The sequence below is a fragment of the Paraburkholderia sp. Clong3 genome, from assembly GCF_050436485.1.
Classification (GTDB): Bacteria; Pseudomonadota; Gammaproteobacteria; order Burkholderiales; family Burkholderiaceae; genus Paraburkholderia; species Paraburkholderia tuberum.
The window spans coordinates 3,721,708-3,779,378 of the sequence record NZ_JBNDMH010000002.1 but is presented as its reverse complement, the minus strand read 5'-3'; the positions used below and the strand labels follow the sequence as shown (position 1 = coordinate 3,779,378).

Below are 57,671 nucleotides of genomic sequence, written 5' to 3'. Positions count from 1 at the left end.
ATACCGCACGCGTCCATGATTTCCAGTTTCGCTTCGGCGGTGTCCGCACCGCCCGAGATCAGCGCGCCGGCGTGGCCCATGCGCTTGCCCGGAGGCGCCGTGACGCCAGCGATGAAGCCAACCACCGGCTTCTTCATGTTGTCCTTGATCCAGTGCGCGGCGTTCGCCTCGTCCGGACCGCCGATTTCGCCGATCATGATGACGGCGTCCGTATCCGGATCGTCGTTGAACATCTTCATCACGTCGATGTGCTTCAGACCATTGATGGGGTCGCCGCCGATGCCGACTGCCGACGACTGGCCGAGGCCGATCGCGGTCAGCTGGCCGACTGCTTCATACGTCAGCGTGCCCGAACGCGACACGACGCCGATGCGGCCCTTGCGATGGATGTGACCCGGCATGATGCCGATCTTCAGTTCGTCCGGCGTGATCGTGCCCGGGCAGTTCGGTCCGAGCAGCAGCGTCTTGCGGTTTTCGCGACGCATACGGTCCTTGATCTCGATCATGTCGCGGACGGGAATGCCTTCCGTGATACAGATTGCGAGATCCAGGTCGGCTTCGACTGCTTCCCAGATTGCGGCGGCAGCGCCTGCCGGCGGAACGTAAATCACCGACACGGTCGCGCCCGTCTCAGCCTTGGCTTCAGCGACGCTCGCGTAGATGGGGATGCCTTCGAAATCTTCGCCGGCGCGCTTCGGGTTCACGCCCGCGACGTACGCTTCGCGGCCGTTTGCGTATTCACGGCAAGCACGCGTGTGGAACTGACCGGTCTTGCCGGTGATGCCCTGCGTGATGACCTTGGTGTCTTTGTTGATCAGAATCGACATGTATTGACCTCTGTTCGTTTGGCGTCGCGCGGTAGCGCCACTCGGCGCGATGCTTCACGCCTGTGTCGCTCGCGCGCCGCCACTCGTAAACCTGGCAAATGAGCTGGTAAATGCGCCGTGGACAGCTGGCTTAGGCCTTGCCCGAAGCAGCCGCGACGACCTTCTGAGCCGCCTCTTCCATGCTGTCCGCCGAGATGATCGGCAGGCCGGATTCGGCGAGCATCTTCTTGCCCAGGTCTTCGTTCGTGCCCTTCATGCGGACCACGAGCGGCACCTTCAGCGACACGGCCTTCGACGCCGCGATCACGCCTTCCGCGATCACGTCGCAGCGCATGATGCCACCGAAGATGTTGACCAGAATCGCGGTCAGGTTCGGGTTCTTCAGCATGATCTTGAAGGCTTCGGTGACCTTCTCGGTCGTAGCTCCTCCGCCGACGTCGAGGAAGTTCGCCGGTTCGCCGCCGAACAGCTTGATGGTGTCCATCGTTGCCATTGCGAGGCCGGCGCCGTTCACCAGACAGCCGATGTTGCCGTCGAGCGAGATGTACGCGAGGTCGAACTTCGACGCTTCGATTTCAGCCGGATCTTCTTCGTCCAGATCGCGGTACGCGACGATTTCCGGGTGACGGAACAGCGCGTTCGAGTCGAAGTTGAACTTCGCGTCGAGTGCGATGACCTTGCCGTCGCCGGTCAGGATCAGCGGGTTGATTTCGGCGAGCGATGCGTCGGTTTCCCAGAATGCCTTGTACAGGCCTTGCAGGATCGCGCGAGCTTGCGGGATCGAAGCGTCGGGCACGCCGATCTTCTTCGCGAGGTCGTCTGCTTCTGAGTCCTTCAGGCCAGTCGACGGATCGACGGCAACCTTGTGGATCAGCTCAGGCGTCTTTTCCGCGACTTCTTCGACGTCCATGCCGCCTTCGCTCGACGCCATCACGACGATCTTCTGCGAAACGCGATCGATCACGAGACCGACATACAGTTCCTTCTTGATGTCGGCGCCTTCTTCGATCAGCAGGCGGTTCACCTTCTGGCCTTCCGGACCGGTCTGGTGCGTGACGAGCTGCATGCCGAGGATCTGGTTCGAGTACTCGCGAACCTGTTCCAGCGACTTGGCGACCTTGACGCCGCCGCCCTTGCCACGGCCACCCGCATGGATCTGAGCCTTCACGACCCACACCGGGCCGCCCAGCTCTTCCGCGGCCTTGACCGCATCATCCACCGAGAAGACCGGCTTGCCGCGCGGTACCGCGACGCCGAATTTCCGCAGGATTTCCTTACCCTGGTACTCGTGAATCTTCATGCGTGATTCCCTTCAGTGTGAGAGTTGGATAGAACTTCGATTCCGTTGCCGCCGTTCAGGCCGACGCGTCGCCGCTTCGTTCGCGGGCCGCCGCGCCGTCCGACGAGGCCGCGCGTTCCGCCGGACGCGGTGCATGACCATACCAGCGCGGATAAAACTGTTTCACCGCCTCGCCGTCGAAACGCAGCGCGTGGCAGCGTCCCAGCTGGAATGGCGGTTTGTCGTTGGAATGCCCGCCTGTGCCGTTAGACGATTCGTCTCCCGAACCCGCGTTCGCACCCGGCGTGCCGTCATCGGTGTTCCATACGTCGCCGGCGAACGCCTGGATCGCGGCGGTCGGCAGGATCGCGCACAGCTCGGTGAGATGCGTGCAACCGGCCGTGCCGGCCAGCAAACGGGCAGCATCGCGACGGAAGTTGTGGAACAGATTGAGCCCGATGAGGGCACGGTAGGCGGGATTGCTGGCCTGGCACAACCCTGGATAGGGCACCCAGTCGGACGACGCCTCGGCGTTGACGACATTGAGCTTGCGATCGATGGTGATGCGAAGCCAGAGTTCATGGATCGGCTGACCATTGGGCCGGACACCCGACGCAAGCGCCACATCGCGTGGCTTTTCGTCGGTCAGGCACGCTTCCACATCCCACAGACCATCGGCTCGCTCGTAAGCTTCCGCTCTGATTGCGCGACGATGGCGCAACTGACGGGACACTGGCGGGGAGAGCGACATGCGGGAAGGAAAGGCCGGATTGGAAAACGTCTGGATTTTAGCATAACGGGTATTTGGGACAGCCCCGATTGCGCACGGCCTGGCGCCAGGTTACGGCGCGGTAATTGCCCTACCCGTCGAGACTGGCGTGTTAGTCGCCGTCCCCGATGTCGTCGATACCCTTCAGGATCTTGCCGATCGTCGCGCCGGAGAAGCCGCGCGACGCGAGAAAGCGCGCCTGCTTCGCGCGCTCGGCCTGCGTTTGCGGCAACTGGCCGAACTTCTTGCGCCAGACCGCCTGGGCGCGCGCGAGTTCGGTTTCGCGCAATTGCGCGCTCGCCTCTTCGACGAGCGCCGGGTTGAGCGCGTGTTGCTTCAATTCGCCGAGAATGCGGCTCGTGCCGAGCCGCGATGCGCGCCGATGGATCAGGCTTTCCGCGAAGCGCGAGTCGGATAGCCAGTTTTCGGCCTGCAGCGCGTCGAGCACCGTGTCGAGCGAATCGGTTTCCTCGACGTAAGGCTTCAGCTTGCGGGCGAGGTCGGCGCGGCTATATTCGCGGCGCGACAGATAGCCGAGCGCGCGCGCTTTCAGCGAACGGGCGGGGCGTTGGGATTTTCTGCTGTCGTCTTTGTCGGACTGGCCCGGCTTCTCTTCGCCGGGTTGGCGACGGGAGCGGGTGTAGGTGACCTCGGAGGGGATTGGGGAATCGAGTCCGGAGGAATCCCGGCTGGACGACGCTGCAGCGGGCGCAGACCGCGTACGCTGCGGGTCGCGGCCCGCAGCGCGGTCATGTGCGTCGAACGGTTCGAACGGATCGCCGGATTCAGGCGATCCGTCCGCCGCGTCGCGCGGGCCGTCCGGATAGCGTCCGGAGTCGAAACCGGACAGCGGCCGGCCTTTGCGTATCACTTGATGCTTACTCTTCTTCGCCCGCGACTTCAGCGTCCGCGCCGGTCACGGCGTTCGCCATCGCGGTAACGCCCAGCGATTCGCGGATACGGTTTTCGATTTCGCGAGCGATATCCGGATTTTCGCGCAGGAATTCACGCGCGTTGTCCTTGCCCTGACCGATCCGCTCGCCGCTGTAGCTGTACCATGCGCCGGCCTTGTCGACGATCTTCGCCTGCACGCCGAGGTCGATGATTTCGCCCTGACGCGAGATGCCCTCGCCGTACAGGATGTCGAAAATCGCTTCACGGAACGGCGGCGCCACCTTGTTCTTGACGACCTTCACGCGGGTTTCGTTGCCGATCACTTCGTCGTTCTTCTTGATCGAGCCGATGCGGCGAATGTCGAGACGCACCGACGCGTAGAACTTCAGCGCATTACCGCCCGTGGTGGTTTCCGGGTTGCCGAACATCACGCCGATCTTCATGCGGATCTGGTTGATGAAGATCACGAGGCAGTTCGTGCGCTTGATCGTGCCGGTCAGCTTGCGCAGCGCCTGCGACATCAGACGCGCCTGCAGACCCGGCAGCGAGTCGCCCATTTCGCCTTCGATTTCCGCCTTCGGCACCAGCGCCGCGACAGAGTCGATCACGATCATGTCGATCGAGCCCGAGCGCACCAGCGCGTCGGCGATTTCGAGCGCCTGTTCGCCGGTGTCCGGCTGCGAGACCAGCAGGTCGGCGACGTTCACGCCGAGCTTGCCCGCGTATTGAATGTCCAGCGCGTGTTCCGCGTCGATGAACGCCGCGGTGCCGCCGAGCTTCTGCATTTCGGCGACGACCTGCAGCGTCAGCGTGGTTTTACCGGACGATTCCGGACCGTAGATTTCGACCACGCGGCCGCGCGGCAAACCGCCGACGCCCAGTGCGATGTCGAGGCCGAGCGATCCGGTGGAGACCACCTGGATGTCTTCGACTGCCTCACCTGCGCCGAGCCGCATGACCGACCCTTTGCCGAACTGCTTTTCGATCTGCGCGAGCGCGGCGGCGAGAGCCTTGCTCTTTTCAGCAGTCAGTCCAGCCGAGCCTTTCTTGCTTTCTTCCATGAATCGTCCTTTGCTATGATGAACGGCGTCTGAGGCAGATGTGCACCCGTGGTTCCACTCGAATTGAGCGGAGTCTCCAGGACATCACACGAAACGCAGACACTGTATAAAAAAACAGTAGTTTTGGCAAGCGCGATTGTGATGCGAACGCGCATCTTTTACTGTCGCATCGCCCCAACTACCCACAATAATGTTCGGAGACCGCTGCGCGCCGGGGCAACCCCACGGTGCCGGCAAAGCCAGGCTGGCGCATCATGCGAATTCTGATTGCCGAAGACGACAGCATACTCGCGGATGGTCTGGTTCGATCACTCCGCCAATCGGCCTATGCGGTCGATCACGTGAAAAGCGGCGTAGAAGCCGATACCGCGTTGTCAATGCAGACGTTCGACCTATTGATCCTCGATCTGGGCCTGCCGCGCATGTCCGGGCTCGAGGTGCTGCGCCGCCTGCGCGCGCGCAATTCGAACCTGCCCGTGCTGATCCTGACCGCCGCCGATAGCGTCGACGAACGCGTCAAAGGCCTCGACCTCGGCGCCGACGATTACATGGCCAAGCCCTTCGCGCTGAACGAACTCGAAGCGCGCGTGCGCGCGCTGACACGGCGCGGCGCGGGCGGCGGCCCGACCGTCGTGCGGCATGGCTCGCTGTCGTTCGATCAGGTGGGCCGCATCGCCTACGTCAACGACCAGGCGATCGATCTGTCGGCGCGCGAGCTCGGTCTGCTCGAAGTGCTGCTGCAACGGATCGGCCGGCTGGTCTCGAAAGAGCAGCTCGTCGACCATCTGTGCGAATGGGGCGAGGAAGTCAGCAACAACGCGATCGAAGTCTACGTGCACCGGCTGCGCAAAAAGATCGAACCGAGCGGCGTGCGCATCATCACCGTGCGCGGGCTCGGCTACTGTCTCGAAAAAGCGGCGCCGCCGGCGAATGCGAGCGCGCCCGCCACCCCGGCCGGCTCCGCGCCGCAGACGGCACAAGCGGCACAATCGTCCACCGCGCCGTCGTCCACCGCGATGCCGGCGAGCCACCACTACAAATAGAGGCCAGCGATGTCCGCACGCGCTGATCGCGCCACGGCGCACGCGGCGGACCTCGACGAGGCGCGCGACGCGCGCTACGCCAATCCGTTCGCCGCGCCCGACGAAACCGAAGCCGCCGCCGAAGCGCGTCCGCGCTCGCTGTTCGGCGAAATTCTCGACTGGATGCTCGCGCCGCTGCTGCTGCTTTGGCCGATGAGCCTCGCGGTCACCTATCTGGTCGCGAAGTCGATCGCGAACGGGCCGTTCGACCGCGCGCTCGAAACCGACGCCTACGTGCTCGCGCGCCAGATCCATCCGGTCAATGGCGTCGCGGAGCTGTCGCTGCCCGAGTCGACGCGCGATTTCCTGCGCGCCGACAACGTCGACAGCGTGTTCTTTCAGGTGCTCGGCGCGCGCGGCGAGCTCGTGGCCGGCGAGCGTGACATGCCACTGCCGCACGAGGAGGACCGCCCGCCGCCGGGCCTCGTCGAATTCCGCGACGACGTGCTGCGCGGCAACGACATCCGCGTCGCCTACACGACCGTCGAGTTTCCGCAGACGCCGGGCGCGCAGGCCGTGCTCGTGCAGGTCGCCGAAACGCTCGACAAGCGCAGCCAGCTCGCCAACGACATCATCAAGGGCGTGATCCTGCCGCAGTTCGTGATCCTGCCGCTCGCGATCCTGCTCGTGTGGTTCGGGCTGTCGCGCGGGCTCGAGCCGCTGCATGCGCTGCAGGCGCATATCCGCGCGCGCCGGCCGGACGATCTGTCGCCGCTCGAAGCGCGCCGCGCGCCGCCGGAAATCGAGCCGCTCGTCACGTCGTTCAACGATCTGCTCACGCGCCTCGAACAGAACATGGAGCTGCAGAAGCGCTTCATCGCCGACGCCGCGCATCAGATGAAAACGCCGCTGGCCGGCCTGCGCACCCAGGCCGAGCTCGCGCTGCGCCAGAACGCGTCGGCCGAGGTTCGTCGCTCGCTCGAACAGATCGCGACGAGCTCCGAGCAGGCCGCGCGGCTCGTCACGCAATTGCTCGCGCTGGCGCGCGCGGAAAACCGTCGGTCGGGACAGATCTTCACGCCGCTCGAACTGGGCGAACTCGCGCGCAGCGCGGTGCGCGAATGGGTGCAGGCCGCGCTCGCGAAGCAGATGGACATCGGCTACGAAGCGCCCGACGAGCCCGTCGAAGTCGCCGGCAATCCGGTGATGCTGCGTGAAATGCTGTCGAACCTGATCGACAACGCGATCCGCTATACGCCGGCGGGCGGCCGCATCACCGTGCGCGTGCGGCACGACGCCCCCGCGCGGCTCGTGCACCTGGAAGTCGAGGACACCGGGCTCGGCATTCCGGCCAGCGAGCGCTCGCGTGTGGTCGAGCGCTTTTACCGGATTCTGGGCCGCGAGGGCGACGGCAGCGGCCTCGGCCTCGCGATCGTGCGCGAGATTGCGGCAATGCACGGCGGCGAGCTCGCCATCGACGACAACGTCTACCAGGAGTCGCCGCGGCTCGCCGGCACACTGGTGCGCGTCAGCTTGCACGTGCTCGAACGGGACGGGACTTACCCTAACGCGCCTCTATCGTCAGCTTGACGGTCAGCGTTTTTTGAGATATTTCAGCGTGGATTGCGGGAACATACCAGCACATTAACGGAAATTGAACGCCTATTCGTCGACTTACCGGACTACCCCAGGTTCAGGCGCCGAGTCAGAACGCCGTAAGTTTCCACTCCAATAATCGCTTGCACGGGAACGGCTGTGCCGGCGATCCGTGGATATATCAATATTGGAGACGACAATATGGCTACCGTTGGCGGGCAAATCTCGCACGTGCCGATGACGCGCGATGAGAAGCGGGTGATCTTCGCATCGTCGCTGGGTACGGTTTTCGAGTGGTACGACTTCTATCTGGCCGGCTCGCTTGCGGCCTTCATCAGCAAGAGCTTCTTCTCCGGCGTCAATCCGACCGCGGCGTTCATCTTCACGCTGCTCAGCTTCGCGGCGGGCTTCGCGGTGCGGCCGTTCGGCGCGATCGTATTCGGGCGGCTCGGCGACATGGTCGGGCGCAAGTACACGTTCCTGATCACGATCGTCATCATGGGCCTGTCGACGTTCCTCGTCGGTTTCCTGCCGGGCTACGCGGCGATCGGCATCGCTTCGCCGGTGCTCTTCATCGCGATGCGCCTGCTGCAGGGTCTCGCGCTCGGCGGCGAGTATGGCGGCGCCGCGACCTACGTGGCCGAACACGCGCCGGCGAACCGCCGCGGCTTCTACACCGCATGGATCCAGACCACCGCCACGCTCGGTCTGTTTCTGTCGCTGCTCGTGATTCTCGGCGTTCGCACGCTCATGGGCGAAGACGCGTTCGGCGCCTGGGGCTGGCGGATTCCGTTCCTCGTGTCGATCCTGCTGCTCGCGGTGTCGGTGTGGATTCGCCTGCAACTGCATGAGTCGCCGGTGTTCGCGCGCATCAAGGCCGAGGGCAAGACCTCGAAGGCGCCGCTTTCCGAAGCGTTCGGCCAATGGAAGAACCTGAAGGTCGTGATTATCGCGCTGCTCGGCCTGACGGCCGGCCAGGCTGTCGTCTGGTACACGGGCCAGTTCTACACGCTGTTCTTCCTCACGCAGACGCTGAGGGTCGACGGTTCGAGCGCCAACATCATGATCGCGCTCGCGCTGCTGATCGGCACGCCGTTCTTCCTGTTCTTCGGCTCGCTGTCGGATCGCATCGGCCGCAAGCCGATCATCATGGCCGGCCTGCTGATCGCCGCCCTCACCTACTTCCCGCTGTTCAAGGCGCTCACACACTACACGAACCCGGCGCTCGAAGCGGCAACCGCGAAGTCGCCGATCGTCGTGATCGCCGATCCGGCCGAGTGCTCGTTCCAGTTCAACCCGGTGGGCACGGCGAAGTTCACGAGCTCATGCGACATCGCGAAGGGCGCGCTGTCGCGAGCCGGCCTGAACTACGACAACGTCGCGGCGCCTGCCGGCACGATCGCGCAGATCCGCGTGGGCGATACGGTCGTCAACACGTTCGACGGCCGCGCCGGCGACGCGAAGGAGCAAGCCAAGACGTTCGAGAAGACGCTCGCCGCGACGCTGAAGGCCGCCGGCTACCCGCCGAAGGCTGATCCGGCTCAGATCAACTGGCCGATGAGCATCGTGATCCTGACGATCCTCGTGATCTACGTGACGATGGTCTACGGGCCGATCGCGGCGATGCTGGTCGAGATGTTCCCGACGCGCATCCGTTATACGTCGATGTCGCTGCCGTATCACGTCGGCAATGGCTGGTTCGGCGGCTTCCTGCCGGCCACCGCGTTCGCGATCGTCGCGGCGAAGGGCAACATCTACTCGGGGCTCTGGTATCCGATCATCATCGCGGTGGTCACCTTCGTGATCGGCATGCTGTTCGTGCGCGAAACCAAGGACTCGGATATCTACGCGAAGGATTGAGTGAACCGACAGCCGGAGCTATCTGAAAAAGTTGTGAGCCGGGGGTTGACAGCCCCCGGTGGCCCCAGCATAATCTCGCTTCTTTCGGCGAATTAGCTCAGTCGGTTAGAGCGACGGAATCATAATCCGCAGGTCCGGGGTTCGAGTCCCTGATTCGCCACCAGCTTCAAGAAAAAGCCGCTGTCCCACAAGGACAGCGGCTTTTTTGTTTTGAAACGCTGCCACGAAGCCTGACGACCGCTGGGCATCCGAGTTCGGGCAGACGCAGCGACACACCACTCGACGTTGGGGAAATAGCGGCAACAATGCGCGCATTTTCCAGACGGATACCCCGGCTATGCCACGTTAGCTCAGGTCGTGAAGAGATTGAGCCGGTGTCGGGTGAAAGAGCAGCAGCACCACGGTCATCAGACCGAAGGCTGCGCCCGCATAAAAGGTCGCGGCTGCGCCCAGACGTTCCCACAACTGGCCTGCGATAACGCTCGAAACCAGCGTCACGATGCCGCTTAGCAAATTGAAGAAACCGAACGCAGTCCCGCGCAGATGCGCAGGTGCCGTGTGCGCGACCATCGTAGCGAGCAGGCCTTGCGTCATCCCCATGTGCAGCCCCCACAGCGCTACGCCTACGACGACTATGCTCCAGTGGGTGCCGTGTGCAAGCACGAGGTCGGCGCCAATCAACACGATCAGACCACCTATCAGCAGCCGCGTATGCCGCATCGTGTCCGCGAGCTTCCCGAACGGATAAGCGGACAGCGCGTAGACGATATTCATTGCCACCATGACGAGCGGAACGAGCGCAATCGGTACGCCGCTGCCCATCGCACGAAGCACCAGAAAAGCCTCGCTGAATCGCGCCAACGCAAAAACGGCGCCTATCCCTACGACCCACCAGTAGTCCAAACCAAGCTCCCTGAGACTCTGCCACCGCACAGGATTGCTTCTTTTGGCGCGAGGCTCGTGCTCAGGCTCCGTGATACCAAACGTCAACAGCGCAACCGCGAGCACACCAGGAATGACGGCAAGCCAGAAGGCAAGCCGAAAATTATCTGCCCATATCAGCATGATGAGAACGGCCAGCAGCGGTCCGAGGAACGCACCGACCGTATCGAGCGACTGGCGCAGGCCGAAGGCCGCGCCACGCAGGTGCTGCGGCGTGACATCCGCGATGAGTGCATCGCGAGGCGCACCGCGAACGCCCTTGCCGACACGGTCAATGACGCGCGCCGTCACCACGACTCCAACCGACGACGCAATGGCAAAAAGCGGCTTGCTCATTGCGCCGAGCGAATACCCTGCTACGGCGAGCCACTTTCGGTTGCCGAGGTAGTCACTCAGCGTTCCCGAAAACACCTTGACCATCTGGGCCGTGGCCTCCGCGATGCCCTCGATGAGCCCAATCGTGCCGGCGCCGGCGCCAAGGCTTGCCAGCAGAAACATCGGCAGCAGGCTGTGGATGATTTCGGATGAGATGTCCATGAAAAGACTCACACATCCTAGAACCCACACGCTGCGTGGAATCTGCCGGACGACATTGACTTGCGGTTCGTTTCGCATTCGATAGGGATGGCATCAAATAACAGGTTCGAACGGCGCAGACGCATGCGAGCAGCAAGGCAGCCCGCTACGACCGCTACATCTTGTCTGGCATCGCTGAGTCGGATACCCGTCCTCTCACGCCCGAATCGAGTGCACTCCCTGACACACACCAGTGCACACCTTCCCCGCCCCAGGGCAAAAACCTGCCCTTCGCCGCACAAAGCTAACGACCAACCCGCGGTATGGCCCCTGGCACACTTCCCGCTTTAAAGAGCGCGCAAGGAGCCGGCGCAACCTCCGGTTCGACAAACAATCTGGAAATGGACGGCTAGGGTTCCGGCCTGCTTCACGCAGGTGCTGGTCCGAGAGCTGTCGACCTCAGGCGAGGTTACACGGCGGGACAAAAGCCCGGGAGAGAACGCGATGTTTGCGCTGCTCCCTGCCGTCGCTAACCGTCCCCTCCGAGGTCAACCCATGTTCAAGCTCGTTCGCTGTCTTGGCATTGCCGCCGTCTCCCTCGCCACCTTCGCCTCGAGCCCCACGTTCGCCGCGGGCCGCAACGACTTCAAGGTCTGCTGGACCATCTACGCCGGCTGGATGCCGTGGGGTGAGGCGAAAACCCAGGGCATCGTGTCCAAATGGGCCAGGAAATACGGCATCAATGTCGACGTCGTGCAGCTGAACGACTACGTCGAGTCCATCAATCAGTACACGGCCGGCAAGTTCGACGGCTGCGCGATGACCAACATGGACGCGCTCACGATTCCCGCCTCCGGCGGCGTGGATTCGACGGCCCTGATCGTCAGCGACTACTCGAACGGCAACGACGGCGTGCTGATGAAGGGCAAGGGCAAGCAGATCGCCGACCTGAAGGGCCAACAGGTCAACCTCGTGCAGTTTTCCGTCTCCCACTACCTGCTCGCACGCGCGCTCGAAAGCGCTCACATGAGCGAGCGCGACCTCAAGGTCGTGAACACCTCGGATGCCGACATCTCGGGCGCATTCGCGACCCCCACGGTTCACAACGCGGTCACCTGGAATCCGATGCTCGCCGATCTGAAGTCGCAGCCGAACGTCAGCGAAGTCTTCGACTCCAGCAAGATCCCCGGGCGAAATCATGGACATGATGGTCGTCAACACGAAGACGTTGCAGCAGAACCCCGCCCTCGGCAAAGCGCTGACCGGTGCATGGTTCGAAATGGTCGCGCTGATGCACACCGACTCCGCGGCCAGCACGTCCGCGCTGACCGCGATGGCGAAGGCCTCGGGCACCGATCTCGCCAACTTCAAGGGCCAACTGGCGACGACCGCCCTCTTCTATTCGCCGCAAGCCGCGCTCGACTTCGTCACCAGCGCCGACATGCCGAAGATCATGACGCGCGTCGCGAAGTTCTCTTTCGATCACGGCCTGCTCGGACAGGACGCGAAGAGCGCGGACGCGGTCGGCATGGCGTTCAACAAGGGCGTCGTCGTCGGCAACAAGAACAACGTCAAGCTGCGTTTCGATCCGACCTACGTCGCGATGGCGGTCGCGGGCAAGCTCTGACACGGACCGTCCAGGCACTCGCCGGGGGCTCGCTATCGCGGGCTCGCACCCCAGCTTTCCAACCAGGCGCTCACCATGCGACTCATCAATCGACATCCGAGCCGGATCGGCGGCTTGATGCTGCTCCTGCTGCCGTTCGTCGTGCTGTTCGCGGTCTACTTCGCCGGGTCCTCGATGCGACTCTCGCTCAATCCCGATGACAAGCTGCTGCCGAGCGCGGCGCAAATGAGCGACGCGGTGAAGTCGGCCGCCTTCACCGAGGACAAGCGCACCGGCGAGTATCTGTCGTGGACCGACACGCTGTCGAGCTTGCGGCGGCTCGGCATCGGCCTTGTCGTCAGTGCCGTGATCGCACTGGTGGCCGCGATCGCGACCGGTTCGTTTCCGCTCGTCAGCGCGACGCTGTCGCCATTCATCACCGTGATCTCAATGGTGCCGCCGCTGGCGGTGCTGCCGGTCCTGTTCATCGTGTTCGGGCTCGACGAGTTGTCGAAGGTCGTGCTGATCGTCGTCGGCATCACGCCGGTGATCATTCGCGATCTGCATGCTCGCGCCCGCGAGATTCCGGTCGAGCTGTGGGTCAAGGCGCAGACGCTCGGCGCCACCAGCTGGACGCTGATTCTGCGTCTGGTGCTGCCGCAACTGCTGCCGCGTCTGCTGGCGGCGACGCGTCTTTCTCTCGGCGCGGCGTGGCTCTTTCTGATCGCCGCCGAAGCGATCGCGTCGACCGATGGCCTCGGCTACCGCATCTTTCTCGTGCGCCGCTATCTGTCGATGGATCTGATCCTGCCGTACGTCGCGTGGATCACGCTGCTCGCATGGCTCACCGACGAGCTGCTGCGCCGGATCACGCAATGGTGCTTCCCGTGGTACGGAGGCGCGCGATGATCGAAGTCCGCAACGTCTGGAAAGAGTACGGCGACCAGGTCGTGCTCGAGCGTTTGAATCTGACCGTCAAGGAAGGCGAGTTCTGTTCGATGGTCGGCGCGTCCGGCTGCGGCAAGTCGACGTTTCTGCGCCTGCTGCTGGGTCAGGAGCGCGCGACGCGCGGCGAGATCCTGCTGGACGGCAAGCCGCTGCCCGGCGAACCGGACAGGCATCGCGGCGTCGTGTTTCAACGCTACTCGGTGTTCGACCATCTGAGCGTGTTGCGCAACGTGATGCTCGGGCTGGAGCTTCCACAGGCGAAGTTCACCGGCCGGCTATTCGGTGCCCGTCGGCGCGTGGCGCAAGACGAGGCAGCGGCCATGCTCGAGCGCGTCGGTCTGGGCGCGGCCTTGAACAAGTTTCCGCAGCAACTGTCGGGCGGCATGCAGCAACGCCTCGCGATCGCGCAGGCGCTGATGATGAAGCCTCGCGTGCTGCTGCTCGACGAACCGTTCGGCGCGCTCGACCCCGGCATCCGCAAGGACATGCATGAGCTGCTCTCCGACCTGTGGCGCGAAGCGAAGCTCACGATCTTCATGGTCACGCATGACCTGAAAGAAGGCTTCACGTTGGGAAGCCGCGTGCTGGTTTTCGACAAGGTGCGCGTCGACCCGCAGGCGCCGGGCGCCTATGGCGCGCGCATCACCTACAACATTGCGCTCGACCGTAGCCGCGATTCCATGTCCGCCGTGCATATCGCCGAGGCTGCCGTGCGAGGCGCATCGCCTATCGAACTGGTCTCCGACTGAAGGGAACTCAGGTATGAACTCAGATACGACCTTATTGCTTGAAGAAACCGTCCCGGGCGGCGGCCATACGTCGCTGATCGTCAAGCGTGGTCGATCGCTGCGCATTACCGACCTGCGCGGCGGTGCGAACGTCAGCGTGATGATGGTCAACGCGACGGAAAAGAGCGAACGGCTCAATCTGCCGGATTCGTTGAAGTGCCAGCACACGGCCAGGCTCACGGTCGGGCACTGCCTGTACTCCGACATGGGCCGCGTGCTTGCCGCGATCGTCGCGGATACCTGTGGCTGGCACGACAGCATCGGCGGAGCTTCGAACGCCGACGAGGTCCGCGAACGATACGGCGCGGGCCGCTACCAGGAGCTGCGCAACGCGTTCTATCGCAACGGGCACGGACAACCTGCTCGTCGAAATGGGCAAGTGGGGGCTCGGCATCACTGACCTGCTGATGACGCTCAATCTGTTCAGCCGTGTCGATGTCAGCGACGACGGCGTTCTCAGTTTCGTGCCAGGAAACTCAAAAGCCGGCAACTACGTGGAGTTCTACGCACCGATGAACACGCTCGTCGTGCTCACCGCGATCCAGCACCCGCTCGACCCGAACCCCGAGTACGCGCCGAGGCCCGTCAAGCTCGAGTTGAGCGACGCGCGGCCCGAGGTCGCCGAAGTTTGCCGCACCGCATGCGAAGAGAACGCACGTGGTTTCATCAACACAGAACGCTTCTTTCTTTGAGCGAAGGCCACGCTTATGACCAGCACGCTTATCGTCAGCGACAAACGTCCGGAAACCGCGGTCTATCGCGAGACACTCGCCGCCGGCGAGCCGTGGCTTCACGAGGTGAAGGCCGGGCAAACGCTGCGCATCGTCGATCTCGAAGGCAACCAGGCGGTCGACACGCTGTTCTACAGCCTCGCCGATCCGCGCGAGCGCTTCGACCCGCAACGCACGTTGCGCCGGCAAAAAAGCCTCTACCTGACGTCGGGCTCGGTGCTGTACTCGAACCTCGGCAACCCGATGCTGACGATCGTCGCCGACACGTGCGGCCGCCACGATACGCTCGGCGGCGCCTGCGCGCAGGAAAGCAACACGGTGCGCTACGCCCTGGAGAAGCGCTACATGCACAGCTGCCGCGACAACTTCCTGCGTGCCTGCGCACATGACGGCCGCCTGTCGAAGCAGGACATCGGCGCGAACGTCAACTTCTTCATGAACGTGCCGGTCACGGCCACGGGCGGGCTCAGCTTCGAAGACGGCATTTCTGCGCCGGGCAAATACGTCGAATTGCGCGCGGAGATGGACGTGATCGTACTGATCTCCAACTGCCCGCAGCTGAACAATCCGTGCAACGCCTACAACCCGACGCCCGCGGAGCTGCTGATATGGAATTGAAGCGCATCCGCCACTGGCTTTTTCTCCTCATGCTGGTTCGCTCGGGCCGGTACTTCAGCCGTACGCGCGAAGAACTGACCCAGACGCATCGCTGACGCGACCTCGGCCGTGGACGACCACGGCCGGCCATTCCCACGGCGGGACGGCCCGCCTTCGAATCAACACACCTTCCATGTTCGAGAAGATTCTGATCGCCAATCGCGGCGCTATCGCGTGCCGCATTCTCAGGACGTTGCGCGAACTCGACGTCACCGGCGTCGCCATCTATGCGCAAGCCGACCGAGCGAGCCGCCACGTCAGCGAAGCGCCTGTCGCGCATGCGCTCGGCGAGGGTCCGGCCGCGCTGACTTATCTCGACGTGGACAAGATCCTCGCGATTGCGCGTCGCGAAGGCGTGCAGGCGATCCATCCCGGCTACGGCTTCTTATCGGAGAACGCGGCGTTCGGCGAAGCCTGCGAAGCGGCCGGCATCGCGTTCATCGGACCGACCCCCGCGCAGCTTCGCGCGTTCGGCCTCAAGCACACGGCCCGCGAAATCGCGGCCAACGAAGGGGTGCCGATGCTCGAAGGCACCGGGCTGCTCGCGGACTTGCCGGCGGCGCTCGCGGCGGCACAGGCCATCGGCTATCCGGTGATGCTGAAGAGCACCGCGGGCGGCGGCGGCATCGGCATGCGGGTGTGCTGGAACGCCGACGAACTCGGCGCCCATTTCGATGCCGTGAAGCGCCTCGGCGAAAACAATTTCAGCGATGCCGGCGTGTTTCTGGAGAAGTACATCGAACGGGCCCGGCATCTGGAAGTGCAGGTATTCGGCGATGGCAAAGGCGACGCGCTCGCGCTCGGCGTGCGTGACTGCTCGGTGCAGCGGCGCAATCAGAAGGTGCTCGAGGAAACGCCCGCCCCCTGCCTGCCGGACGGCATTCAGGCCGCGCTCTGCGAGGCAGCGGTCAAGCTCGCGAAAGCCGTCGACTATCGCTCCGCCGGCACCGTCGAATTCGTGTACGACAGCGCCGCCGAACAGTTCTACTTCCTCGAGGTCAATACGCGTCTGCAGGTCGAGCACGGCGTCACCGAACAGGTGTGGGGCGTCGACCTCGTGCGTTGGATGATCGAACTGGCGGCCGGCACGCTCGCGCCGCTGAAGCACCTGGCGGCGAGTCTAACGCCGCGAGGGCACGCGATCCAGGCGCGACTCTATGCGGAAGATCCGGGGCGTGATTTCAAACCGAGTCCGGGCCTCTTGACCGATGTCGCGTTCCCGAATGCCGACGGGCGCGCATTGCGCATCGATACATGGATCGAGGCCGGTTGCGAAGTGCCGCCTTACTTCGACCCGATGCTCGCGAAAGTGATCGCGTGGTCGCCGACTCGCGATGAAGCGCGCGATGCGCTCGACGATGCGCTGCGCAACACCCGACTCTACGGCGTCGAGACCAATCGCGACTATCTGCGCCAGATTCTGCGCGACCGGCCGTTCGCGTCGGGCGAACCGTGGACTCGATGTCTCGAAGGGCTCAGGTATCGGGCCGGCACGGTCGAAGTCGTCAGCGGCGGCACGCAGACGACGGTGCAGGACTATCCCGGCCGCCTGGGCTACTGGGCAGTCGGCATCCCGCCGTCGGGGCCGATGGATGACCGGGCGATGCGGCTCGGCAATCGCCTGCTCGGCAATGCGGCCGACGCCGCCGCTCTCGAAGTCACGATGAGCGGGCCGACGCTGCGCTTCAACAGGGATGCCGTGGTCGCCATCACCGGCGCGCAGATTCCGGTGCTGCTCGACGATGTCGCTCAGCCGCTGAACACGAGCCTCCATGTGCCGGCGGGTTCGACGCTCGCGCTCGGCACGATACGCGGCACGGGCGCGCGCGCTTATCTGTGCGTGCGCGGCGGCTTCGACGTCGCACTGTATCTCGGCAGCCGCAGCACCTTCACGCTCGGCCAGTTCGGCGGACATGGCGGCCGCGCGATCCGCGCGGGCGACGTGCTGCATCTTTATCCGCTCGACGATGCACAGGCCGGCGCGGCGCTCGTCGACGCGCCGACGCTCGACGGCGTGCGCACCGTTCGCGTGATCTATGGCCCGCACGGCGCACCCGAATACTTCAGCGCCCGCTATATCGCGCAGCTGCTCGACACCGAGTGGGAGGTTCACTTCAACTCCAGCCGTACCGGCGTGCGCCTGATCGGACCGAAACCCGAGTGGGCGCGCGAGGACGGCGGCGAGGCTGGACTGCATCCGTCGAACATTCACGATAATCCGTACGCGGTCGGCGCCGTCGACTTTACCGGCGACATGCCCGTGATTCTCGGACCCGACGGCCCGAGTCTCGGCGGCTTCGTCTGTCCGGTGACGATCATCGAGGCGGACCTCTGGCAGATCGGCCAGTTGAAAGCAGGCGACAGGATCCGCTTCGCGCCCGTCGAAGTCGAAGAAGCGCGTGCGGCTGCGCGTGAGCGTCGTCGGGAACTGGAGAGCCTCGAGATTGCACCGAGTGCGCCGAGCGAAAGAAGAGCATCGCTGACGTCGCCGATCGTGCTCGATACCGGCGCGGACCGCGACAGACTCGTCGCACGTGTATCCGGCGACACACATCTGCTGCTCGAAATCGGTCCAGCGGAGCTCGACCTCGTGGCACGGTTTCGCGGACATGCGCTGATGCAGTCCCTCGAAGCGCAGCATCTGACTGGCGTCATCGATCTCACGCCGGGCATCCGTTCGCTGCAGATCCACTACCGACCCGAGGATCTGCCGCTCGCCAGGTTGCTCGACATCGTCGCGCGGGCGTGGGACGAGGTCTTGTTGCAGAAGGATCTGCGCGTGCCGTCGCGGGTCGTTCATCTGCCGCTGTCATGGGACGACCCCGCGTGCCAGCTCGCGATCGAAAAATATATGACCACCGTGCGCAAGAACGCGCCGTGGTGCCCGAGCAACCTCGAATTCATTCGCCGCATCAACGACCTCGACTCCATCGACGCGGTCAGGCAAATCGTCTTCGAGGCGAGCTATCTGGTGATGGGCCTCGGCGACGTGTACCTCGGCGCACCCGTCGCGACACCGCTCGACCCTCGTCACCGGCTGGTCACGACGAAATACAATCCGGCCCGTACGTGGACCGCGGAGAACTCGGTCGGCATCGGCGGCGCGTATCTGTGCGTGTATGGCATGGAGGGGCCGGGCGGCTATCAATTCGTCGGCCGCACGTTGCAGATGTGGAATCGCTACCGCGAAGTCGCGGATTTCGCCGGTCAGCATTATTTGCTGCGCTTCTTCGACCAGATTCGTTTCTACGAAGTATCGGCCGACGAACTGTTGCGCATCCGCGCGGACTTTCCGCTTGGGCGTTTTCCGTTGCGGATTGAAGAGTCCGAGCTTTCGTTGCCGGACTATCAGGCGTTTCTCGCTAGCGAATCGGCCAGCATCGAGCAGTTCCGTTCAAGACAGCAGGCGGCCTTCCAGGCCGAGCGCGCGCGGTGGCGTGAAGCGGGCACCTCGGAAGTCACGTTCGAGACGCCGGTCACCGAAGACACTCAGTTAGCTCCGCTTCACGACGGCGAAGTCGCCGTGGACAGCGAGATCGCCGGCAGCCTCTGGCAAGTCAAGGTGAAAACCGGCGACGCGGTCGACGCGGGCGACGTGCTGCTCATCATCGAGTCGATGAAGATGGAAATCGCGGTGTGTGCGCCGTGCGCCGGAACGGTCGGCGAGATCTACGTGGCGCCGGGTTCGCCCGTGCGCGCGGGGCAACGCGTCGCCGTCGTCGAACGTCACTAATTATCTGGACGCAAACCATGTCTTCATTCTCGTCATTCGATCTTCGCCTCCCGACACTTCGCTGCGCATACCGTGATGGAACGCTCACACCGCGCAGGCTCGTCGCTGAACTGCTCGAAAAAGCTGCGGCGCTCAATCCATCGTTCAATCTGTTCATCCATCTTCTGACCGAAGATGAAGTCGCGCCCTACCTCGACTGGCTCGACACCCAGGACGTCGAAAGCCTGCCGCTCTATGGCGTTCCGTTCGTGATCAAGGACAACATCGATCTCGCCGGCATTCAGACAACCGCCGCGTGCCCCGTGTTCGCGTACACGCCGTCGCAATCGGCGAGCGTCGTTGCACAATTGATCGCGCTCGGCGCGGTGCCGCTCGGCAAAGCCAATCTCGACCAGTTTGCGACCGGTCTGAACGGCACCCGGTCGCCGTATGGCAAGTGTCGCAATAGCGTGCATCCCGACTATCCGTCGGGCGGCTCGAGCGCGGGGTCGTCACTCGCGGTCGCGCTCGGCGTCGCCAGTTTCGCGCTCGGGACCGACACGGCCGGTTCCGGTCGCGTGCCTGCCGCGCTGAACAATCTCGTCGGTCTCAAGCCGACTAAAGGCCTGCTGTCCACCGCGGGTGTGGTGCCCGCGTGCCGCACGCTCGATTGCGTGACGTTCTTCACGGCGACGGCGGAAGAAGCGAGCGAGTTGCTTGCGTTGAGCGCGCACCCCGATCCTCGCGATGCATACAGCCGCGCGAATCCGCAATGGAATACGGCACGCGCGTTTGGCGAGCCCACGGCGTTCAAGTTCGGCGTGCCGGCGCAACTGGAATTCGCCGGCTGTTCCGAGAGCCCCGGGCTGTTCGCGAAGGTGCGCGCGTTGCTCGAAGAAGCAGGTGGTGAAGCTGTCGAAATCGACTTCACGCCGTTTGTCGAAACCGCCAATCTGCTCTATCAGGGGCCGTGGGTGGCCGAGCGTTACAGCGTGGCGGGCGAGTTGATGACGGAGAAACCCGCCGCGGTTTTGCCCGTCATTCGCGATGTGTTGGCGAAGGCACCCGGCGCGAGCGCGGTCGAACTGTTTCGCGCGCAGTACCGCTTGCAGGAATTGAAGGCCGTCTGCGATGCGTCGATCGATTCACTCGATTTCGTTCTGACGCCGACGTATCCGCGTGCCGTGACGCTCGACGAGTTGGAGCGCGACCCCATTGGTCCGAACTCCCTGCTCGGCTATTACACCAACTTCATGAATCTGCTGGACTATGCCGCCGTCGCTACGCCGACCGGTTTCATGAAGAATGGTCTGCCCTGGGGCGTGACCGTCTTTGGCCGCGCGTTCACCGACCAGTATCTGTTGGGTGTGGCCGACCTGCTGCAACGAAAGAGCGGCGTGCACTGCGTCGGAGGTCTAACCGTCGAGCCGGAGCCGCGCGGCGAACGATGCGCGGCGAGCCACGATCGCATGCGGATCGCGGTCTGCGGCGCACACATGCAAGGGTTGCCCCTCAACCGCGATCTGCTTGCCCGACGCGCGCGGCTCTTGCAGGCCACTCAGACTGCCGCGCAATACCGGTTGTCGGCGCTGCCTGCGTCGGCGGACGGCACGAGGCGTCCAGGCCTGTGGCGCGTCACCGATGGCGGCGCAAAAATTGCTGTCGAAGTGTGGGAAATGCCCAGCGCGGAGTTCGGCTCGTTTATTTCGACCGTTCCGCCTCCGCTGGTTCTGGGGAAGGTCGAACTCGTCGACGGTTCGTGGGTTACCGGTTTCCTCTGCGAGCCGTATGGCGTGCAGTCGGGAACCGATATCTCGGAGTTTGGCGGATGGCGAGCATGGCTTGCCAGCGAGCGTTGCGCGAGTTTCTGATGGAACGAACGATGAGCAGCGGCGTCGCAGGGTATGGGCAGTGAAGCGCCGCGGGTTTGGTTGGCACCTCCGGCTTCCTTCCGCAATTCCGTCGCAACTTCGAGAGGCTCCTTAATGACGCTCCGCACCGTCGCGCTCGCCGCAACCACCGCTGCGCTCACGCTCGCCGGCACGACCGCCGCCCTCATCGCACAAGCTCAAACGCCGAGCACCGCCGACAGTCAATGGCGCGCCAGTTCCACCATGCTCGCGACGCTGCTGCAGGACGGCTACAAGATCGTCGCCGTGGTCAACAACGGTCCCGCCGACACGATCTTCGTGCAGCGCGATCAGAGCGCGTTCAAATGCATCGATCCGCAGCAACCGGATGCAAAAGCAAAAACGTCGGTGGCGCCGGGCTGTTACGAGCTGGTCCCGCCGAGCGGCGCCACGCCGGCGTCGGAATCCAGATAACGTGATTTGAAGCGCGAGCTCAACGTAACCCCGGCTCGCGCGAAAGACTTCGGCGTCGCGCCAACACCGCGACGCTTCAGCGATCCACGATCCGGCTCAGATTGCCGCGCACCCGCTGCAGCAGCGCGATCAACTGCGCCGCTTCTTCATCGCTGAAACCATTGAGCGCTTCGAGCGCGACCTCGTCGCCGACCTTGCGCGCCTTGCCGAGCGTGCGCTCAGCCTTCGGCGTCATGCGCACCTGGCGCTCGCGGCGATCCTGCGGATTCGCGGTCCGCTCGATCCAGCCGCCCTCCTCCATCCGGTCGAGCAGCCGGCCCGCCGAGATCGGCGCGACCTCGAGCAGATCCGCCAGCCGGGCCTGATTGATGTCGCCGTAGTGGCCGAGATAGGCCAGCACGCGACACTGCGCGCGCGTCAGATCGACCGACGACCTCGCGAGATCGTCGAACCGCTTGCCAGCCAGCCGGCCGACGTCGTAGATCAGAAAGCCGAAGCGCTCTTCGAATTGGGTTTTCATGCGCGGATTATACGGAAGCACTTCGGCGTACAGCGCAACTGCGTGTGCGTTCTATCCTCAGCACAACTCCCGATAGCGCCAACCCGTATCGACGATATACTAAGCATGCTTACTATATCGACCCTCCCCACCGTCCATGTCTTCCGCCTCCACGTCGGCGAGCGCCACTGAGCTGCTCAACCGGCCGATGATCACGATCTCGATCATGCTTGCGACGCTGATCCAGACGCTCGACAGCACGATCGCCAACGTGGCGCTGCCGCATATGCAAGGCACGCTGTCCGCGTCGCAGGACGAGATCACGTGGGTGCTGACCTCCTATATCGTCGCCGCCGCGATCGCCACGCCGCTCACCGGCTGGCTGGCGGATCGCCTCAGCGTGAAGCGGCTGCTGCTGATCGCGATCGGCGGCTTCACCGTGTCTTCCGCGTTGTGCGGACTCTCCGAGACGCTGCCGCAGATCGTCGTGTCGCGTCTGTTGCAAGGGATCTTCGGCGCGTCGCTGGTGCCGCTGTCGCAGTCGATCCTGCTCGACATCAACCCGCGCGAAAAGCAGGGCCAGGCGATGGCCGTGTGGGGCATGGGCGTGATGGTCGGGCCGATCCTCGGTCCGACGCTCGGCGGCTGGCTCACCGATAGCTACAACTGGCGCTGGGTGTTCTTCATCAACGTGCCGATCGGCGCGATCGCGCTGTTCGGCGTCGCGAGCTTCCTGCCGACGCGCGAGCCGAAACACGACGTGAAGTTCGACGCGTTCGGCTTCATCACGCTCGGCCTCGCGATCGGCGCGTTGCAGGCGATGCTCGATCGCGGCGAGCAGCTCGACTGGTTTTCGTCGATCGAGATCGTGATCGAGGCGCTCGTCGCAGCAATCAGCTTCGCGTTCTTTCTCGTGCACACGGCGACGATCGGCGAGCGCTCGTTTTTCAAGTACAAGTTGCTGAAAGATCCGAACTTCGCGACCGGCACATTGTTCATCTTCGTGATCGGCGCGGTGATGTACGCGACCCGTGCGCTGCTGCCGCCGATGCTGCAAAACCTGATGGGCTATCCGGTCGCGACCACGGGCCTCGTCACCGCACCGAGCGGCGCCGGCACGATGGTCGCGATGCTGATCGCCGGCCGGCTGCTCAAGCGCGTCGATGCGCGGCTGTTGCTGCTCTGCGGTTTCCTGATATCGGCGTTCGCACTGTGGCAGATGATGCAGTACACGATCGTGCTATCGGCATCGGACATCGTGTGGCCCGGCGTGATCCAGGGCTTCGGACTCGGCCTCGTGTTCGTGCCGCTGTCCACGCTGACGTTCTCGACGCTGTCGCCGGAGCTGCGCGCGGACGGCACCGCGACTTATAGCCTGATGCGCAACATCGGCAGCAGTATCGGCATTTCGATCGTGCAGACGCTGATGACGCGCAACACGCAGATCTCGCACGCGGACCTCGCTGCGAACGTCACCGCGTTCAATCCGGCGCTCCAGTCGATGCTCAACAGCGGCTCGAACTATGACATCGCGGCGCTGAACGCGTCGATCACGCAGCAGGCGGCGATGGTCGCGTATCTGAACGACTTCAAGCTGATGTTCGTGGCGACGCTGCTGGTCATCCCGCTGTTGCTGCTGATCCGGCCGTCGCACAAGGCACCGGATGCGTCGATCGCTCATGCGGCAATGGATTGAGACCGAATGCGCCGACGTCCGCCTCAGCCTTCGATTCGCCCGCGCGTCACGCCGAGCAATGACGCCATCGCCGCGTACGCCGCGGCGGCATCGCGCGCGCGGATCGCGTCGAACACCGCCGTGTGCTCGGCGAGCGACGCGTTGAACACATCGGCGCGTTTCGCATTGAGCCGCAATTGTGCCTCGAGCGTGCGCTCGATCAGCGCGCCAAGCGGGATCAGCAGCTCGTTGCTGCACGCGGTGAGCACGCACAGGTGGAACTGCAGATCCGCGCGCACCCATTCGTCGACGTTGCGCGCCGCCACCATCGCGGTATGCGCGGCCGCAAGCGCACCCAACGTGTCGTCGGTGTGCGCGGCGGCCGCGAGGCCGGCGGCGTAAGGCTCGATCATCTCGCGCATTTCCTGGAGCTTGAGCGCGAACGCCATCGGCTCGGCGACGCGCGAATACCAGTCGAGCAGATCGGCATCGAGCAGATTCCACGCGGACTTGACCCGCACGCGCGTACCCACGCGCGGCCGCGATTCGATCAGCCCTTTCGACGTCAACGTGCGCAGCGCCTCGCGCAGCACCGTGCGGCTCACGCCGAACATCTCCATTAACTCGGCTTCACGAGGCAGGATCGACTCCGGCGCATAGTCGCCGCGCAGAATCGCGGTCGCCAGCAGTTGGGCGACTCGCCCGTGCAGATCGTGCGTAATGGTTTTCTCCTCGCGGTTGATGATCCCGTCGCGCAACGTGGCGGTAAGTTGGCAGATCTCACCACTATGTGGCAAATAGTACTATTAATAGTATTTTAATGCAGTTTTGTTGTAGCATGGAATTCCCCGAAATTTTGCATGCCCGCAGACCTGCTTTGCATGGGTTCGGAGTAAGCGCCAAAGTGCCAACTCCGATCGACACCGGAGACACACACCATGAAAATCACCAAGCTCGAAACTTTCATCGTCCCGCCGCGCTGGTGCTTCCTCAAGATCGAGACCGACGAGGGCATCGTCGGTTGGGGCGAGCCGGTGGTGGAAGGCCGCGCGCATACGGTCGCCGCGGCCGTCGAGGAACTATCCGATTATCTGATCGGCAAGGACCCGCTGTTGATCGAGGATCACTGGCAGGTGATGTACCGCGCGGGCTTCTATCGCGGCGGCCCGATCACGATGAGCGCGATCGCCGGCGTCGATCAGGCGCTGTGGGACATCAAGGGCAAGCATCACGGCGTACCGGTGCATGCGCTGCTCGGCGGCCAGGTGCGCGACAAAATCAAGGTGTACTCGTGGATCGGCGGCGACCGTCCGAGCGATGTCGCGAACAACGCACGCGCGGTGGTCGAGCGCGGCTTCAAGGCCGTCAAGATGAACGGCTCGGAAGAGCTGCAGATCATCGACACCTTCGACAAGGTGCAAGGCGTGATCAACAACGTCGCGGCGGTGCGCGAGGCGGTCGGGCCGAACATCGGAATCGGCGTGGACTTCCACGGCCGCGTGCATAAGCCGATGGCGAAGGTGCTCGCCAAGGAACTCGACCCGTACAAGCTGCTGTTCATCGAAGAGCCGGTGCTGTCGGAAAACGCCGAGGCGCTGCGCGACATCGTCAATCAGACCAACACGCCGATCGCGCTCGGCGAGCGTCTCTATTCGCGCTGGGATTTCAAGCACATCCTGTCGGGCGGCTACGTCGACATCATCCAGCCGGACGCGTCGCACGCGGGCGGCATCACCGAGTGCCGCAAGATCGCCGCGATGGCGGAAGCCTACGACGTCGCGCTCGCGCTGCATTGCCCGCTCGGCCCGATCGCGCTCGCAACCTGTCTGCAGATCGACGCGGTCAGCTACAACGCGTTCATCCAGGAACAGAGCCTCGGCATCCACTACAACCAGGGCAATGACCTGCTCGATTACATCAAGAATCCGCAAGTCTTCAAGTACGAAGACGGCTTCGTGTCGATTCCTCAGGGCCCCGGACTCGGCATCGAGGTCAACGAAGAGAAGGTGCGCGAGATGGCGAAGGTCGGTCACCGCTGGCGCAATCCGGTGTGGCGTCACGCGGACGGCAGCGTCGCCGAATGGTGATCTGAACACCTGAGCGAAGCAGGCGGAACGCCGCCGGCGGGCCACGTGACGCGCGGGCCGTCGCAGTAACGTAACATCCCGGACCAGCCGGCTCGAACCGGCGTTCGAGCGCTGCCGCCCCGACCTGCATCACTCCCCGCCGAGCCTTATCCCGCCTGGCTTTCGCGACGTTTGTTCGGTATCGGACATACGTATGGCCTGCTCCTTGCTGAAATGCATGCCAACAACGCATGCAGCGAGGAGCACCATGGGCGAATTCCTTCCTGACTATCTGATCCGCGAACAGGCGGCGGTCGGCGCGCTGGTTGCTTTCGGCGTGCTGCGCATCATCGGCGCGATGCTCGCGTACGAGCGCGGATGGAACATCTCGGTAGTCGGGAAATGCTTTATCGCCGCGGCGGTGCTGTACTGCCTGCCGCAGGTCTTCGATCTGCTCACGCAGATGGTCGGCTCGCACGCGGCCGGCGCCGAACTCGAAGGCAAGGCCGCGGGCTGCGCGATCGCGTTGTTCTGCGCGCCGATTCTCGGTCATCGCCTCGGCTTCGAGTAAGCGGGCTTCGCAGTGCGGCGCCTTTTACGCGGCGCGCATCCGCGGGTGCTGTCGTAGAACTGACGCACGATGGACGCGCGCGGCCGTCGCGCATCCATCGCCGATTGGTCAATCGCCTATGCCGCGCCGCGCGTTCAACCGAGCGCAGCGAACGCCGGCACGGTGTGTGACAACGCGGCCGCGACGACGAACACGCCGATCATCAGGAGCGCTTCCAGATACATCACGTTGACGAAGGTGTGCGCGTCCATCGTCGATGCGGTGCGACGCAGGCGTGGCAGCGCCGATGTGCGGTTCAGCGCGCCGAGCACCAGCGCGAGCGCGACCAGCACGAGCTTCAACGTCAGCACATGACCCCACGAGCTCGCCTGAATCGCTTCGAACGAACTGCCCGAGTCGCGCACCGCATTGAAGACGCCCGACAGCAACACCAACGCGACCGCGACGATCGACACGTTCGACACCTGGGTCGCCGTGCGGATCAGCATGCCCCGCGCGGTGGATGCCCCGAGCGCCGGCAGCACCGCCAGGCCGGAGGCCATCGCGAGTCCGCCCCATACGCTCGTTGCGAGCACGTGCAGCGTCTGCATGCCGATCGCGGCCGACACCACGCCGGCATCGGCCGCATGACCGAGCGACGCCTTACCCGCCGCGATCGCGAGCACCGCGAGCCACAGCAGCGTATTGCGCAGCATGCCCGTGCCATGGCTCAGCGCGGTGCCGAGCAGCACCAGCGCGCCGCCGAACGCAACGCTCCAGCCATAGCCGACATGCGTTTGCGTCAGCACCGTCGGCACCACGCCGAACGCCGCGGACAACGCGACACCGCTCATCGACGCCGCCTGATACAGGAGCCAGCCGAGATCCGCGAGCACCAGCACGATGGTGGCCGCGAGCATCGAGCGTTGCGCGCGCATCCAGCCGGGACGCGCCGGTGAAGTGCCCTGGAGCCCGTCCCTCGCGAGCCATGCGCCGAGTAGCGCCGAGCCGACGGCGAAGCCGAACGAGACGTTCATGAGCGCGGCCATTGCGACCTGCCCGATCCACAGTCCGTCGAAGTTCATTTGACGTTGAACGCGAAGTCGCCATGGGTACGATGGCCGTCGGTGGCCACCGCGATCCAGTGCACCGCATAGCGGCCGCTCGTCAACTGAGGCAGCGCGAGGTGCATCACGCGGGCGTCCGCGCTATCGACCGTCGACGCGCCCGGCGTCGCGGGCTTGCCGCTTGCATCGGCGAGTGTGATCTTGCTGAATGCGGGCTCGAGCGGCTCGGTGAAATGGATCGTCAGGTCGGTAGGCGCGACGGCGTCGGCGTTCGCGGCCGGCACGCTCGAGATCAGATGCGCATGCGCGAACGCGGTGGACGACATGGCCAGCGCCACCGCGCCGGACATCAACGCTCGCAGCGTCGACGAGGAGAAATCGAATAGCTTCATGTAAGGCCGATAGCGGATGAGAACGAACGGAACATAGGCGGGCCGGCGAGGCGCATCGTCTGCACGACGGCCGGCGAGCCCGGAAGTGTACGCTTCGATGGCGCGCGCGGGGATCGGTTCAACCTGGCTTGATCGAATGCGTCACACGGCATCACGTTTGCGGCGACGCCGCCGTGATTATTTTTGAGGCAAAGACGTCGACCACGATCCGTGACGCAACCAAAGTCCGAAACCGGCATAACGCGACACACTGTCGCATGGCGGTCACACCTGGAACCGTCTCTAATGCGGCAAATAGTCACCATTACCCTTCGATGATAGAATGCTGCGTCGCCGCGGCGACGGCTGTCCTTCACACCGAGCCGCCCGAAGTTCGGTCAGGTCCCCGATTCTGATGGAGTTACGCGTGTCTTCAAGACGCCTCTTCCGCCCGTTGCTTGCCCTTCTGTTGATCGGCACCGCGGGTGTCTATAGCGCAGCGAAAGCGCAGACTCAACCGAAGGCCCCCGACACGATGGAAGCGCGCGTGCAAGGCTGCACGGCCTGCCATGGCTCGCATGGGCAAGGTACCGACAACGACTACTTCCCGCGCCTCGCCGGCAAGCCGGCGGAATATCTGTTCAATCAGTTGCAGAACTTCCGTGAAGGGCGCCGCAGGTACCCGCCGATGAACTACCTCGTCACGTATCTCTCCGACGACTACCTGCATCAGATCGCCACCTTCTTCTCGCAGCAGCGCCCGCCGTATCCGACGCCGGCCAAGCCGACGGTCTCGGCCGCCACGCTCGCGCGCGGTGAGCAGATCGTGCTGCACGGTGATGCATCGAAGCAGGTGCCCGCTTGCGCGGCCTGCCACGGCAAGGCACTGACCGGTATGGAACCGGCAATCCCGGGTCTCGTCGGTCTGCACGCCGACTACATCAGCGCGCAGCTCGGTTCATGGCGCTCGGGCACGCGTCACGCGATCGCGCCGGACTGCATGCACACCATCGCCACGCGCCTCAGCGACGAAGACGTGAACGCCGTCGCGGCCTGGCTTTCCACGCAGCAGGCTCCGCCAAACCCCGTGCCGGCTCCGGCCCGCTCCTTGAAGACTCCGCTTGCCTGCGGCAGCGAACCGCAATAAGGCGCCGGGAGAGACATTCAAATGAAACACAAGTCTTTGTTCGCCCTCTCGGCAGTCGTCGTGGTCGCGGCCGCCGCACTCGTTCCCGTCCTCTGGTCGGGCGGCGACAATCTGCATAGCAGCGGCGCAGCCGTGGCGGCAACGCCCGCGGACCAGGCCGACCTGATCAAGAAGGGCGAGTACCTCGCCCGCGCCGGCGACTGTATCGCCTGCCACACGGTGCGCGGCGGCAAGCAGTTTGCCGGCGGCCTGCCGATGGCCACGCCGTTTGGCACGATGTTCACGCCGAACATCACGCCGGACGACCAGTACGGCATCGGCAAGTGGACCCAGGACGACTTCTATCGCGCGATGCACACCGGCCGCTCGAAGGACGGCAGCCTGCTTTATCCGGGCTTCCCGTTCACGAGCTACACGAAGGTCACGCGCGCCGACTCGGACGCGATCTACGCGTACCTGCGCTCGGTCGCGCCGGTCAACGTGCCGAGCCGTCCGCACGAACTGAAATTCCCGTTCAACCAGCGCAACATGCTGATCGGCTGGCGCACGCTGTTCTTCCGTGAAGGCGAGTTCAAGCCGGATCCGACCAAGTCGGTCGAATGGAACCGCGGTGCGTATCTGGTCGAAGGCCTTGGTCACTGCGGCATGTGCCACACGTCGATCAATGCGATGGGCGCCCCGGTCAACTCGGCCGCGTTCGCGGGCGGCCTGATTCCGCTGCAGAACTGGTATGCGCCGTCGCTGACGTCGAACCGCGAAGCCGGCCTCGGCGACTGGGATCTCAAGGACATCGCCGACCTGCTCAAGACCGGCGTGTCGAACCGCGGCGCGGTGTTCGGTCCGATGGCCGAAGTGGTTCACAACAGCCTGCAGTATCTGTCGACCGAAGACATCAACGCGATGGCGACGTACCTGAAGACGATTCCGCAGAAGAGCGAAGCACCGGAACCGCTGCAGCTCGAAACCTCGGAAAAATTCGGCGGCGAACTGCTGAAGCAAGGACAGAAGATCTACGCTGACAACTGCGCGAAGTGCCACGAGGATAACGGTCTCGGCCGGCCGCCGGCATTCCCGCCGCTCGCGAACAACCAGTCGATCCAGATGCCGTCCGCGGTCAACCCGATCCGCATGGTGCTGAACGGTGGTTATCCGCCGAGCACGGAAGGGAACCCGCGTCCGTATGGCATGCCGCCGTTCGCGCAAGCTCTGTCGAATCAGGAAGTCGCAGCGGTCGTGACGTACATCCGTATGTCCTGGGGCAACCACGGCACGGCCGTGTCGCCGCAGCAAGTGGCCGACCTGCGTTCGGCGCCGCTCGACTAAGCAGGGTTCGACGCACCCCGGGCGCGGCCTGCGAAATTCGCGGCCGCGCCCTTCGTTCTTTCAGGACCGGTATCATGTAGGGCTATTTGTGTTGGAGGTTGCCCTCGTGGGACCGTGCAGGAGGAAAGAGTTGTGCCCTTCGGTGAGCGTTTGAACAGCATCACCCATCTCGTCGGCGCCGTGCTGTCGGTGGTGGGGCTGGCGACGCTCGTCACGATGGGCGCGCTCGCCGGCGACGCGTACAAGGTCGTCAGCTTCGCCGTATATGGTGCGATGCTGTTTGTGCTGTATGCGATCTCGACGCTGTATCACGGCGTCAGCCATCCGCGTCTGAAGGCGATTCTGCAGAAATGCGATCATTCGGCGATCTACCTGCTGATCGCCGGCAGCTACACGCCGTTCACGCTCGTCACGTTGCGTGGACCGTGGGGCTGGTCGTTATTCGGCGTGAGCTGGGGGCTCGCTGCCCTCGGCATCGTGCAGGAACTCACGCTCGGGCGACGCACCCGCAGCGTGTCGATGGTGCTGTATGTGTTGATGGGATGGCTCGCGCTCGTAGCCGTCCACCCGCTGGTGCAGGCGTTGCCGGCCGCGGGGACCGCGTGGCTCGTGGCCGGCGGCGTCATCTATAGCGCCGGCATCTATTTCTTCATCAACGACGAGCGCATCCGCCACGGACATGGTATCTGGCACCTGTTCGTACTGGCGGGCAGTCTGTGTCAATTCGTCAGTGTCGCGCGCTATGTCGCGTGACATTCCACGGCGACGAATTGCAACTTAAGGCCAGTCGACGTGTCTGCATAGCGCGTTGAAACATTCGGCACATCTGTGAGCGTGCCGCCGATTTCTCCGTGAACGGAACCGGGCCTCGGCCTCGAACACGCCTTGCGGGCGTGTCGATGCCGCGCTGGTTTTTCCGCGTTGGGGTCCTTTGGGCCCAGCGGGGCCGTTCGCGACACTGCATTGCAAAGAGCTTTTATGTCTTTTGATTCCCTCGGCTTGTCCGAACCGCTGGTCCGCGCTGTCAATGAACTCGGCTACACCAGCCCGACTCCGATCCAGACTCAGGCGATCCCGGCCGTGCTCAACGGCGGCGATCTGCTCGCCGGCGCGCAAACCGGCACCGGCAAGACCGCCGGCTTCACGCTGCCGATCCTGCAGCGCCTGAATTCGATGCCGCCGGCCGCCGGCGGCAAGCGCGTGGTGCGCGCGCTGATCCTCACGCCGACGCGCGAACTTGCCGCGCAGGTCGAAGAAAGTGTGCGCGCCTACGGCAAGTATCTGAAGCTGAAGTCGACCGTGATGTTCGGCGGCGTCGGCATCAATCCGCAGATCGATGCGCTCAGGCGCGGCATCGATATCGTCGTCGCGACGCCGGGCCGTCTGCTCGATCACATGCAGCAGAAGACCATCGACCTGTCGCATCTCGAGATCCTCGTGCTCGACGAAGCGGACCGCATGCTCGACATGGGCTTCATCCACGACATCAAGCGCGTGCTCGCGAAGCTGCCGCCGAAGCGCCAGAACCTGCTGTTCTCGGCGACCTTCTCCGACGAGATCAAGACACTCGCCGATGGCCTGCTCGACTCGCCGGCGCTGATCGAAGTCGCGCGCCGCAACACGACGGCCGAAACGGTCGCGCAGAAGATTCACCCGGTCGATCGCGACCGCAAGCGCGAGTTGCTCACGCATCTGATCCGTCAGCACAGCTGGTTCCAGGTGCTCGTGTTCACGCGCACCAAGCACGGCGCGAATCGCCTCGCCGAGCAGCTGACGAAGGACGGCATCAGCGCGCTCGCGATTCACGGCAACAAGAGCCAGTCGGCACGCACGCGCGCGCTCGCCGAGTTCAAGGACGGTACGCTGCAGGTGCTGGTGGCGACCGACATCGCCGCACGCGGCATCGATATCGATCAGTTGCCGCACGTGGTCAACTTCGATCTGCCGAACGTGCCGGAAGACTACGTGCATCGCATCGGCCGCACGGGTCGCGCGGGTGCGACCGGCGAGGCGGTGTCGCTCGTGTGCGTCGATGAACTGCAGTTGCTGAAGGACATCGAGAAGCTGATCAAGCGTCCGGTCCCGCAGGAAGTGATCGCCGGTTTCGAGCCGGACCCGACCGCGAAGCCGGAGCCGATCCTGCGACGCGGGCAGGGCGGCGGCGGGCGCTCGCCGCGCCAGGGACAAGGTGCGGTGCGTCGTGACGGAGGTGCTGGTGGTGGCGCACCGGCCAAGCCGGCTCAAGGCTCCGGTCAGCGTTCGGGACAAGGCACGGGTCAGCGTTCGGGCCAGCGTGCGTCGAACGCTCAGCCCACGCCGCGGCCACAAGGTGCGAAGCCGGCCGGCAATGGCAGTCAGCCGCGTCGCGATACGCAGCGTAACGACGATCGGCCGCGTACCGCCGCGCATGATGGCGCTCCCGCGCATCATGCGCCGCGCAAGCCGCAGGGCAATCGTTCGCACAACGGCAATCCGGGCGCGTTGCTCGGCGGCGGCGCGAAGCGCAACGATGCGCCGCGTGGTGCGCAACCGTCGCGCAACGGCGACCGTGGCCGTTAAGCGTCGCGCGGCCTAAAGGCTGCCCGCGCATCAGCCGTTAGCGCTTCCCTGCTCGAAGACTAACGGCGGCTCGCGGCGGCAGCCTGCTTCAAATGCTCGACCTGCCGTTCCCATCGCTCGAGCACCACACTCCCCTCTCCTTGCAATTCGAACGTGATGCCGCCCGTCAGGCGCGCATAACGGACGCTTTGCGCTTCCGCTGTGTCGATCGAGCCGAGCAGATAGACGAGGCCGCTGTCGTCGCCAGCAACACCGGGCAGCGGCGCGACACGCAACTGCACCTGATAGAACGCCGCATCGCAGACGAAGCTCAGCGCCGCGCGCCCGCTTTGCGCGATCGCGCGCGTCGCGCGCGCCTGCGGCCATAGCGCGATGCACAGCGTGCGCGAGTCGGGCGCATAGAGTTCGCCGACGCTCAGCAGAGATGTGCGCACGTGGCCGTTCGCGTCGACGGTCAGTAGCGACGCGGTGAAGCCCTGCTTGTCCGCAAGCGACGAACCGTCGAACAACGCGCGCACGTTGGCCGGCCATTCGTCGAACACGATCTGTTCGAGCGGACGCGCGGACGTAGATGCGGAGGAGGAAGCGCTCATGCCATCGATCCAGTCGAAGTAGTCGGTAAAGCTCCATCATGCCTCGAAAAAACCAGAGCCCGCATGAGCGGGCTCCGGTTCGTTTCGTCAGGTCGTTGCAGCTGCATTCAGCCGATGTCTCGCGCAACGTTCGATAGCTCAGCGGAAGAATACGTGCTGCGTGATCTTCGCGAGCGGATAATGCACACCCGGCTGAATGCGCGCCGGCAGATCGAGCGGCTTGAGCAGCATCTTCACGCACATGTCGGCGGACAGATTGCGGCGCACCAGCTTGTTGATGCGCGCCGCGCGCTCGCGGTTATACGCGGAGTCGTGCACGCGCTCCGGATAGCGAATTGCGAACACGTGCCGCAACGCGATCTCCGAATCTTCGTTCTTGATTTCCATCACGCGACGCATCAACGCGCCGAGCACCGCGAGCCGACCGTTGCCCTCGATCCGGTTGTACTTCTTGAAGTACCTGAAAAAGTGCTTGTAGTGACGGACTTCGTCGGTACGGATGTTGTCGGTGATCTGCTTGAGGACCGCTTCGTCCGAGCACTCGTTGATCGCGCGGTACAGCGTCGCGGTACCCGTTTCGACTACGCAACGCGCGACCATCTCCAGCGCGCGGGTCTTTTCGAAATCCTCGACCGAGCACGTGAGCGAATACTCGCCCATGAAATTGCGGAACGCGGTGTCCCAGTCGAACTCGGGCCATACATACGCGATATAGGTCTTCAGCGCCCGGCCGTGCTGCATTTCCTCGGGCTCCCACTCGTGGTTGAGCCAGGCCGAGACCTCGGGATCGTCGTTGAAAAACGTACTCAGATTGCTGGTGTAGAGATCGGTGCCGCTTTCGATGAACGAAGCCGCGCACAACAACAGCAGCAGGTCCTCGTTGGCCGCGGCCTTCTGACGGTCAATGCGCGTCAGATCGATGTCTTCGATCCGCCAGGGCATGACATGGTTCAGCTCTGTGTGCATCGTATCTTGCTCCCATGCTGTACCGACCCGTGGAGTTCTTCGCAACTGCCACCGCGCTCGCAGTGATGTTTCTGCGTGTCGGATACAACGCCGTGAATTAGAGTTGGGCCCTTGTACTCTGCATCTTAGCCGGAGATATCCGACCATGCAGATCACACAGCACAGACCATGCCGCATCGACGCAGTTCCGATTTCAAGATAGTCGAAATCTTCCAACGTGTTAAAACGATGTGCGCAAGGCAAAAAAAGCCAGCCCAAAAGGCTGGCTTTTCGGACAGACATCAGACCCGGCGGGGTTGGGGACACGGGCGGGCGCCCTAGGCGGGCCCCCCTAGGCGGGCCCCCTCTTCCTCAGGCAGGTTGGACGTCGCCCGGGATGGGACGCACGCGACGCATGCGCAGCGCGACGATGATCAGCGATACGCCCGAAAGTACCGCCGCAAGCAGGACGTAATAACTTGGCGCGAGTTTGTCGCCGGTCAAATGAATGAAGGTTTCGACGATGGTCGGCGCGAAGCCGCCGAAGATCGTCACGCCGATGCTGTAACCGATTGAAAGGCCAGTCGAGCGCACGTGGGTCGGGAAGATCTCCGACATCAGCGCGGGCATCGGCCCCGAGTATGAGGCCTTGAAAATACCGGCGACGCCTTGCAGCACGAGCAGCCAGCCAATCGTCGGATGTGTCTGCAGCCATGCGAACATCGGATAGATCAGCAGGCCCATCAGGATCGACGTGCTCAGCATGATGCGAATTCGGCCGATGCGATCGGACAGCGCGCCCATGATCGGCGAGAAGATGAACTGCATGCCGCCGTTCAGCACGACCACGCCGAACGACGCGGCCGCCGCCATATGCAGCTGCTTGACCGCGTAAAGCGGCATGTAGAGCTGCAGCACGTACACGCCGACCGTCGACTGCGCAACCATGCCGATCGCGAGCAGCAGGTTGACCCACTGATTCGAGAACGACGCGTCCTTCGTTCCGCTGACGACCTTGTGCTCGCCAGCCGCCTCGCGAGCCGCGCGCTCTTCACGCAATGCGAGGAATTCTGGCGTCTCGTCGAGATGCGAGCGGATGTAGTAGCCGACCGGCCCGACCAGCAGACCGAACACGAACGGCACACGCCAGCCCCAGCTGTTCAGATGCTCGGCCGGCAGCCACGCGGTCAGCAGCGAACCGAAGGCCGCCGCGGTGATCGCCGCGAGACCCTGGCTCGCGAACTGCCAGCTCGCGTAGTAGCCGCGCCGAGTCGCGCTGTGCTCGACCATGAACGCGGTCGCGCTGCCGAACTCGCCGCCGACCGCGAAGCCCTGCACGAGCCGCGCCAGCAGCACCAGCAGCGGCGCCGCGAGACCGATCGTCGAAAACGGCGGCATCACGGCCATCGTGAAAGTACCGACCATCATCAGCGCGATCGCGAGCGTGAGCGCCGCCTTGCGGCCCTTGCGGTCGCCGTACACGCCGAGCACGATCGCGCCGAGCGGGCGCATCAGGAACGAGAGGCCGAAAGTGGCGATCGCGAGCAGCGTCGACAGCCACTCGTCCTGCATCGGGAAGAACTGTTTCGCGATGATCGTCGCGAAGTAGCCGTAGACCAGGAAGTCGAACCACTCGAGCGCGTTACCGATCGACGACGAGAAAACGATCCGCCGCACCATCGCTTTCGAAAGCGGCGCGGCGTGGGGGGAAGCGGTCGTCGAGTGCGACGCGGGGGTGTTCATGATGGTCTCCTGCCTGTCTGCTGCGTGATAGCTGTGGTGGGTGCGGCACCGCCTGGGTCAGCGAGGCGGCTGGCGGGCGCGCAATAGCGCGGCATACGGCATGCCGCGCGTTCGTTACGTGTTACCGGGTGTCGGACCTGAGTCCCGGTGCGGACCTCGGCCCCGGGCGTTGCCTCGTTGTGGCCTAGAAGCCGGCGGCGAGACCGTCGCGGCGGCTGTCGCTGGCCGCCACGTAGCCGCGCTCCGGCTCGTTGCGATCGAGTTGCCAGATGAACTGGCCGGAGCCGAAGTCCATGTACGGATCGTCGACCGACTTGATCGTGTGGCCGAGCTTCTGCAGGCCCTCGGTGGTCTTCGGATCGAGCGTCGACTCGATATCGACCGTGAAGTCGCGGTTGACCTTCCAGCGCGGCGCGTCGCACGCGGCCTGCGGCTGCTGAGCGTAGTCGAGCATGCGCACCACCGTTTGCAGATGGCCTTGCGGCTGCATGTCGCCGCCCATCACGCCGAAGCTCATCACCGCTTCCTGCTGACCGTTCACCTGCTGCGTGAGGAACGCCGGGATGATCGTGTGGAACGGCCGCTTGCCGCCCTCGACGACGTTCGGCGACTTCGGATCCATCGAGAAGCCGCAGCCGCGGTTCTGCAGCGCGATGCCGCTGTCCGGCACCACCACACCCGAGCCGAAGCCCATGTAGTTCGACTGGATGAAGCTGACCATCATGCCGCTCTCGTCCGCGGCCGACATGTAGATGGTGCCGCCCGCCTTCGGCATGCCGAAGTCGAAGTGCGTCGCCCGCTTCGGATCGATCAGCTTCGCGCGCGAGCTCAGGTACGCGTCGTCGAGCATCTGCTCGGGCGTGACTTCCATCGATCGCGGGTCGGCCACATAGCGATACAGGTCGGCAAACGCGAGCTTCATCGCTTCGATCTGCAGATGCTGCGACTCGACGCCGTCGACCTTCAGCGACTTCACGTCGAACTTCTCGAGGATGCCGAGCGCAACCAGCGCGGCGATGCCCTGGCCGTTCGGCGGAATCTCATGCACGGTGTAGCCGCGATAGTCCTTGCCGATCGGCTCGACCCAGTCCGGGCGGTAGTTGCGGAGATCGTCGGCGCTCAGCGCGGCGCCGCCTTCGCGTGCGAACGCGGCGATCCGCTCGGCGATCTCGCCTTCGTAGTACGCGCGCGGGCCCTGCTCGGCGATCAGGCGCAGCGTCTTCGCGTGACCGGGCAAGCGCACCAGCTCGCTGACCTCAGGCGCGCGGCCGCGCGGCATGAAGGTCTGCGCGAAGCCCGGCTGATCCTTCAGTTCCGGCACCGCGGCCGCCCATTTGTAAGCGACGATGCTCGCCACCGCGTGACCGCGCTCGGCGATCTCGATGGCCGGCTCCATCAGGTCGGCGAACGGCAGCTTGCCGAACTTCTGGTGCAGCGCTTCCCAACCGGCGATCACGCCCGGCACCGTGACGGCGTCCCAGCCACGCTTCGGCTGTTTCGCGAAGCCGTTTTCCTCGCCGTATTTGCGCTTGAAGTAATCGACGTTCCACGCAGCCGGCGACACGCCCGACGCGTTCAGACCATGCAGCTTCTTGCCGTCCCACACGAGCGCGAACGCGTCGCCGCCCAGGCCGCACGACACCGGCTCGACCACTGTGATCGCTGCGGCGGCCGCGATGGCCGCGTCGACGGCATTGCCGCCCTTCCACAACATGCGCAGCCCGGCCTGCGCCGCGAGCGGATGCGAGGTCGAAACGATATTGCGTGCGAATACGGGCAGACGTTGCGTCGGATAAGGGTTTTGCCAGTTGCTGAAGCCAGTCATGTCGAACACTCTCGAAAGCGCGGGCCGGCACGAAAAAGTCGCCGGACATCATGGGAAAGGTTGTAAAGCAGGTAAATCGCGGAAGCCAGGATTGCATCGCGAAGGGCGCCAAAAAACAAATTCATTTATCAAATGAATAAATGCGTATTGCACCTGAATGAAGGTTCGAGCAGGTCCGGAGCATTCGCGGCCAGTTGGCGGACAAGGGGCGCGATGGTTTTACAATAGCCGCAATCGCGTTCGTCGACGGCGGGCTTTCTGCCAGCCGCTCGATGATCGCGACGGACCACGCCGACACGACAGCCACCACCCGAGACACATGACACGAGACCCCCGCCTGACTCTCAACGCCCGGCAACAGGAATTGCTGGAGTGGGTGCAACGCGACGGCTTCGTGACCGTGGACGACCTCGCGAGCCACTTCGACGTCACCCCGCAGACGATCCGCCGCGACGTCAACTGGCTCGCCGATATGAATCTGCTGCGCCGCTATCACGGCGGCGCCAGTCTGCCGACCAGTTCCGAGAACGTCTCCTACACCGCGCGCCAGCGCATGTTTCATGAAGAGAAAAGACGCATCGCGGCGCTAGTCGCCACTCACATTCCCGATCAGGCATCGCTCTTCATCAACCTCGGCACGACCACCGAGGAAGTGGCACGCGCGCTGAACCGCCACCGTGGACTGCGCGTGATCACGAACAATCTGAACGTCGCGAGCATGATGAGCGGCTACCCGGATTGCGAAGTGCTGGTGACGGGGGGCATCGTGCGGCCGTGGGATAAGGGCATCGTCGGTGAACTGGCGATCGACTTCATCCGGCAGTTCAAAGTCGATTTCGCGATCATCGGCACGTCGAGCATCGAAACGGACGGTACGCTGCGCGATTTCGACACGCGCGAAGTGCGTGTCGCCGAGGCGATCATCGAGCACGCACGCACCGTGTTCCTCGCCGCGGATCACTCCAAGTTTGGCCGCCCGGCGCTAGTTCGCCAGGGACATCTGGAGCAGATCGACGCATTGTTCACCGACGCCGCGCCGGCCGCCGACATGGCCGAAGCGCTGAACGCCGCGAATTGTCAAATCTATATCGCCGGATAATTCCAGGCGATCTCCGCCATGCTGCGGTGCACGCAAAACCTCGCGTGAAATCAAGAATCTGGCCGCGGGGCCGGACCGCCTATCGCGCGCCCAATTGTCAAATGGAAAATTTACGGGGACCAGGTTGGCGTTTCATCGGTGCTCGCCTACACTCCAGTTCCCCAACGTGCGTTGCGAGTCTCGCACGGCGTCGGTTTGTGAATCTGTCGTGTAAGCCGTACCTCCCGCCCTGATCCTTAGCGGACCCCGCCCCGGCCTGCCGGTCGACTGCAAGGCTGTCCGCAATTTGCTGACATGGAGAGAACGATGCTGAGTCCGCATGAATTCGCCACGTTGTTACTCGTCAAGGACGCCCCCAACCAGGTCGAAATGGACCGAGAAGAACTCGATGCGTTGCTCGAACGCCAACTGGTGCAACTCGAACGCCTCGCATCGGGCAACGAAGAATGGCGCGTGACCGAAACCGGCGACACCGCATTGCGGGCCATCAAACGTTTTTCCTGAGATTCCCTGTCGTTCGATCCGAGAGCCGTTGGCGGCGTATCCGCGCCGCCCTGGCGGATGCGCCGCGCGCTTCGCTCGCGACTGCCGGGTTCGTATCGTTCATTCCCTGACAGCGGGCCGCCTTCGCGGCCCTTTGTTGTGTGCATCTCATTTACACAGTAAATTCACGCGACGGACTTCCCCGCCCTCGTGCATGCCCAAGACGCTCTCCGCCGACGACATCCAGCAGTTTCGCGAAGCCATGCGACGCGTCGCCGAAAACGCATTTGCGACCCGCGGCGCGCAAGGCGTGACGATGCGCGAGCTGGCGAAGGAGCTCGGCTGCAGCGCGATGACACCGTATCGCTATTTCCGCGACAAGGAAGAAATTCTGGCGATGGTCCGCGCCGCCGCGTTCAACCGCTTCGCCGCGCGCCTCGAAGCGGCCGCGCGCGGCATCCCCGCGAACGCCCCCGCCATCGATCACAGCGCCGTCGGCCGGGCCTACGTCGACTTCGCGCTCGATGAACCGCACGCCTACCGCTTGATGTTCGATCAGACGCCGCAACAGCAAGGCGCTTACCCTGAACTGGCCGCGGCGTCGCAGCGCGCGTGGCGTCTGCTGGAAGCGCACTTCGAGCGGCTCGTCGAGGCGGGTATTCTCGAAGGCGATCCGCGCCTGATCGGCTATGCGTACTGGACGAGCCTGCACGGCTTCACGATGCTTGCGTTCGCGAACCAGCTACCGCCGTCGGCGGCGCAACAGGCCGATTCCGCCGGCGACGGAGCGCCGCTGCCATCACGTGAAGCCGTGTTCGCGCAGCTTTTGCGCATGCTGTGGCGCGGAGCGTTGGCGCCGCACAAGTGACCGGCTCGCCGGTCAACCCGCTGCTGCTTACCCGTTACGCAAGGTCGGATCGGCACTCGCACGCCAGCTGATCGCCCTTGCGCGCTGCTCGTTGAAGAACTCGACCCACTGGTTGCGCACCTTCGGATCGCTGCTCGTCGCCTCGCTCGCATGGCGCTGCGCGATCGATGCCTGGAACGCGCAGAAGTCGTCGTTCGACAGCCGGCCGCGCCGGTTCGCCACATAGGCATCGAAGAACGTCTCATAGACGTTCTGCGCGTCGCTGCCGTAGTCGACGGTTTGCGGCGAGCACATCTTCTGCAACGCCTCGAACGACGTTGCGCCCCTCGTCCCTTCCAGACTCGGCGTACTCACGCATCCCGCCAGCAGCGCCGCCGCGCCGATCATCAAAAGTCCACGCATACATCACCTCGAAATGGCTGCTACCGGGAGTATCGTCCGCGGTCGCGCGTTGTGCCACTCCCGTGCCATTCGACCCAGGCTCGCTCGGGTCGAAGCGAACTTTACTTTTTCGAATATGTTCATTAAAGTTCGAAAACGAACATGCTTCGTTCAATTAGCTTTCCAACTGACTCCCAGATTCGATGCAGAGGCTCACCAGGTGACGCAAGGCACGAAATACGATTTGCTCGTCGTCGGTGGCGGGATCAACGGCGCCGGCATCGCCCGCGACGCGGCCGGCCGCGGCCTGGCGGTGCTGCTGTGCGAGCAGGACGATCTGGCCGCGCACACCTCGTCGGCGAGTACCAAGCTGATCCACGGCGGCCTGCGCTACCTCGAGTACCGCGAGTTCGGGCTCGTGCGCAAGGCGCTGCAGGAGCGCGAGACGCTGCTGCGCGCGGCGCCGCACATCATCTGGCCGCTGCGCTTCGTGATGCCGCATATGCCGGATCTGCGCCCCGCCTGGCTGATCCGCGCGGGTCTGTTCCTGTACGACCATCTGGCCAAACGTGAGCTGCTGCCGGGCTCGCGCGGCATCGTGATGAGCCGGCATCCGGCCGGCGCGCCGCTCGTCGAAACGATCAAGCGCGGCTTCGTTTATTCGGACGGCTGGGTCAACGACGCGCGCCTCGTCGTCCTGAACGCGCTCGACGCGCACGAGCGCGGCGCGACGATCCTCACGCGCACGAAGCTGGTCAACGCAGAGCGCGCCGGCGGCGAGTGGTGCGCGCAACTGCAACGCGCGGACGGCACGACGCTCGACGTGCGCGCCGCCGCGATCGCGAACGCGGCGGGCCCGTGGGTCGGCGAGCTGCTGAAGGGCGCGCTCGGCCGGCCATCGTCGCATAGCGTGCGGCTCGTCAAGGGCAGCCACATCGTCACGCGGCGCCTGTTCGAGCACGACCACGCGTACATCTTCCAGAACGCCGATAAGCGGATCATCTTCGCGATTCCCTACGAGCACGACTACACGCTGATCGGCACCACCGACCTCGAATATCGCGGCGACCCGTCGCAAGTCGCGATCGACGCCAACGAAACGCAGTATCTGTGCGATTCGATCAACCGCTACTTCAGGCAGAAGATCTCGCCGGCCGACGTGCGCTGGAGCTATTCGGGCGTACGCCCGCTGCTGGAGGACGAGAACGCGGACAATCCGTCGGCGGTCACGCGCGACTACTCGCTCGAACTCGACGCGCCCGCGGAACAGGCGCCGCTGCTGTCGGTGTTCGGCGGCAAGATCACGACGTTTCGCAAGCTCGCCGAGCAGGCCGTCGATACGCTCACCGACGCGCTGCGCCACGGCGGGTCCGCGTGGACCGTCGACGCGCCGCTGCCGGGCGGCGACATCGCACAGGCGAACTTCAATCGCTTCCTCGGTGAGTTCTCGCGCGAGCATGCGTGGCTGCCGGCGTCGCTCGCGCATCGGCTCGCGCGCGCGTATGGCACGCGCGCGAATCGCGTGATCGGCCTCGCGCGCTCGCGCGCCGAGCTCGGTCGCGAGTTCGCGCCGGGACTGCACGAAGCCGAGCTGGTTTATCTGCGCGATACCGAATGGGCGCGCACCGCGCAGGACGTGCTGTGGCGGCGCTCGAAGCTCGGCCTGCACGTCGAGCCGGGCACGCTCGATGAGGTTACGCGCGATATCGACGCGTGGTTCGCGCGCGAACCGGCCCGGCAGAACGCGTAGGCGGCCCGGCCGGGCAAACTGGCATGCCCCGACAAAAGCGGCGGCAAACACAACGCGGCGCCAATGCCGGGTGAAGCAAACGGCGCGAGCCCGTAGAAACGGCGCACACCATCCGCGCGTCCGGGCCGGCCCCACCGCAGCTTCGGCTGGACGACACCGGCACGCGCCCTCACACTATGGCGGCCCGCTCACGACAACACGCCGCTCGCGTCGCCGGCCAGCAAGCCGGCGATCCGTAACATGCATGGAGAAGAGACAATGCTGGATCAGTACGTTCTCGCGCTTGACCAAGGCACCACCAGCTCGCGCGCGATGCTGTTCGACCGGCGCGGCAACGTCGTGTCGACCGCACAAAAGGAATTCCAGCAGATCTACCCGCACCCGGGCTGGGTCGAGCACGATCCGCAGGAAATCTGGTCGACGCAGGCCGGCGTCGCCGCCGAGGCGGTCACGCGAGCCGGCATGAACGGCACGTCGATCGCCGCGATCGGCATCACGAACCAGCGCGAAACCACGATCGTGTGGGATCGCGAAACCGGCCACCCGATCTACAACGCGATCGTCTGGCAGGACCGCCGCACCGCCGACTTCTGCGACGACCTGAAAGCGCAGGGTCTCGAAGCGAGCGTGCGCGCGAAGACTGGCTTGCCGATCGATTCGTATTTCTCGGCGACCAAAATCCGCTGGATTCTCGACAACGTCGAAGGCGCGCGCGAAAAAGCGCGTCAGGGCCGGCTCGCGTTCGGCACCGTCGACAGCTGGCTGATGTGGAATTTCACGAAGGGCGCGCTGCACGTCACCGACGTGACCAACGCGTCGCGCACGATGCTGTTCAACATCCACACCCTGAAGTGGGACGACGAACTGCTCGCCGCGCTCGACATTGCGCGCAGCATGCTGCCGGAAGTACGGCCGTCGTCGGAGGTGTACGGGCCGACGGTGACCACCGTGTTCGCGTCGAAGATTCCACTCGCGGGCATCGCCGGCGATCAGCACGCCGCGCTGTTCGGCCAGATGTGCACCGAGTCCGGCATGGTCAAGAACACCTACGGCACCGGCTGCTTCCTCGTGATGAACACGGGCGCCAAACCGATCGAATCGAACAACAATCTCGTCACGACGATCGCCTGGCAGATCGGCGAGCGTATCGACTACGCGCTCGAAGGCAGCATCTTCATCGGCGGCGCCGTGGTGCAGTGGCTGCGCGACGGCCTCGGCATCATCAGGAACGCGGCGGAAATCGAAACGCTCGCGCGCGGCGTGCCGCATTGCGACGGCGTGTATCTCGTGCCCGCGTTCGCCGGCCTCGGCGCGCCGCACTGGAACGCGCATGCGCGCGGCACGCTGTTCGGCGTCACGCGCGGCACGACCTCCGCGCATATCGCGCGCGCGGCGCTCGATTCGATCGCCTATCAATCGCTCGACGTGCTGAAGGCGATGGAAGCCGACTCGGGCATTCGCATCGGCGAGTTGCGCGTGGATGGCGGCGCCAGCGCGAACAATCTGCTGATGCAGTTCCAGGCCGACATCCTCGGCGTCGACACGGTGCGCCCCCAGGTGTCCGAGACCACCGCACTCGGCGCCGCCTATCTGGCCGGTCTTGCGGCGGGCTACTGGAAGGACATCGACGAGTTGAAAAGCCAGTGGAAGCTCGAGCACCGCTTCACGCCGGCGCTACCGCATGCGGAGGTCAGGACCTGCCTCGATGGCTGGCAGCGCGCGATCCGCGCGGCGAAGGCCTGGGCCGATACGCCGTAAGGTCGCGGGCACGCAGAACGCCAAAAGGACGCGGTCCGAAAGTACGTATGATGACGCTTTTCATCCCGGCGCGCGGGCCCGCAACCCGCCGCCCGTGCGCATTGCGCTTACCGTTTTTCAGGCATGATCGACCACCTCATCTGTGACTGCGACGGCGTGCTCGTCGACAGTGAAGTCATCGCCGATCGCGTGATGTTCGACACGCTGACGGCCACCTTCCCCCGGCATCGATTTCGCCCCCGTCGTCAAAACCGCGTTCGGCCAGCAAACCTCGCGCTTTCTCGCCGGCCTCGAAACGCAGTTCGACATCACGCTGCCTGTGAACTTCCTCGACACGATCGAGCACCATGTCGAGCTCGCGCTCGCCGCGTCGCTCGGTCCGATCCACGGCGTGCGCGACGCGCTGCAACGCGTGACGCTGCCGGCTGCGGTCGTGTCGAACAGCCGTATGTCGCGCGTCGCCGCATCGGTACGGCGCGCGGGTCTGCAGCAGATTTTCGGCGAGCGCGTGTTCAGCGCCGAGCAGGTCGCGCGGCCGAAGCCGTATCCGGACGTCTATCTGTTCGCGGCCACGACGCTTGGCGTCGTGCCGGCGCGTTGCCTCGTCGTCGAGGACAGCGTCGCGGGTTTGAACGCGGCGCGTGCGGCAGGCATGAAGACGATCGCGTTCGTCGGCGCGAGCCATATTCCGGACGGCTACGCGGATGCGCTGCGCGCGATGGGTATCACGCGAATCATCAAGCATATGGATGAACTGCCGGCGCTCATCGAGGCGGGCGTGCGCGGCGAATTCGGCGACGTGCAGTCGTAGCGGTTTTGCGCAACGCCGATAAAAAAGCCGGTTCTTCGGAAGAAGAGCCGGCTTTTTTGCGTCATGGCGTCGCGTGCCGCTCGATGGACGGCCCGTCAAGCCTCGGCCATCGCGCCCTCGCGCACCTGCGCGAGCGACTCGCGAAACTCGACCAGCTCGGCGATCGTCAGCATCGGCAGATCATGTTGCGCGGCGAAGCGCTCGACGTCCGCGCCGCGCGTCATCGTGCCGTCGGCGTTCATCAGTTCGCACAGCACGCCGGCCGGCTTCAGGCCCGCGAGAATCGCCAGATCGACGGTGCCTTCGGTGTGGCCGCGCCGCGCCAGCACGCCGCCCGGCATCGCGCGCAGCGGGAACACGTGGCCGGGGCGCACGATGTCGGCGGGTTTGGCCGTATCGGCGATCGCGGCGCGGATCGTGGTCACGCGATCCTGCGCGGACACGCCGGTGCTGACGCCTTCGCGCGCTTCGATCGACACCGTGAACGCGGTGCCGTGACGGCTTTCGTTGTTGACGGCCATCGGCGGCAGTTCGAGCGCGCGGATCTTGTCATCGGGCAGGCACAGGCAGACGATGCCGCTGCATTCCCGGATCAGCAGCGCCATCGTTTCGACCGACAGGCGCTCGGCCGCGACGATCAGATCGGCTTCGTTCTCGCGGTCGTGGTCGTGGTCGTCCTGCAGCACCACGGCGCGGCCCTCGCGCAGCGCCTGCAAGGCGGCGGCGATACGCGGCGGAACGGCTTCGGTGGCAAGCAGCGGGAGATCGGCGAAGGCATCGTCTGCAATCGTCGACGGAGCAGGAAAAGTAGCAAAGGACATAGTTGAAACGCTCATCGCAAAAGTTGGGCGAGAAACGTTTCAGGGCATTGCAAACAGACTGGCACGCGCCGTCGAGCGTCCCGCAAAAGCGGGCGCACATGCGCCGCCAGAACCACGGGCGGCGTCACGGAACGCACATGACTATCTGCACATCTTCTTCCATCCGGACTATGACCGTCGGCTCTGGCTTCTGACCAGATCTGCTGACCCCGCTCCTGTCTCCGCTATGCCGAAGGCTAAGCGATGCGGGCGCTCGCGGGCTTGCCGGCTCACGCTGTCGCGCTGCCGGCCCACCGCCGGTGGGGAATTTCACCCCGCCCTGAAGACGCACTGATTGCCGGTTCGACCGGCGGGCGAAGCATATAACAGTCGCGCGAGCGCTGCAGCGCGACGAACAAAGACCCTACTCACTGCATTTGACCTGCATCGACGCCCTGACCCGCGCTTGAACCTCGGACGCGGTCGATTCTCAACCCGGCACACCTTCGCGTGCGGCTTCGTCGCGTGCGGCGCCCGCGGCCGGCACTTCCCAGCGCGGCGGCGTCTCAGCCCGCAGCGTCACGCGAAACGCGCGCGCCTCGGTGTCGCCGGGATTGCGCAGGCTGTGCGGCTGGTCGGCGTCGAACACGATCGCGTCGCCGGTCGCGAGCAGTTGACGCCGGTCGTGCACGCTGACTTCGAGCGTACCGTCGCTGACCACCAGATTCACCGTCGTGCCAGGCGCGCGGCGCACGCCCGCTTCGGTATGCAGCGGGGCGATCCGCAGTTCGTGAAACTCGGCGGCGATCGACTCGTCGTCGGGATAGAGCGGGCGCACCGAGTAGCGACCGTTCGCGCTGACCACGCGGGCCGAGCGCTCGGCCGGCAGATGCTCGAAGCCGTTGGTCGCGTGACGCCGCAGGAACGCCGCCACCGACACCTTCAGCGCCGCCGCCACCTTGCACAGCACCTTGATCGACGGCACGCTGCGCGCCGACTCGATCTGCGCGAGCATGGCGCGCGACACGCCTGACGCGCGCGCCAGCGCATCGAGCGAAAGCTGCCGTTCGGCGCGCAGCCGCGCCAGATTCACGCCGACCAGCTGTTCGAGCGCATCGAAGGGTTCGGCGGAGCGCGGCGCCGCGTCGGTGTCGGCATCGGCAGAGGGATCGCGGACCAGCGCGAGCGGGGAATGCATATTGGCCTCCAGAGCGCCGCCAGGCGGCGCAAGAGCAGTAAGTGGAAGCAAGATAGCATCGGCTTTGGCCGCGCCCAACGAAGTTATCTTCACACTGTTATCAGCATTGCGGAGGCAAGCAACTGACGACTCACGCGCTTTGCGCGAGCGCGCGCGCCGGCGCATCCATGCGCGCCGCGAACCACGTCAGCAGCAGCGCGGCGACGCTGACCGCGGCCGCGACCCACGGCAAGGTATCGAGCGCGTGACCGTGATTGATCACGAGACCGCCGAGCCACGCACCCGCCGCATTGCCGACGTTGAACGCGCCGATGTTCAGCGTCGATGCGAGATTCGGCGCGGCGGCCGCCTTCTCGACCACGCGCATCTGCAACGGGGGCACCGTCGCGAACGCCGCGATGCCCCACACGAACACCGTGATCGCGGCAGCCGCTTGCGAATGGCTGGTGCGCGCGAAGATCGCCATCACGACCGCGAGCGCGGCGAGAATGCCCATCAGCGACGGCATCAGCGCGCGGTCCGCAAGCTTGCCGCCGACCATGTTGCCGACCGTCAGGCCCACGCCGAACAGCACGAGGATCAGCGTCACGCCGCGCGGCGAAAAACCGCTCACCTGCTCGAGGATCGGCGCGATATAGGTGAACACGACGAACACGCCCCCGAAGCCGAGCACCGTCATCGCGAGGGCGCTCCACACTTGCGGGTCTTGCAGCACGCGCACTTCGTGGGCGAGGCCGGCGGGGCCGGTGTCGTGGCGGTTCGGCACCAGCGCGCTGATGCCCGCGAGCGACAGCACGCCGAAGCCGCTGACGATCCAGAACGCCGCGCGCCAGCCGAACTGCTGGCCGATGAAGGTGCCGAACGGCACGCCGAGCACGTTCGCGAGCGTTAGGCCCGTGAACATCAGCGCGATCGCGCTCGCGCGCTTTTCGGCCGGCACGAGCGAGGCCGCGACCACCGCGCCGATGCCGAAGAACGAGCCGTGCGCGAACGAGGTCACGACGCGCGCGATCATCAGCACCGAATAGCCCGGCGCCACCGCGCACAACACATTGCCGACGATGAACACGCCCATCAGCAGCTGCAGCGCGAACTTGCGCGACATCCTGCTCGTGACTACCGCGAGCAGTGGCGCGCCGACCGCGACGCCGAGCGCATAGCCGCTGACGAGCAGGCCCGCGGACGGGATCGACACGGCCAGATCGCGCGCCACTTCGGGCAACAGGCCCATGATGACGAATTCGGTCGTACCGATGGCGAATGCGCTAATCGCGAGCGCGATTAATGGAATGGGCATTTTTCCGCTCCGGGAATGAGGTGGGATCAGGGTTTGGGTTGAAAGGCCTGCGCGCCGCCGTCACGAATTCGATGACGACGCCCGGCGCGAGCGCGACGAACAGCTGCCGCTGCTCCGGTTGCACGGCGCTCGCCGGCACCTGGCGGTCTGATAGCCGATGTCGTGCGCGTCGAGCCGCTCGAGCAACGCTTGCCGTTCGCCGGCGCTATCGAGCCGAAAGGCGATGTGATCGATGCGCGGCATGACGCGGCCCGCCGCGCCGGAAGCCGGCGCGGCGATCAGATGCACTACCGGGCGGCCGCTTGCGTTCAGCCAGTAGTCGTCGACGGAAAACGGCAGGCGCGCGCCTTCGGTGAACCCGGCGATGTCGACGAAGAAACGTCGGGCGGAATCGAGGTCGGCGGTGACGATGGTCGCGTGACCGAGTTGCATGACGAAGGACAGCAGCGGAGGTTTCGACGGCTGCATTGTCGCGGCGTGACGCCAATTTGATAATTGGCGTAGCATTTGAAGCATTTTCAAATTCCGCTTGAAAGCCAGCGATGGATAACCTCGGCGACATCCGCCTCTTCGTCGAAGCGGCCCAGCAAGGCAGCCTGTCGGCGGCGGGCCGCAAGATGGGCCTGACACCCGCCGCGGCGAGCGCGCGGCTCGCGAAACTGGAAGCGAGGCTCAAAGCGCGCCTGTTCGAGCGCACCACGCGGCAGCTACGGCTCACCGACGAAGGCCGCCTCTACCTGAACTGCTGCCGCCAGGCGCTGCAATCGCTGGACGACGCCGAAGCCGCGCTGCAAGCGGGCCAGGGCGTCGTGCGCGGCAAGGTGCGGGTGTCGGCGACCTCGGACTTCGGCCGCAACCTGCTGATGCACTGGCTCGACGAATTCAACGCGCTGTACCCGGACGTGACGTTCGCGTTGACGCTGTCGGATGCGCTGGCCAATCTCGTGCAGGAGGACATCGATCTGGCGATCCGCTTCGGCGTGCCGCAGGACAGCTCGCTGGTCGCGCGCCGGCTCGCGCCGAACCGGCGGGTGCTGTGCGCATCACCGGAATACGTCGGGCGTCGCGGCGAGCCGAAGGACCCGCTCGACCTCGCCAATTTCGACTGCATCGTGCTCGGCACCGCATCGGGGCCGGCCAGCGAATGGCGCTTCACGCGCGGTGACGAGGTGCAGCACTACAGCGTGCCGTTCGAAGCGGCGCGCGAAACCAACGACGGCGCGGTCGCGCGCGAATGGGCGCTGCGCGGCTACGGCATCGCGATCAAATCGATGTGGGACGTGGAAGCGGACCTGCGCGCCGGCCGCCTGAAGATCCTGCTGCCGGAATGGCGCTACCCCGATGCCCCGCTGCACGCGCTGTATCACCGCAATCGCTTCATGGCGCCGCGCGTGCGCGTGCTGCTCGATTTCCTCGCCGAGCGCTTCGCGCAGGTGTCGGATGAACTGGAAAGCCTGCTGGGACTGCCGCCGGACCGGCCAATGAGCGCCGAAACCCCCGTTGTGTGAAGGGCTATAATATGCAGTTACGCTGCAAAGACACGCGCAAGCCGGCCATCACGCGCCGCGCTGCCCCGCGCCGCGGCCTCCTTCACCTTTTTACGACGCCCCCAGGTTAACCACTGCGACCGGCGAAATTCGATGACCAAGAAAGTTTATGTAAAGACCTTTGGCTGCCAGATGAACGAGTACGACTCCGACAAGATGGTCGACGTGCTCGGTGCCGCTGAAGGACTCGTCAAGACCGACACGCCGGAAGACGCCGACGTGATCCTGTTCAATACCTGCTCGGTGCGCGAAAAAGCGCAGGAAAAAGTCTTCTCCGACCTCGGCCGCGTACGCGAGTTGAAGGACGCGAATCCGAATCTGATCATTGGCGTGGGTGGCTGCGTCGCGAGTCAGGAAGGCGCATCGATCGTCGCGCGCGCGCCGTACGTCGATATCGTGTTCGGTCCGCAAACGCTGCACCGCCTGCCGCAGATGATCGACGAGCGCCGCGCGAGCGGCCGCGCGCAGGTCGATATTTCGTTTCCCGAAATCGAGAAGTTCGATCACCTGCCGCCGGCGCGCGTCGAAGGTCCGAGCGCGTTCGTGTCGATCATGGAAGGCTGCAGCAAGTACTGCAGCTACTGCGTCGTGCCGTACACGCGCGGCGAGGAAGTGTCGCGTCCGCTCGACGACGTGCTGACCGAAATCGCCGGCCTCGCCGACCAGGGCGTGCGCGAAGTCACGCTGCTCGGCCAGAACGTGAACGCTTATCGTGGAAAATTCGGCGGCGCGCTGACCGTGGGTTCGACCGAGATCGCCGACTTCGCGACGCTGATCGAATACGTCGCGGACATCCCCGGCATCGAACGGATCCGCTACACGACGTCACATCCGAAGGAATTCACGCAGCGCCTGATCGACACCTACGCGAAGGTGCCGAAGCTCGTCAGCCACCTGCATCTGCCGGTGCAGCACGGCTCCGACCGCATCCTGATGGCGATGAAGCGCGGCTACACCGTGCTCGAGTACAAGTCGGTGATCCGCAAGCTGCGCGCGATTCGCCCGGACCTGTCGCTGTCGACGGACATGATCGTCGGCTTCCCCGGCGAGACCGAGGAAGACTTCGCGAAGATGATGGCGCTCGTCGAAGAAATGAAGTACGACACGAGCTTCTCGTTCATCTACAGCCCGCGTCCCGGTACGCCGGCCGCGAACCTGCACGACGACACGCCGCGCGAGGTGAAGCTCAAGCGCCTGCAACATCTGCAGGCCACGATCGAAGAGAACGTGCAGCGCATCAGCGACGCGATGGTCGGCAAGGTCGAACGCATTCTGGTCGAGCGCCCGGCGCGCAAGGACCCGAACGAGCTCGCGGGCCGCACCGGGAACAACCGCGTCGTCAATTTCCCGGCGCCGGTCGCGTCGCATGCACGGCTGATCGGTCAGATGGTCGACGTGAAGATCGTGCACGCGTATCCACACTCGCTGCGTGGTGAACTCGTGATGGTTCACGACGACAGCGCCGCGACGACGCATTGAACGACATTCCGAGTACCGCAACCGACAGGATCGACTCACCGCCTTGAAGACCACTCAGCAGCCTCTGGAATTCACCGCACCGCGCGAAGATAATGCGCGGCTCGCCAACCTCTGCGGACCGCTCGACGAAAATCTGCGGCAGATCGAGCAGGCGCTCGACGTGACCCTGCAGCGCCGCGGCCACCGCATCGCGATCCGCGGGCGCGGCGCGAAACTCGCGCTCACCGCGCTCGAAAACTTCTACAACAATGCGCGCGAGCCTTTGTCGGTCGACGACATCCAGCTCGCGCTCGTCGAAGTGCGTCATCCGGTGCGTCATCGTTCGAACGGCAACGGCAATGGCAATGGCGACCCCGTCGACGCGCACTTCGCCGGCAATCCCGATCACCCGTTCGACCAGCCCGCCGACGCCAATGCGAGCGAGGACGACTTCGAGGAATACGGCCCGAAGCTGTACACGCGACGCGCGGATCTGCGCGGCCGCACGCCGGCGCAGCGCGAGTACCTGAAGCAGATCGTGTCGCACGACGTCACGTTCGGCGTCGGCCCCGCCGGCACCGGCAAGACCTATCTCGCGGTGGCCTGCGCGGTCGACGCGCTCGAGCGCGACCAGGTCAAACGCATCGTCCTGACGCGCCCGGCCGTCGAGGCGGGCGAGCGGCTCGGCTTTTTGCCGGGCGATCTCGCGCAGAAAGTCGATCCGTATCTGCGCCCGCTCTACGACGCGCTGTACGACCTGCTCGGTTTCGACAAAACCGCGAAGATGTTCGAGCGGCAGATGATCGAAATCGCGCCGCTCGCATACATGCGCGGCCGCACGCTGAATCACGCGTTCATCATCCTCGACGAGGCGCAGAACACCACGCCCGAGCAGATGAAGATGTTCCTCACGCGAATCGGCTTCGGCTCGAAGGCGGTCGTCACCGGCGACACGACCCAGGTCGATCTGCCGCGCGGCCAGAAGAGCGGGCTGATCGAAGCGCAGCAGGTGCTCGCGAACGTGCGCGGCATCGCGCTCACGCGTTTCACGAGCGCGGACGTGGTGCGGCATCCGCTGGTCGCGCGAATTGTGGAGGCGTACGATGCGCATGCGCAGAAGTCGCCGGCCGCGGTCGATCCGCGCTAAAGCGATGCGCTTCGCAGCGCGAGGCCCGCGTCGCCTCGCCGCAAAAAAAAGACTGAGCCAGGAATGCCACGCATAGAAACCGCATGAGCCGCACCCCGAAACTGACGTTGAGCCTGCAATTCCCCGCCGCCAAAGCCTGGCCGGAACACAAGGTGCTGCTGCCGCGCGCGACGGTGGCCGGCTGGATCAAGGCGGCGCTGTTCGCGGACGGCCAACTGACGGTTCGGTTCGTCGACGCCAAAGAAGGCCGCACGCTGAATCGCACCTATCGCGGCAAGGATTACGCGACCAACGTGCTGACCTTCGCCTATGCCGAATCGGAAGATGATCCGGTCACGGGCGATCTGATTCTGTGCTGCCCGGTGGTCGAGAAGGAAGCCGCCGAGCAGGGCAAGCCGCTCGCCGCGCATTACGCGCACCTGCTCGTGCACGGCACGCTGCATGCACAGGGCTACGACCACGAGGTCGAAGAAGAAGCCGAGGAAATGGAAGCGATCGAAACCGAAATCCTCGGCAAGCTCGGCTTTCCGGACCCTTACCAATAGGCGTTCCGCCCCTCCTCGACGCCAGCCCGCCCGAACCCACCGTGAGCACTCCGTCCCCCGAAGCCGATATTCCCGTGCGCTGTCCGGACTACCCGCCGGTGCTCGGCGACTCGCGGCTTCTGACGGACGACGAACTGCACGCGTCGCTCGAATCCACGTTGCGCGGCTGGGACCGCCAAAGCGATCTGTGGCTGTTCGGCTATGGCTCGCTGATCTGGAACCCGGGCCTGCCGACCGTCGAGGCGATGCGCTCGAAGGTGCACGGCTATCACCGCGGCCTCTATCTGTGGTCGCGAGTCAATCGCGGCACGCCAGAGCAGCCCGGCCTCGTGCTCGCGCTCGATCGCGGCGGCTCGTGCACCGGCATGGCCTTCCGGCTCGCGGCCGATGGCTCGCGGCCGCATCTCGAAGCACTGTGGCGCCGCGAAATGCCGATGGGCTCGTACCGTCCCGCGTGGCTGCCGTGCGTACTCGCGGACGGCCGGCGCGTCGACGCGCTCGCATTCGTGATGCGCCGCGACGTGCCGAGCTACACCGGCAAGTTGCGCGACGACATCATCCAGACCGTGCTGGGCTGTGCGAGCGGCCGCTACGGCACGACCTTCGATTACGTGAGCCGCACCGTGCACGCGCTGCGCGAGAGCGGCATGCCGGACCGCGCGCTCGAAGCGCTGCTCGCGCGCTGCAAGCCGGCCGTGTGACCGCGGCATCTCGGCAAAACCCCACCCGCGACTTTTTTGCCGGCGAGCGCTTTTGCCCGCGTAATCGGTTAGGATGATTCCACGCTCCGCCGTCGCGGCGGGGCCGTTTCACCCTGGCTTCGCTCATCGCCGGGCCCGGCGGGACACGGTTCCGCCATGCGCCTGGTGTATCCTTAACGCTCTGCAACAGCGCGCCCAGTCTCGCCGGGCGCACTACCATGAACGACACGTATCCCAGTCGACGCCATACCGGACGTCAACTCGACAAACCGCAGGAAAAGCGCTCGCTGCTCGAGCGCCTGACCGACTTCATCTCGCCCGAGCCCGACTCGCGCGCCGAACTTCTGGAAATTCTGCAGGACGCGCACGAACGCAACCTGATCGACGCCGACTCGCTGTCGATGATCGAAGGCGTGTTCCAGGTGTCGGAACTGAGCGCACGCGACATCATGGTGCCGCGCGCGCAAATGGACGCGATCAACATCGCGGACAATCCCGCTGAATTCATCCCCTACGTGCTGGACAAGGCGCATTCGCGCTATCCGGTCTACGAGGGCAATCGCGACAACATCATCGGCGTGCTGCTCGCGAAAGATCTGCTGCGCTACTACGCCGAAGAAGAGTTCGACGTGCGCGGCATGCTGCGCCCTGCCGTGTTCATCCCCGAGTCGAAGCGGCTGAACGTGCTGCTGCACGACTTTCGCGTGAACCGCAACCACCTCGCGGTGGTCGTCGACGAGTACGGCGGCGTCGCGGGCCTGATCACGATTGAAGACGTACTGGAGCAGATCGTCGGCGACATCGAGGACGAATACGATTTCGACGAGGAGAGCGGCAACATCATCGCTTCGCCGGACGGACGCTTCCGCGTGCGCGCGCTGACCGAGATCGAGCAGTTCAACGACACCTTCGGCACGCATTATTCGGACGACGAAGTCGACACGATCGGCGGGCTGGTCACGCATCACTTCGGCCGGGTGCCGCATCGGGGCGAGAAAGTCCGCCTCGACGACCTGATCTTCGAGATCCTGCGCGGCGACGCCCGCCAGATCCACATGCTGCTGGTGCGCCGCGACCCGCTCGCGGGCCAGCGCGAGCGCGAGTCACAGCACGTGCAGAGCTGAGCCGGCGGCTCGGGCCGATGCACGGCCTGAGCGCCCGCGCGCTCTCATTGCCGGCGCATTTGCCAACTCCATTTGCCAACTCGTTTGCCTACTGAGTTGCCCTTTCAACTACCGACGCCGACCGCGCGACAATGGCCGACCCGATCACTTCCCGTTCGCACCGCGGCGTGAGCGCCCCCGCTCCCGCTTCCACCGAAGACGGCACGCGCAGCCGCTCGCTGCCGCGCTGGCACTATCTCGTCGCACTGGCCGCGGGCGCGGCCAATACGCTGTCGTTCGCGCCGACGCCGCATGGCGGCTGGCTGCAACTCGCGATCTTCGTGTTCTTCTTCGCGTGGCTCACGCGCAGCACCGGCTGGAAAAGCGCCGCGCTGACGGGCGGCGCGTTCGGCTTCGGCAACTTCGTGAGCGGGGTCTGGTGGCTGTATGTGAGCATGCACTACTACGGTGGCATGCCGGCACCGCTCGCCGGCACGGCGCTCGTGCTGTTCTCCCTGTATCTCGCGGTCTATCCGGCGCTCGCCGCGGGGGTGTGGTCGTTCTGCGCGGGCCATGCGCGCAACGGCGCGGCCGACGAGCGCGCGCCATTCTCGCCGAGCTGGCACGGCGCGCTCGCCTTTGCAAGCGCGTGGGCGATCGGCGAATGGCTGCGCGGCACGGTGTTCACCGGCTTTCCGTGGCTCGCCACCGGTTATGCGCAGGTCGACGGCCCGTTGGCGGGGTTTGCGCCGGTGGTCGGCGTATATGGCGTCGGTTGGATGGTTGCGCTGACGGCCGCGTTGATCGTGCAGGCGTTGCTGGCGCTGCTGCCGTCGTGGCGCTCCGGGCGGGCGAATGAATCGCTCGAGCCGAACGCCAGCGCCGCTGATGACGCCGGCGGTCGCGCCGCGCGGGGCCGCGGCACGCGCGTCGCCCCCATCGTCGTGCCTGCTGGCGTCGCGCTCGCGCTGCTCATGATCGGCCTGCTGCTGCCGCTCGTGCAGTGGACCACGCCCGCCAACGCGCCGCTGTCGGTGCGGCTGTTGCAAGGCAACGTGAAGCAGGAGATGAAGTTCGAGGAAGCCGGCTTGCGCGCGGCGGTCGACGAGTATCAGCAGATGATCACGTCGAAGCCGGCCGATCTGATCGTCACGCCGGAAACCGCGATCCCCGTGCTCGCGCAGCAGCTTCCGCCGAACTTCGCGGCCGCGATCCGCCAGTTCACGGATTCGACCGGCAGCGCGCTGCTGTTCGGCGCGATCGGCGGCACGATCACGCCGGACGGCCGGGTGGTCGACTACACCAACAGCCTGTTCGGCGTCACGCCCGGCTCGCACGAGATTTATCGCTACGACAAGCACCATCTGGTACCGTTCGGCGAATTCGTGCCGTGGGGCTTCCGCTGGTTCGTGAACCTGATGAACATTCCGCTCGGCGATTTCTTCCCCGGCCCGCCGGTACAAAAGCCGTTCATGGTACATAACCAGCCGGTCGCGGTGAACATCTGCTACGAGGACATCTTCGGCGAGGAGATCGCGCGCACGCTGCGCGAGAATGCGACGCCCGCCGGCGTGCTGATCAACTCGACCAATCTCGCGTGGTTCGGCGACACGATCGCGCTCGACCAGCATCTGCAGATCGCGCGCATGCGCTCGCTCGAAACCGGCCGGCCGATGCTGCGCGCAACCAACACCGGCATCACCGCCGCGATCGACGCGAACGGCCGCATGATCGGGCGCCTGACGCCCTACACGGTCGGTTCGCTCGACGTGCGCGTGCAAGGCACCTCAGGCAACACGCCTTACGTGACCAGCGGCAACAACACGGTGCTCGCGGTGTCGGTGCTGCTGCTCGCGTTCGGTTTCGCGTTCGGACCGGGGCTCGCGCGGCGACGCAACGGCAAGCGGTAACGCCGACGTCAAAGGCACGACACCCGCAAAAAAAATGCGCCTGACATGCAGGCGCATTTTTTTCATGCTCGTTCGAGCTTCATCAATCCTTCGGCACCGTATCGATGAACGACTGCCGCAGCGACAGCTTCTGGAAGTGCTTGTCCAGGTTCGGATGCGATTCGCGCCAGTTCAGTTCCGGCATACGGAAGTCCAGATAGCCGAGCGCGCAGCCCACCGCGATGTCGGCCAGCGTGTAGTGATTGCTCGCGCACCACGGCTTGCTGCCGAGCCCTTGCGACATCGCGATCAGCGCTTCGTCGATCTTGCGCTGCTGCCGCGCGAGCCACGCGTCCACGCGCTGCTCGGGCGCGCGCTGCGTGCCTTCGAGACGGATCAGCACGGCCGCGTCGAGCAGGCCGTCGGCGAGCGCTTCCCAGCAGCGCACTGCGACGCGCTCGCGCCCCGACGGCGGAATCAGCTTGCCGACCGGCGACAGCGTATCGACGTACTCGCAGATCACGCGTGAATCGAACACGGCCTCGCCGTCTTCCATCACGAGGCACGGCACCTTGCCGAGCGGATTGAAGGTGTGAATCCGGGTATCCGGCGCCCAGACGTTCTCGGGCACCAGTTCGTAGTCGATCTTCTTATCGGCGAGCACGATGCGTGCTTTGCGCACGAACGGGCTGCCGAACGAACCGATGAGTTTCATCATGACCTTCTGCCTTTTTCTGAATCCGGCGAAAGTATAAGTGGTCCAAGGCTTTCGCGAGCGTGCTGGCGGCATCTTCGCGAACCGCCCGCCGAGCCGCTGTGGACGGATTGCAACATGACGGCGGCCGCCGCGCCGTCCGGAGCCGCACAAAGCGAGTCAATGTCGTGCGCGGAGAATGGGGCCAGGAGAATCGCGGCGCTACAATCGCACGATGAACCAGCCG

The 57,671-nt window shown here is 64.8% G+C and carries 48 protein-coding genes, 1 tRNA gene, 4 pseudogenes and 2 riboswitches (2 of these 55 only partly in view); of the genes and pseudogenes, 33 read left to right on the top strand and 20 right to left on the bottom strand.

All coding sequences use genetic code 11. The features are described from left to right. The 5 genes from sucD to recA all read right to left on the bottom strand — a co-directional run. Positions 1–827: the 5' portion of a succinate--CoA ligase subunit alpha gene (gene sucD, locus OKW30_RS21620; protein ID WP_013090441.1), read on the bottom strand. 55 nt of this gene lie to the left of the window's left edge; only the first 827 of its 882 coding nucleotides appear in the window; the start codon lies at positions 825–827; its stop codon lies beyond the left edge, outside the window. A 130-nt stretch (positions 828–957) separates the two neighbouring features. After that, a complete protein-coding gene (sucC, locus tag OKW30_RS21615) occupies positions 958–2,127 on the bottom strand; it encodes an ADP-forming succinate--CoA ligase subunit beta (RefSeq protein ID WP_013090442.1) in 1,170 nt (389 codons plus the stop codon). A 55-nt stretch (positions 2,128–2,182) separates the two neighbouring features. Then, positions 2,183–2,857: a DUF2889 domain-containing protein gene (locus OKW30_RS21610; protein ID WP_184066546.1), complete on the bottom strand. Its 675-nt coding sequence runs from the start codon at positions 2,855–2,857 to the stop codon at positions 2,183–2,185. Positions 2,858–2,987: 130 nt separating this feature from the next. Continuing rightward, positions 2,988–3,746: a recombination regulator RecX gene (recX, locus tag OKW30_RS21605; RefSeq protein WP_184066548.1), complete on the bottom strand. Its 759-nt coding sequence runs from the start codon at positions 3,744–3,746 to the stop codon at positions 2,988–2,990. A 7-nt stretch (positions 3,747–3,753) separates the two neighbouring features. Further along, entirely contained in the window at positions 3,754–4,830 is a 1,077-nt protein-coding gene (gene recA / locus OKW30_RS21600; protein WP_018421721.1) for a recombinase RecA, read from the bottom strand. Between the two features lie 254 nt (positions 4,831–5,084). Between recA and OKW30_RS21595 the strand changes: the two genes are divergently transcribed. The 4 genes from OKW30_RS21595 (at position 5,085) to OKW30_RS21580 (ending at position 9,471) form a co-directional block, all read left to right on the top strand. Beyond that, the gene (locus OKW30_RS21595) at positions 5,085–5,873 is read left to right on the top strand and encodes a response regulator transcription factor (protein ID WP_184066551.1); all 789 of its coding nucleotides are present in this window, start codon (positions 5,085–5,087) and stop codon (positions 5,871–5,873) included. Positions 5,874–5,882: 9 nt separating this feature from the next. Continuing rightward, positions 5,883–7,442, top strand: coding sequence for a sensor histidine kinase N-terminal domain-containing protein (locus OKW30_RS21590; RefSeq protein ID WP_429347524.1), 1,560 nt, complete (start codon positions 5,883–5,885; stop codon positions 7,440–7,442). A 207-nt stretch (positions 7,443–7,649) separates the two neighbouring features. Next, the gene (locus OKW30_RS21585; protein ID WP_184066556.1) at positions 7,650–9,308 is read left to right on the top strand and encodes an MFS transporter; all 1,659 of its coding nucleotides are present in this window, start codon (positions 7,650–7,652) and stop codon (positions 9,306–9,308) included. An 86-nt stretch (positions 9,309–9,394) separates the two neighbouring features. After that, positions 9,395–9,471 (top strand) — tRNA-Met (locus OKW30_RS21580). A gap of 182 nt (positions 9,472–9,653) precedes the next feature. Here the strand turns inward: OKW30_RS21580 and OKW30_RS21575 are convergent. Beyond that, positions 9,654–10,865, bottom strand: a complete 1,212-nt coding sequence (locus tag OKW30_RS21575) for an MFS transporter (RefSeq protein ID WP_429347523.1) — start codon at positions 10,863–10,865, stop codon at positions 9,654–9,656. A gap of 299 nt (positions 10,866–11,164) precedes the next feature. Next, positions 11,165–11,264: riboswitch (guanidine-I (ykkC/yxkD leader) on the top strand. Between the two features lie 57 nt (positions 11,265–11,321). Between OKW30_RS21575 and OKW30_RS21570 the strand changes: the two are divergent. The 8 genes and pseudogenes from OKW30_RS21570 to OKW30_RS21535 all read left to right on the top strand — a co-directional run bounded on the left by OKW30_RS21570 (position 11,322) and on the right by OKW30_RS21535 (position 21,532). Then, positions 11,322–12,393: pseudogene (locus tag OKW30_RS21570) on the top strand (putative urea ABC transporter substrate-binding protein). Positions 12,394–12,468: 75 nt separating this feature from the next. Beyond that, complete coding sequence (locus OKW30_RS21565; protein WP_429347522.1) at positions 12,469–13,281, top strand: ABC transporter permease; 813 nt, start codon at positions 12,469–12,471, stop codon at positions 13,279–13,281. Further along, positions 13,278–14,069, top strand: a complete 792-nt coding sequence (locus tag OKW30_RS21560) for an ABC transporter ATP-binding protein (RefSeq protein ID WP_429347521.1) — start codon at positions 13,278–13,280, stop codon at positions 14,067–14,069. Before OKW30_RS21565 ends, OKW30_RS21560 begins: the two co-directional genes overlap by 4 nt. 13 nt (positions 14,070–14,082) lie before the next feature. Beyond that, positions 14,083–14,800, top strand: a pseudogene (locus tag OKW30_RS21555) (urea amidolyase associated protein UAAP1). A gap of 15 nt (positions 14,801–14,815) precedes the next feature. Beyond that, on the top strand, positions 14,816–15,457 hold the full coding sequence (locus tag OKW30_RS21550; RefSeq protein WP_187628175.1) for an urea amidolyase associated protein UAAP2: 642 nt from the start codon (positions 14,816–14,818) through the stop codon (positions 15,455–15,457). Positions 15,458–15,629: 172 nt separating this feature from the next. Then, positions 15,630–19,229, top strand: coding sequence for an urea carboxylase (gene uca / locus OKW30_RS21545; protein WP_429347520.1), 3,600 nt, complete (start codon positions 15,630–15,632; stop codon positions 19,227–19,229). Positions 19,230–19,246: 17 nt separating this feature from the next. Continuing rightward, complete coding sequence (gene atzF / locus OKW30_RS21540; protein WP_429347519.1) at positions 19,247–21,079, top strand: allophanate hydrolase; 1,833 nt, start codon at positions 19,247–19,249, stop codon at positions 21,077–21,079. Between the two features lie 114 nt (positions 21,080–21,193). After that, positions 21,194–21,532, top strand: coding sequence for a hypothetical protein (locus OKW30_RS21535; RefSeq protein WP_184066583.1), 339 nt, complete (start codon positions 21,194–21,196; stop codon positions 21,530–21,532). Positions 21,533–21,608: 76 nt separating this feature from the next. On the opposite strand, the gene OKW30_RS21530 is transcribed toward OKW30_RS21535, so the two are convergent. Next, positions 21,609–22,052 carry a MarR family winged helix-turn-helix transcriptional regulator gene (locus tag OKW30_RS21530; RefSeq protein ID WP_184066623.1) on the bottom strand — a complete coding sequence of 148 codons (444 nt, stop codon included), beginning with the start codon at positions 22,050–22,052 and terminating at the stop codon, positions 21,609–21,611. Between the two features lie 187 nt (positions 22,053–22,239). Here OKW30_RS21530 and OKW30_RS21525 point away from each other — a divergent pair, with 187 nt between their 5' ends. After that, positions 22,240–23,727, top strand: coding sequence for a DHA2 family efflux MFS transporter permease subunit (locus OKW30_RS21525; protein WP_429347774.1), 1,488 nt, complete (start codon positions 22,240–22,242; stop codon positions 23,725–23,727). Between the two features lie 23 nt (positions 23,728–23,750). On the opposite strand, the gene OKW30_RS21520 is transcribed toward OKW30_RS21525, so the two are convergent. Continuing rightward, a complete protein-coding gene (locus tag OKW30_RS21520) occupies positions 23,751–24,464 on the bottom strand; it encodes a FadR/GntR family transcriptional regulator (protein ID WP_184022974.1) in 714 nt (237 codons plus the stop codon). A gap of 180 nt (positions 24,465–24,644) precedes the next feature. On the opposite strand from OKW30_RS21520, the gene dgoD reads away from it, so the two are divergent. Together dgoD and OKW30_RS21510 are read left to right on the top strand one after the other, a co-directional pair. Then, the gene (gene dgoD, locus OKW30_RS21515; protein ID WP_090801766.1) at positions 24,645–25,793 is read left to right on the top strand and encodes a galactonate dehydratase; all 1,149 of its coding nucleotides are present in this window, start codon (positions 24,645–24,647) and stop codon (positions 25,791–25,793) included. Between the two features lie 247 nt (positions 25,794–26,040). Beyond that, a complete protein-coding gene (locus tag OKW30_RS21510) occupies positions 26,041–26,343 on the top strand; it encodes a hypothetical protein (RefSeq protein WP_184006488.1) in 303 nt (100 codons plus the stop codon). Positions 26,344–26,477: 134 nt separating this feature from the next. On the opposite strand, the gene OKW30_RS21505 is transcribed toward OKW30_RS21510, so the two are convergent. Together OKW30_RS21505 and copC are read right to left on the bottom strand one after the other, a co-directional pair. After that, a complete protein-coding gene (locus tag OKW30_RS21505; RefSeq protein ID WP_429347518.1) occupies positions 26,478–27,407 on the bottom strand; it encodes a CopD family protein in 930 nt (309 codons plus the stop codon). Then, positions 27,404–27,781 carry a copper homeostasis periplasmic binding protein CopC gene (gene copC, locus OKW30_RS21500; protein ID WP_090801770.1) on the bottom strand — a complete coding sequence of 126 codons (378 nt, stop codon included), beginning with the start codon at positions 27,779–27,781 and terminating at the stop codon, positions 27,404–27,406. Before copC ends, OKW30_RS21505 begins: the two co-directional genes overlap by 4 nt. 394 nt (positions 27,782–28,175) lie before the next feature. Here copC and OKW30_RS21495 point away from each other — a divergent pair, with 394 nt between their 5' ends. The 4 genes from OKW30_RS21495 (at position 28,176) to OKW30_RS21480 (ending at position 32,789) form a co-directional block, all read left to right on the top strand. Next, positions 28,176–28,907 carry a c-type cytochrome gene (locus tag OKW30_RS21495; protein ID WP_184022971.1) on the top strand — a complete coding sequence of 244 codons (732 nt, stop codon included), beginning with the start codon at positions 28,176–28,178 and terminating at the stop codon, positions 28,905–28,907. A 21-nt stretch (positions 28,908–28,928) separates the two neighbouring features. Then, a complete protein-coding gene (locus OKW30_RS21490; RefSeq protein ID WP_187628181.1) occupies positions 28,929–30,230 on the top strand; it encodes a c-type cytochrome in 1,302 nt (433 codons plus the stop codon). A gap of 132 nt (positions 30,231–30,362) precedes the next feature. Next, on the top strand, positions 30,363–30,983 hold the full coding sequence (gene trhA, locus OKW30_RS21485) for a PAQR family membrane homeostasis protein TrhA (RefSeq protein WP_429347517.1): 621 nt from the start codon (positions 30,363–30,365) through the stop codon (positions 30,981–30,983). 225 nt (positions 30,984–31,208) lie between these two features. After that, positions 31,209–32,789 carry a DEAD/DEAH box helicase gene (locus OKW30_RS21480; RefSeq protein WP_184066638.1) on the top strand — a complete coding sequence of 527 codons (1,581 nt, stop codon included), beginning with the start codon at positions 31,209–31,211 and terminating at the stop codon, positions 32,787–32,789. A gap of 59 nt (positions 32,790–32,848) precedes the next feature. Here the strand turns inward: OKW30_RS21480 and OKW30_RS21475 are convergent, their stop codons facing one another. The 4 genes from OKW30_RS21475 to OKW30_RS21460 all read right to left on the bottom strand — a co-directional run bounded on the left by OKW30_RS21475 (position 32,849) and on the right by OKW30_RS21460 (position 37,895). Next, positions 32,849–33,382: a hypothetical protein gene (locus tag OKW30_RS21475; RefSeq protein ID WP_429347516.1), complete on the bottom strand. Its 534-nt coding sequence runs from the start codon at positions 33,380–33,382 to the stop codon at positions 32,849–32,851. A 138-nt stretch (positions 33,383–33,520) separates the two neighbouring features. After that, on the bottom strand, positions 33,521–34,348 hold the full coding sequence (locus OKW30_RS21470) for a ferritin-like domain-containing protein (RefSeq protein ID WP_026226031.1): 828 nt from the start codon (positions 34,346–34,348) through the stop codon (positions 33,521–33,523). Between the two features lie 351 nt (positions 34,349–34,699). Beyond that, positions 34,700–36,070: an MFS transporter gene (locus OKW30_RS21465; protein ID WP_184066644.1), complete on the bottom strand. Its 1,371-nt coding sequence runs from the start codon at positions 36,068–36,070 to the stop codon at positions 34,700–34,702. A 184-nt stretch (positions 36,071–36,254) separates the two neighbouring features. Then, the gene (locus OKW30_RS21460) at positions 36,255–37,895 is read right to left on the bottom strand and encodes a gamma-glutamyltransferase family protein (RefSeq protein WP_184066646.1); all 1,641 of its coding nucleotides are present in this window, start codon (positions 37,893–37,895) and stop codon (positions 36,255–36,257) included. A gap of 319 nt (positions 37,896–38,214) precedes the next feature. Between OKW30_RS21460 and OKW30_RS21455 the strand changes: the two genes are divergently transcribed. From OKW30_RS21455 to OKW30_RS21445, 3 genes are all read left to right on the top strand, one after another. Continuing rightward, a complete protein-coding gene (locus tag OKW30_RS21455; RefSeq protein WP_184022964.1) occupies positions 38,215–38,994 on the top strand; it encodes a DeoR/GlpR family DNA-binding transcription regulator in 780 nt (259 codons plus the stop codon). A gap of 306 nt (positions 38,995–39,300) precedes the next feature. After that, positions 39,301–39,498 carry a hypothetical protein gene (locus OKW30_RS21450; RefSeq protein ID WP_167368606.1) on the top strand — a complete coding sequence of 66 codons (198 nt, stop codon included), beginning with the start codon at positions 39,301–39,303 and terminating at the stop codon, positions 39,496–39,498. A gap of 193 nt (positions 39,499–39,691) precedes the next feature. Further along, positions 39,692–40,345 carry a TetR/AcrR family transcriptional regulator gene (locus OKW30_RS21445; protein WP_429347515.1) on the top strand — a complete coding sequence of 218 codons (654 nt, stop codon included), beginning with the start codon at positions 39,692–39,694 and terminating at the stop codon, positions 40,343–40,345. Positions 40,346–40,372: 27 nt separating this feature from the next. Here the strand turns inward: OKW30_RS21445 and OKW30_RS21440 are convergent, their stop codons facing one another. After that, positions 40,373–40,747 carry a hypothetical protein gene (locus tag OKW30_RS21440; RefSeq protein WP_184050855.1) on the bottom strand — a complete coding sequence of 125 codons (375 nt, stop codon included), beginning with the start codon at positions 40,745–40,747 and terminating at the stop codon, positions 40,373–40,375. A 199-nt stretch (positions 40,748–40,946) separates the two neighbouring features. Here OKW30_RS21440 and glpD point away from each other — a divergent pair, with 199 nt between their 5' ends. The 3 genes and pseudogenes from glpD to OKW30_RS21425 all read left to right on the top strand — a co-directional run bounded on the left by glpD (position 40,947) and on the right by OKW30_RS21425 (position 45,045). Then, entirely contained in the window at positions 40,947–42,476 is a 1,530-nt protein-coding gene (gene glpD, locus OKW30_RS21435; protein WP_184066652.1) for a glycerol-3-phosphate dehydrogenase, read from the top strand. Between the two features lie 258 nt (positions 42,477–42,734). Beyond that, entirely contained in the window at positions 42,735–44,234 is a 1,500-nt protein-coding gene (gene glpK / locus OKW30_RS21430; protein WP_429347514.1) for a glycerol kinase GlpK, read from the top strand. 123 nt (positions 44,235–44,357) lie between these two features. Then, positions 44,358–45,045, top strand: a pseudogene (locus OKW30_RS21425) (HAD family hydrolase). 95 nt (positions 45,046–45,140) lie between these two features. Here OKW30_RS21425 and ribB read toward each other — a convergent pair. The 4 genes and pseudogenes from ribB to OKW30_RS21405 all read right to left on the bottom strand — a co-directional run. Next, a complete protein-coding gene (gene ribB / locus OKW30_RS21420; RefSeq protein WP_429347513.1) occupies positions 45,141–45,866 on the bottom strand; it encodes a 3,4-dihydroxy-2-butanone-4-phosphate synthase in 726 nt (241 codons plus the stop codon). Between the two features lie 147 nt (positions 45,867–46,013). Beyond that, positions 46,014–46,197, bottom strand: a riboswitch (FMN riboswitch). 138 nt (positions 46,198–46,335) lie between these two features. Beyond that, entirely contained in the window at positions 46,336–47,043 is a 708-nt protein-coding gene (locus tag OKW30_RS21415; RefSeq protein ID WP_184066660.1) for a helix-turn-helix domain-containing protein, read from the bottom strand. Positions 47,044–47,173: 130 nt separating this feature from the next. Beyond that, positions 47,174–48,340 (bottom strand): MFS transporter, encoded by a 1,167-nt coding sequence (locus OKW30_RS21410; protein WP_187628191.1) that lies wholly within the window; start codon positions 48,338–48,340, stop codon positions 47,174–47,176. 55 nt (positions 48,341–48,395) lie between these two features. Next, positions 48,396–48,772 (bottom strand): annotated as a pseudogene (locus OKW30_RS21405) (VOC family protein); the annotation flags it as partial. Positions 48,773–48,882: 110 nt separating this feature from the next. Here OKW30_RS21405 and OKW30_RS21400 point away from each other — a divergent pair. The 7 genes from OKW30_RS21400 to lnt all read left to right on the top strand — a co-directional run bounded on the left by OKW30_RS21400 (position 48,883) and on the right by lnt (position 56,751). Next, complete coding sequence (locus OKW30_RS21400; protein ID WP_429347512.1) at positions 48,883–49,848, top strand: LysR family transcriptional regulator; 966 nt, start codon at positions 48,883–48,885, stop codon at positions 49,846–49,848. A gap of 132 nt (positions 49,849–49,980) precedes the next feature. Continuing rightward, complete coding sequence (gene miaB / locus OKW30_RS21395; protein WP_187628193.1) at positions 49,981–51,366, top strand: tRNA (N6-isopentenyl adenosine(37)-C2)-methylthiotransferase MiaB; 1,386 nt, start codon at positions 49,981–49,983, stop codon at positions 51,364–51,366. A gap of 43 nt (positions 51,367–51,409) precedes the next feature. Continuing rightward, on the top strand, positions 51,410–52,492 hold the full coding sequence (locus OKW30_RS21390) for a PhoH family protein (protein WP_184066673.1): 1,083 nt from the start codon (positions 51,410–51,412) through the stop codon (positions 52,490–52,492). Between the two features lie 83 nt (positions 52,493–52,575). Beyond that, positions 52,576–53,037, top strand: coding sequence for an rRNA maturation RNase YbeY (ybeY, locus tag OKW30_RS21385; protein WP_184066676.1), 462 nt, complete (start codon positions 52,576–52,578; stop codon positions 53,035–53,037). Positions 53,038–53,078: 41 nt separating this feature from the next. Beyond that, the gene (locus tag OKW30_RS21380) at positions 53,079–53,738 is read left to right on the top strand and encodes a gamma-glutamylcyclotransferase (RefSeq protein ID WP_184066679.1); all 660 of its coding nucleotides are present in this window, start codon (positions 53,079–53,081) and stop codon (positions 53,736–53,738) included. Between the two features lie 218 nt (positions 53,739–53,956). Next, the gene (locus OKW30_RS21375; protein ID WP_429347511.1) at positions 53,957–54,862 is read left to right on the top strand and encodes an HlyC/CorC family transporter; all 906 of its coding nucleotides are present in this window, start codon (positions 53,957–53,959) and stop codon (positions 54,860–54,862) included. 131 nt (positions 54,863–54,993) lie between these two features. After that, positions 54,994–56,751 (top strand): apolipoprotein N-acyltransferase, encoded by a 1,758-nt coding sequence (gene lnt, locus OKW30_RS21370; RefSeq protein WP_429347510.1) that lies wholly within the window; start codon positions 54,994–54,996, stop codon positions 56,749–56,751. Between the two features lie 82 nt (positions 56,752–56,833). Here lnt and OKW30_RS21365 read toward each other — a convergent pair whose 3' ends face one another. Then, positions 56,834–57,448: a glutathione S-transferase C-terminal domain-containing protein gene (locus OKW30_RS21365; protein WP_184022950.1), complete on the bottom strand. Its 615-nt coding sequence runs from the start codon at positions 57,446–57,448 to the stop codon at positions 56,834–56,836. Between the two features lie 211 nt (positions 57,449–57,659). Here OKW30_RS21365 and OKW30_RS21360 point away from each other — a divergent pair, with 211 nt between their 5' ends. Then, a protein-coding gene (locus OKW30_RS21360) for an aminopeptidase P N-terminal domain-containing protein (RefSeq protein WP_429347509.1) crosses the window boundary here: on the top strand, positions 57,660–57,671 show its 5' end (the start). 1,407 nt of this gene lie beyond the right edge of the window; 12 of the gene's 1,419 nt are visible here — the first part of the coding sequence; its start codon is at positions 57,660–57,662; its stop codon lies beyond the right edge, outside the window.

Excerpts from the sequence above, each read along its gene's own strand:
- sucC (WP_013090442.1), bottom strand. The coding sequence starts at position 2,127 with ATGAAGATTCACGAGTACCAGGGTAAGGAAATCCTGCGGAAATTCGGC.
- OKW30_RS21610 (WP_184066546.1), bottom strand. The coding sequence starts at position 2,857 with ATGTCGCTCTCCCCGCCAGTGTCCCGTCAGTTGCGCCATCGTCGCGCA.
- recA (WP_018421721.1), bottom strand. The coding sequence starts at position 4,830 with ATGGAAGAAAGCAAGAAAGGCTCGGCTGGACTGACTGCTGAAAAGAGC.
- OKW30_RS21595 (WP_184066551.1), top strand. The coding sequence starts at position 5,085 with ATGCGAATTCTGATTGCCGAAGACGACAGCATACTCGCGGATGGTCTG.
- OKW30_RS21590 (WP_429347524.1), top strand. The coding sequence starts at position 5,883 with ATGTCCGCACGCGCTGATCGCGCCACGGCGCACGCGGCGGACCTCGAC.
- OKW30_RS21585 (WP_184066556.1), top strand. The coding sequence starts at position 7,650 with ATGGCTACCGTTGGCGGGCAAATCTCGCACGTGCCGATGACGCGCGAT.
- OKW30_RS21575 (WP_429347523.1), bottom strand. The coding sequence starts at position 10,865 with ATGCGAAACGAACCGCAAGTCAATGTCGTCCGGCAGATTCCACGCAGC.
- OKW30_RS21565 (WP_429347522.1), top strand. The coding sequence starts at position 12,469 with ATGCGACTCATCAATCGACATCCGAGCCGGATCGGCGGCTTGATGCTG.
- OKW30_RS21560 (WP_429347521.1), top strand. The coding sequence starts at position 13,278 with ATGATCGAAGTCCGCAACGTCTGGAAAGAGTACGGCGACCAGGTCGTG.
- OKW30_RS21550 (WP_187628175.1), top strand. The coding sequence starts at position 14,816 with ATGACCAGCACGCTTATCGTCAGCGACAAACGTCCGGAAACCGCGGTC.
- uca (WP_429347520.1), top strand. The coding sequence starts at position 15,630 with ATGTTCGAGAAGATTCTGATCGCCAATCGCGGCGCTATCGCGTGCCGC.
- atzF (WP_429347519.1), top strand. The coding sequence starts at position 19,247 with ATGTCTTCATTCTCGTCATTCGATCTTCGCCTCCCGACACTTCGCTGC.
- OKW30_RS21535 (WP_184066583.1), top strand. The coding sequence starts at position 21,194 with ATGACGCTCCGCACCGTCGCGCTCGCCGCAACCACCGCTGCGCTCACG.
- OKW30_RS21530 (WP_184066623.1), bottom strand. The coding sequence starts at position 22,052 with ATGAAAACCCAATTCGAAGAGCGCTTCGGCTTTCTGATCTACGACGTC.
- OKW30_RS21525 (WP_429347774.1), top strand. The coding sequence starts at position 22,240 with ATGATCACGATCTCGATCATGCTTGCGACGCTGATCCAGACGCTCGAC.
- dgoD (WP_090801766.1), top strand. The coding sequence starts at position 24,645 with ATGAAAATCACCAAGCTCGAAACTTTCATCGTCCCGCCGCGCTGGTGC.
- OKW30_RS21510 (WP_184006488.1), top strand. The coding sequence starts at position 26,041 with ATGGGCGAATTCCTTCCTGACTATCTGATCCGCGAACAGGCGGCGGTC.
- OKW30_RS21505 (WP_429347518.1), bottom strand. The coding sequence starts at position 27,407 with ATGAACTTCGACGGACTGTGGATCGGGCAGGTCGCAATGGCCGCGCTC.
- copC (WP_090801770.1), bottom strand. The coding sequence starts at position 27,781 with ATGAAGCTATTCGATTTCTCCTCGTCGACGCTGCGAGCGTTGATGTCC.
- OKW30_RS21495 (WP_184022971.1), top strand. The coding sequence starts at position 28,176 with ATGGAGTTACGCGTGTCTTCAAGACGCCTCTTCCGCCCGTTGCTTGCC.
- OKW30_RS21490 (WP_187628181.1), top strand. The coding sequence starts at position 28,929 with ATGAAACACAAGTCTTTGTTCGCCCTCTCGGCAGTCGTCGTGGTCGCG.
- OKW30_RS21480 (WP_184066638.1), top strand. The coding sequence starts at position 31,209 with ATGTCTTTTGATTCCCTCGGCTTGTCCGAACCGCTGGTCCGCGCTGTC.
- OKW30_RS21475 (WP_429347516.1), bottom strand. The coding sequence starts at position 33,382 with ATGAGCGCTTCCTCCTCCGCATCTACGTCCGCGCGTCCGCTCGAACAG.
- OKW30_RS21470 (WP_026226031.1), bottom strand. The coding sequence starts at position 34,348 with ATGCACACAGAGCTGAACCATGTCATGCCCTGGCGGATCGAAGACATC.
- OKW30_RS21465 (WP_184066644.1), bottom strand. The coding sequence starts at position 36,070 with ATGAACACCCCCGCGTCGCACTCGACGACCGCTTCCCCCCACGCCGCG.
- OKW30_RS21460 (WP_184066646.1), bottom strand. The coding sequence starts at position 37,895 with ATGACTGGCTTCAGCAACTGGCAAAACCCTTATCCGACGCAACGTCTG.
- OKW30_RS21455 (WP_184022964.1), top strand. The coding sequence starts at position 38,215 with ATGACACGAGACCCCCGCCTGACTCTCAACGCCCGGCAACAGGAATTG.
- OKW30_RS21450 (WP_167368606.1), top strand. The coding sequence starts at position 39,301 with ATGCTGAGTCCGCATGAATTCGCCACGTTGTTACTCGTCAAGGACGCC.
- OKW30_RS21445 (WP_429347515.1), top strand. The coding sequence starts at position 39,692 with ATGCCCAAGACGCTCTCCGCCGACGACATCCAGCAGTTTCGCGAAGCC.
- OKW30_RS21440 (WP_184050855.1), bottom strand. The coding sequence starts at position 40,747 with ATGCGTGGACTTTTGATGATCGGCGCGGCGGCGCTGCTGGCGGGATGC.
- glpK (WP_429347514.1), top strand. The coding sequence starts at position 42,735 with ATGCTGGATCAGTACGTTCTCGCGCTTGACCAAGGCACCACCAGCTCG.
- ribB (WP_429347513.1), bottom strand. The coding sequence starts at position 45,866 with ATGTCCTTTGCTACTTTTCCTGCTCCGTCGACGATTGCAGACGATGCC.
- OKW30_RS21415 (WP_184066660.1), bottom strand. The coding sequence starts at position 47,043 with ATGCATTCCCCGCTCGCGCTGGTCCGCGATCCCTCTGCCGATGCCGAC.
- OKW30_RS21410 (WP_187628191.1), bottom strand. The coding sequence starts at position 48,340 with ATGCCCATTCCATTAATCGCGCTCGCGATTAGCGCATTCGCCATCGGT.
- OKW30_RS21400 (WP_429347512.1), top strand. The coding sequence starts at position 48,883 with ATGGATAACCTCGGCGACATCCGCCTCTTCGTCGAAGCGGCCCAGCAA.
- miaB (WP_187628193.1), top strand. The coding sequence starts at position 49,981 with ATGACCAAGAAAGTTTATGTAAAGACCTTTGGCTGCCAGATGAACGAG.
- ybeY (WP_184066676.1), top strand. The coding sequence starts at position 52,576 with ATGAGCCGCACCCCGAAACTGACGTTGAGCCTGCAATTCCCCGCCGCC.
- OKW30_RS21375 (WP_429347511.1), top strand. The coding sequence starts at position 53,957 with ATGAACGACACGTATCCCAGTCGACGCCATACCGGACGTCAACTCGAC.
- lnt (WP_429347510.1), top strand. The coding sequence starts at position 54,994 with ATGGCCGACCCGATCACTTCCCGTTCGCACCGCGGCGTGAGCGCCCCC.
- OKW30_RS21365 (WP_184022950.1), bottom strand. The coding sequence starts at position 57,448 with ATGATGAAACTCATCGGTTCGTTCGGCAGCCCGTTCGTGCGCAAAGCA.